Annotated in this window: 42 protein-coding genes, 1 tRNA gene and 1 other RNA gene; 14 read left to right on the forward strand and 30 right to left on the reverse strand. The window is 64.3% G+C overall.

What is annotated here, in order from left to right; all coding sequences use genetic code 11:
• The first annotated feature begins 197 nt into the window (after positions 1–197).
• Together RMO95_RS18520 and RMO95_RS18525 are read left to right on the forward strand one after the other, a co-directional pair.
• The gene (locus RMO95_RS18520) at positions 198–3323 is read left to right on the forward strand and encodes an EAL domain-containing protein (RefSeq protein ID WP_310452145.1); all 3126 of its coding nucleotides are present in this window, start codon (positions 198–200) and stop codon (positions 3321–3323) included.
• Between the two features lie 330 nt (positions 3324–3653).
• Positions 3654–4727, forward strand: a complete 1074-nt coding sequence (locus RMO95_RS18525) for a c-type cytochrome (protein WP_310452146.1) — start codon at positions 3654–3656, stop codon at positions 4725–4727.
• A gap of 127 nt (positions 4728–4854) precedes the next feature.
• Here the strand turns inward: RMO95_RS18525 and RMO95_RS18530 are convergent, their stop codons facing one another.
• From RMO95_RS18530 to RMO95_RS18545, 4 genes are all read right to left on the reverse strand, one after another.
• Positions 4855–5673, reverse strand: a complete 819-nt coding sequence (locus RMO95_RS18530) for an SDR family oxidoreductase (protein ID WP_310452147.1) — start codon at positions 5671–5673, stop codon at positions 4855–4857.
• A gap of 118 nt (positions 5674–5791) precedes the next feature.
• Entirely contained in the window at positions 5792–6748 is a 957-nt protein-coding gene (locus RMO95_RS18535; protein ID WP_310452148.1) for an SDR family oxidoreductase, read from the reverse strand.
• A gap of 189 nt (positions 6749–6937) precedes the next feature.
• Positions 6938–7837, reverse strand: a complete 900-nt coding sequence (locus tag RMO95_RS18540) for a bile acid:sodium symporter family protein (protein WP_310452149.1) — start codon at positions 7835–7837, stop codon at positions 6938–6940.
• A 97-nt stretch (positions 7838–7934) separates the two neighbouring features.
• Complete coding sequence (locus tag RMO95_RS18545) at positions 7935–9686, reverse strand: thiamine pyrophosphate-binding protein (RefSeq protein WP_310452150.1); 1752 nt, start codon at positions 9684–9686, stop codon at positions 7935–7937.
• A 122-nt stretch (positions 9687–9808) separates the two neighbouring features.
• Here RMO95_RS18545 and RMO95_RS18550 point away from each other — a divergent pair, with 122 nt between their 5' ends.
• Positions 9809–10855: an AraC family transcriptional regulator gene (locus tag RMO95_RS18550; RefSeq protein ID WP_310452151.1), complete on the forward strand. Its 1047-nt coding sequence runs from the start codon at positions 9809–9811 to the stop codon at positions 10853–10855.
• Between the two features lie 11 nt (positions 10856–10866).
• Here the strand turns inward: RMO95_RS18550 and RMO95_RS18555 are convergent, their stop codons facing one another.
• Complete coding sequence (locus tag RMO95_RS18555; protein ID WP_310452152.1) at positions 10867–12993, reverse strand: putative bifunctional diguanylate cyclase/phosphodiesterase; 2127 nt, start codon at positions 12991–12993, stop codon at positions 10867–10869.
• A gap of 196 nt (positions 12994–13189) precedes the next feature.
• On the opposite strand from RMO95_RS18555, the gene RMO95_RS18560 reads away from it, so the two are divergent.
• From RMO95_RS18560 to RMO95_RS18580, 5 genes are all read left to right on the forward strand, one after another.
• On the forward strand, positions 13190–14305 hold the full coding sequence (locus RMO95_RS18560) for a PQQ-dependent sugar dehydrogenase (RefSeq protein WP_310452153.1): 1116 nt from the start codon (positions 13190–13192) through the stop codon (positions 14303–14305).
• 10 nt (positions 14306–14315) lie between these two features.
• Positions 14316–14657: a hypothetical protein gene (locus tag RMO95_RS18565; RefSeq protein ID WP_310452154.1), complete on the forward strand. Its 342-nt coding sequence runs from the start codon at positions 14316–14318 to the stop codon at positions 14655–14657.
• Between the two features lie 114 nt (positions 14658–14771).
• Positions 14772–15143 (forward strand): hypothetical protein, encoded by a 372-nt coding sequence (locus tag RMO95_RS18570; protein WP_310452155.1) that lies wholly within the window; start codon positions 14772–14774, stop codon positions 15141–15143.
• Positions 15144–15157: 14 nt separating this feature from the next.
• A complete protein-coding gene (locus RMO95_RS18575) occupies positions 15158–15661 on the forward strand; it encodes a sigma-70 family RNA polymerase sigma factor (RefSeq protein WP_310452156.1) in 504 nt (167 codons plus the stop codon).
• The gene (locus RMO95_RS18580; RefSeq protein ID WP_310452157.1) at positions 15658–16431 is read left to right on the forward strand and encodes an anti-sigma factor; all 774 of its coding nucleotides are present in this window, start codon (positions 15658–15660) and stop codon (positions 16429–16431) included. Before RMO95_RS18575 ends, RMO95_RS18580 begins: the two co-directional genes overlap by 4 nt.
• A 214-nt stretch (positions 16432–16645) precedes the next feature.
• Here the strand turns inward: RMO95_RS18580 and RMO95_RS18585 are convergent, their stop codons facing one another.
• The 4 genes from RMO95_RS18585 to egtD all read right to left on the reverse strand — a co-directional run bounded on the left by RMO95_RS18585 (position 16646) and on the right by egtD (position 19750).
• Entirely contained in the window at positions 16646–17428 is a 783-nt protein-coding gene (locus RMO95_RS18585; protein WP_310452158.1) for a DNA-binding domain-containing protein, read from the reverse strand.
• Positions 17425–18318: a DUF692 domain-containing protein gene (locus RMO95_RS18590; RefSeq protein WP_310452159.1), complete on the reverse strand. Its 894-nt coding sequence runs from the start codon at positions 18316–18318 to the stop codon at positions 17425–17427. Before RMO95_RS18590 ends, RMO95_RS18585 begins: the two co-directional genes overlap by 4 nt.
• Before the next feature lie 25 nt (positions 18319–18343).
• On the reverse strand, positions 18344–18649 hold the full coding sequence (locus RMO95_RS18595; RefSeq protein WP_310452160.1) for a DUF2282 domain-containing protein: 306 nt from the start codon (positions 18647–18649) through the stop codon (positions 18344–18346).
• A gap of 174 nt (positions 18650–18823) precedes the next feature.
• Positions 18824–19750 (reverse strand): L-histidine N(alpha)-methyltransferase, encoded by a 927-nt coding sequence (gene egtD / locus RMO95_RS18600; RefSeq protein ID WP_310452161.1) that lies wholly within the window; start codon positions 19748–19750, stop codon positions 18824–18826.
• Positions 19751–20097: 347 nt separating this feature from the next.
• Here egtD and RMO95_RS18605 point away from each other — a divergent pair, with 347 nt between their 5' ends.
• The 3 genes from RMO95_RS18605 to RMO95_RS18615 all read left to right on the forward strand — a co-directional run bounded on the left by RMO95_RS18605 (position 20098) and on the right by RMO95_RS18615 (position 25953).
• On the forward strand, positions 20098–21516 hold the full coding sequence (locus RMO95_RS18605; protein ID WP_310452162.1) for a bifunctional enoyl-CoA hydratase/phosphate acetyltransferase: 1419 nt from the start codon (positions 20098–20100) through the stop codon (positions 21514–21516).
• A 5-nt stretch (positions 21517–21521) separates the two neighbouring features.
• Positions 21522–22736 (forward strand): acetate/propionate family kinase, encoded by a 1215-nt coding sequence (locus tag RMO95_RS18610; RefSeq protein ID WP_310452163.1) that lies wholly within the window; start codon positions 21522–21524, stop codon positions 22734–22736.
• 379 nt (positions 22737–23115) lie between these two features.
• Positions 23116–25953, forward strand: coding sequence for an adenosylcobalamin-dependent ribonucleoside-diphosphate reductase (locus RMO95_RS18615; protein ID WP_310452164.1), 2838 nt, complete (start codon positions 23116–23118; stop codon positions 25951–25953).
• Positions 25954–26051: 98 nt separating this feature from the next.
• Here RMO95_RS18615 and RMO95_RS18620 read toward each other — a convergent pair whose 3' ends face one another.
• The 7 genes from RMO95_RS18620 to RMO95_RS18650 all read right to left on the reverse strand — a co-directional run bounded on the left by RMO95_RS18620 (position 26052) and on the right by RMO95_RS18650 (position 31809).
• Positions 26052–27005, reverse strand: coding sequence for a hypothetical protein (locus RMO95_RS18620; RefSeq protein WP_310452165.1), 954 nt, complete (start codon positions 27003–27005; stop codon positions 26052–26054).
• A gap of 197 nt (positions 27006–27202) precedes the next feature.
• On the reverse strand, positions 27203–28024 hold the full coding sequence (locus RMO95_RS18625; protein WP_310452166.1) for an alpha/beta hydrolase: 822 nt from the start codon (positions 28022–28024) through the stop codon (positions 27203–27205).
• A gap of 169 nt (positions 28025–28193) precedes the next feature.
• Complete coding sequence (locus tag RMO95_RS18630) at positions 28194–28487, reverse strand: GIY-YIG nuclease family protein (protein ID WP_310452167.1); 294 nt, start codon at positions 28485–28487, stop codon at positions 28194–28196.
• A 4-nt stretch (positions 28488–28491) separates the two neighbouring features.
• Positions 28492–28926: a hypothetical protein gene (locus RMO95_RS18635; protein WP_310452168.1), complete on the reverse strand. Its 435-nt coding sequence runs from the start codon at positions 28924–28926 to the stop codon at positions 28492–28494.
• A gap of 70 nt (positions 28927–28996) precedes the next feature.
• Positions 28997–29494, reverse strand: coding sequence for a ribonuclease HI family protein (locus tag RMO95_RS18640; protein ID WP_310452169.1), 498 nt, complete (start codon positions 29492–29494; stop codon positions 28997–28999).
• Positions 29454–29729, reverse strand: a complete 276-nt coding sequence (locus RMO95_RS18645; RefSeq protein ID WP_310452170.1) for a hypothetical protein — start codon at positions 29727–29729, stop codon at positions 29454–29456. The genes RMO95_RS18640 and RMO95_RS18645 overlap by 41 nt, the downstream gene beginning before the upstream one ends.
• Before the next feature lie 91 nt (positions 29730–29820).
• Positions 29821–31809 carry an ATP-binding cassette domain-containing protein gene (locus RMO95_RS18650; protein ID WP_310452171.1) on the reverse strand — a complete coding sequence of 663 codons (1989 nt, stop codon included), beginning with the start codon at positions 31807–31809 and terminating at the stop codon, positions 29821–29823.
• A 62-nt stretch (positions 31810–31871) separates the two neighbouring features.
• Here RMO95_RS18650 and RMO95_RS18655 point away from each other — a divergent pair.
• The 3 genes from RMO95_RS18655 (at position 31872) to RMO95_RS18665 (ending at position 34944) form a co-directional block, all read left to right on the forward strand.
• Positions 31872–31947, forward strand: a tRNA-Arg gene (locus tag RMO95_RS18655).
• 28 nt (positions 31948–31975) lie between these two features.
• Positions 31976–32635, forward strand: coding sequence for a hypothetical protein (locus RMO95_RS18660; RefSeq protein WP_310452172.1), 660 nt, complete (start codon positions 31976–31978; stop codon positions 32633–32635).
• A gap of 2 nt (positions 32636–32637) precedes the next feature.
• Positions 32638–34944, forward strand: coding sequence for a GAF domain-containing protein (locus tag RMO95_RS18665; protein ID WP_310452173.1), 2307 nt, complete (start codon positions 32638–32640; stop codon positions 34942–34944).
• Positions 34945–34977: 33 nt separating this feature from the next.
• Here RMO95_RS18665 and RMO95_RS18670 read toward each other — a convergent pair whose 3' ends face one another.
• The 14 genes from RMO95_RS18670 to RMO95_RS18735 all read right to left on the reverse strand — a co-directional run bounded on the left by RMO95_RS18670 (position 34978) and on the right by RMO95_RS18735 (position 45745).
• The gene (locus RMO95_RS18670) at positions 34978–35415 is read right to left on the reverse strand and encodes a ClpXP protease specificity-enhancing factor (RefSeq protein ID WP_310452174.1); all 438 of its coding nucleotides are present in this window, start codon (positions 35413–35415) and stop codon (positions 34978–34980) included.
• Between the two features lie 47 nt (positions 35416–35462).
• Entirely contained in the window at positions 35463–36059 is a 597-nt protein-coding gene (locus RMO95_RS18675) for a glutathione S-transferase N-terminal domain-containing protein (protein ID WP_310452185.1), read from the reverse strand.
• Positions 36060–36159: 100 nt separating this feature from the next.
• Positions 36160–36870, reverse strand: coding sequence for a cytochrome c1 (locus RMO95_RS18680; protein ID WP_310452175.1), 711 nt, complete (start codon positions 36868–36870; stop codon positions 36160–36162).
• Positions 36867–38144 carry a cytochrome bc complex cytochrome b subunit gene (locus tag RMO95_RS18685; RefSeq protein ID WP_310452176.1) on the reverse strand — a complete coding sequence of 426 codons (1278 nt, stop codon included), beginning with the start codon at positions 38142–38144 and terminating at the stop codon, positions 36867–36869. Before RMO95_RS18685 ends, RMO95_RS18680 begins: the two co-directional genes overlap by 4 nt.
• 4 nt (positions 38145–38148) lie before the next feature.
• On the reverse strand, positions 38149–38742 hold the full coding sequence (gene petA, locus RMO95_RS18690; RefSeq protein ID WP_310452177.1) for a ubiquinol-cytochrome c reductase iron-sulfur subunit: 594 nt from the start codon (positions 38740–38742) through the stop codon (positions 38149–38151).
• A 138-nt stretch (positions 38743–38880) separates the two neighbouring features.
• Positions 38881–40092: a CaiB/BaiF CoA-transferase family protein gene (locus tag RMO95_RS18695; protein ID WP_310452178.1), complete on the reverse strand. Its 1212-nt coding sequence runs from the start codon at positions 40090–40092 to the stop codon at positions 38881–38883.
• Between the two features lie 193 nt (positions 40093–40285).
• The gene (gene recR / locus RMO95_RS18700) at positions 40286–40885 is read right to left on the reverse strand and encodes a recombination mediator RecR (protein ID WP_310452179.1); all 600 of its coding nucleotides are present in this window, start codon (positions 40883–40885) and stop codon (positions 40286–40288) included.
• 146 nt (positions 40886–41031) lie between these two features.
• Positions 41032–41355 (reverse strand): YbaB/EbfC family nucleoid-associated protein, encoded by a 324-nt coding sequence (locus RMO95_RS18705; protein ID WP_310452180.1) that lies wholly within the window; start codon positions 41353–41355, stop codon positions 41032–41034.
• A 13-nt stretch (positions 41356–41368) separates the two neighbouring features.
• On the reverse strand, positions 41369–43024 hold the full coding sequence (gene dnaX / locus RMO95_RS18710; RefSeq protein WP_310452181.1) for a DNA polymerase III subunit gamma/tau: 1656 nt from the start codon (positions 43022–43024) through the stop codon (positions 41369–41371).
• Between the two features lie 78 nt (positions 43025–43102).
• Positions 43103–43612 carry a Spy/CpxP family protein refolding chaperone gene (locus RMO95_RS18715; RefSeq protein ID WP_310452182.1) on the reverse strand — a complete coding sequence of 170 codons (510 nt, stop codon included), beginning with the start codon at positions 43610–43612 and terminating at the stop codon, positions 43103–43105.
• Positions 43613–43735: 123 nt separating this feature from the next.
• Positions 43736–43834, reverse strand: an RNA gene (gene ffs, locus RMO95_RS18720) — signal recognition particle sRNA small type.
• Between the two features lie 190 nt (positions 43835–44024).
• Positions 44025–44279, reverse strand: a complete 255-nt coding sequence (locus RMO95_RS18725; protein ID WP_310452183.1) for a MoaD/ThiS family protein — start codon at positions 44277–44279, stop codon at positions 44025–44027.
• Positions 44276–45529 carry an NAD(P)/FAD-dependent oxidoreductase gene (locus RMO95_RS18730; RefSeq protein WP_310452184.1) on the reverse strand — a complete coding sequence of 418 codons (1254 nt, stop codon included), beginning with the start codon at positions 45527–45529 and terminating at the stop codon, positions 44276–44278. Before RMO95_RS18730 ends, RMO95_RS18725 begins: the two co-directional genes overlap by 4 nt.
• Positions 45530–45589: 60 nt before the next feature.
• Positions 45590–45745 carry an aldehyde ferredoxin oxidoreductase C-terminal domain-containing protein gene (locus RMO95_RS18735; RefSeq protein ID WP_310452186.1) on the reverse strand — a complete coding sequence of 52 codons (156 nt, stop codon included), beginning with the start codon at positions 45743–45745 and terminating at the stop codon, positions 45590–45592.
• Positions 45746–45750: the final 5 nt, after the last annotated feature.

Genomic DNA, 45750 nt, shown 5'->3' on the forward strand with positions numbered 1-45750 from the left:
CGATAAGCCGTTGTCGCGAGCAAGCTCGCTCCTACATCCATCGGCTTCAACATGTCCGCTTACTCGCCCCAGGCAACGCGCTTCGATCCGGGCAAGATGCGATACTTCGCCCAAGACGGCGCAACCGCCTGACCGTTTGAACTGGGGTATCGGCCTTGAATTTCGCTGGCTTGCACTGGAGATCGCTGAAGACGAGGGTGACGTTGTTCACCCTGGCCATTTTCCTGGTCAGCATCTGGTCGCTTGCGTTCTACTCCAGCCGGGTGTTGCGCAAGGATCTGGAGCTTCAGTTGAGCGAACAGCAGTTCGCGGCGGTTTCCCTGATCGCAGCCGATATCGATCAGGAACTGGAGCTGCGGCTGCAGGTGCTGGCGAGCGTTGCCGCCGGCATCAACCCGGCCATGATGAACGACCCCGCCGCCCTGCAGTCGCGCCTGGCACAGCAGCCGGTTTTTGAAATCCTGTTCAACGGCGGCGTATTCGCGATCAATTCCGCCGGCATGGCGATTGCCGAAGTACCGGTCTCGGCGCAGCGGATCGGCATCGATTTTCGCGACCCCGCCTACCTGAACGAAACCCTGACAGAGGGCAAATCCGTCGTCGGCCAACCCGTCATCGGCCAGCCCGTCATCGGCCAGCAGGCGCAACAGCCGATGTTCGACATGGCCGTGCCCATACGCGACACCCAAGGCGAAATAATCGGGGCTCTGGCGGGAGAGATCAATCTCGGCCTGCCCAATTTCCTGAGCCAGATTACCGACAGCAGCTACGGCAAGTCCGGCGGGGCATTCCTGATCACGCCGAAGACACGCACCATCGTTGCCGCCTTCGACAAATCCCGCATCATGGAAGTGCTCCCGGCCCACGGCGTCAATCCGTGGATCGACCGTTTCATGGAGGGCTATGAAGGTTCGGCGGTGGCCGTCAATCCGCATGGACTGGAAGTGCTGGTCTCGGTCAAGCAAGTGCCCATCGCCGGCTGGTACACCTCCGTGATTCTGTCGACGGCGGAAGCCTTTGCCTCGATCAACGAGCTGCAGCGGCGCATGCTGGTCGCCACGCTGTTCCTGTCCCTGCTGGCGGGCGGCTTGACCTGGTGGATGTTGCTCCGGGAACTTTCGCCGCTGCTCGATGCGGCGCAAGCGCTGACCACCCAATCGCGATCAGGCCAGCCGCCGCAAGCCCTGCCGATTGTCCGCCAGGATGAAATCGGCGAATTGATCGGCGGCTTCAATCAACTGCTGGTCACCCTGGGGCACCGCGAGACGGCATTGAAGGAAAGCGAATTGCGCCTGCGGGCGATAATCGAAACCGAGCCGGAATGCATCAAGATCGTCGATGCGGCCGGGCTACTGAAACAGATGAATCCGGCCGGGCTGGCGATGATCGAGGCCGACTCGCTGCAGCAGGTGCTCGGACGTTCGATATTTTCGGTCATCACCCCCGAATACCGCGCGGCCTTCGAAGACCTGCACCGGCGGGTGCTCGCCGGCGAATCGGTGCAGATGATATTCGAAGTGCAGGGCCTCAAGGGGGGCCGCCGCTGGCTGGAAACCCATGCCGTGCCGATGCTGGACAACGGCGAGCTGGTGCAGCTGGCCGTCACCCGCGACGTCACGGCCCGCAAGCAGGCCGAGGCCGACCTGCGCATCGCCGCTGCCGCCTTCGAATCGCAGGAAGGCATGGTGGTCACCGACGCCGAAGGCGTGATCCTGAGGGTCAATCGGGCGTTTTCCGAAAGCACGGGCTACGCGCCCGACGAGCTGGTGGGCCAGACGCCGCGGCTGCTCAAGTCGGGCCGCCACGACCGGGAGTTCTATCGCGACATGTGGGAAACCATCAACCGCAGCGGCGGCTGGCAGGGAGAAATCTGGGACCGGCGCAAGAATGGCGAGATCTACCCGAAATGGCTGACCATATCGGCGGTGAAGGGCGACAACGGCGCGGTGACTCATTACATCGGCATGCACCACGACATCACGGAACGCAAGAAGGCGGAAGAGAAAATCGAGGAACTGGCCTTCTTCGACCAGCTGACGGGCCTGCCCAACCGCACGCTGCTGCTGGATCGGCTGAAACAGGCCTTGTCCGCCAGCGCCCGCAACAACAACCATGGTGCGCTGCTGTTCATCGACCTCGACAATTTCAAGAAGCTCAACGACACGCTGGGCCATGACATGGGCGACTTGCTGCTGAAGCAGGTGTCACAGCGCCTGAGCATGTGCGTGCGCGCCGGCGACACCGTGGCCCGGCTCGGCGGCGATGAATTCGTGGTGATGCTGGCCAACCTGAGCGCCAGCGAGAGCGAAGCCGCCACCGGCATCGAATCGGTCGCGGACAAGATCCTCACCTCGTTCAACCACAAGTATCAACTCAACAATGTGGCTTTCCAGAGCACGGCCAGCATAGGCATCACCCTGTTCGGAGCCCGGCACCCCAGCATCGACGACTTGATGAAACAGGCCGACCTGGCCATGTACAAGGCCAAGGAAAGCGGGCGCAACACCTTCCGCTTCTTCGATCCGGCCATGGAGTCCGTCGTCAAGGAGCGCGCGGCGCTGGAGGAAGGCCTGCGCCGGGCCGTCGACGGCAAGCAGTTCGTGCTCCATTACCAGGCCCAGGTCGGCGGCCAGGGCCGCGTCACGGGTGCCGAAGTCCTGGTGCGCTGGCAGCATCCGGAACGCGGCCTGGTCTCGCCTGCCGAGTTCATTCCGCTGGCCGAGGAAACCGGGCTGATCCTGCCCCTGGGGCAATGGGTGCTGGAAACGGCCTGCAGCCAATTGGCAAATTGGGCCGTCCGGCCGGAGATGGCCCAGCTCACGATCGCGGTCAATGTCAGCGTGCATCAAATCAACCGGCCCGATTTCGTCAGCCAGGTGCTGGCGGTGCTCAAGGACACCGGCGCCGATCCGCTGCGACTGAAGCTGGAACTGACCGAAAGCCTGCTGGTGCACAACGTCGAGGAGATCATCGAAAAGATGGCCGCGCTGAAGGCCGCGGGCGTGGGCTTCTCACTCGACGACTTCGGCACCGGCTACTCGTCGCTGTCCTACCTGAAGCGCCTGCCGCTGGATCAGTTGAAGATCGACCAGTCGTTTGTGCGCGACGTACTCACCGACCCGAACGATGCCGCGATTGCACGAACCGTCGTGGCGCTGGCCCAGAGCCTCGGCCTGTCGGTGATGGCGGAAGGCGTCGAGACGGCGGCGCAACGCGACTTCCTCGCCCGTTCCGGCTGCAATGCCTATCAAGGCTATTTCTTCAGCCGGCCGCTGCCGATCGATGGCTTCGAGCGCTTCGTCCGGGAGCCCGCAGGCGCGTGAGCGCCACGCACGGCCACCCGAAGCGGCGCCAGTCATCACACGGAGCCGCACCGCGGCGAACCATTGTCACCCCCTCGCTTGGCGAGGGGGCCGGGGGGAGAGTAGTCCGGTGAGCAAAGACCCGCATCAGCGGATTTGATCCTGCCTGCAGCGCCCGTGGATCGGCATTTCGGCTTGCCCGGGCATGTACTATGATCAAAAACATATGGGGATATCCCCGTATGGTTTTGCAGGCGGGACCAGGTGCCCGTAGTGAATTTTTTCTGGCGACGCGCGATGCGTCGCGACGTGTCTCCTGAAGCTCCCGCTTGTTGAGGAAGGAGACCTGCGATGAACAATCCAGTCAAAATCAAAAAATCCACGCATTTGCATTTCTCGAAGAAGTTGTCGGCAAAAATCGTCGTTGCCCTCGTCCTGCTGATTCCCGCCGTGGCGATGGGTGAGGACAAGGGCTTGAGCGGCAAGCAGGTGGTGGATGCGGTTTGCGCCAATTGTCACGCCACGGGCCTGCACGGCGCGCCGAAAATCGGCGATGCGCAGGCTTGGAAACCGAGGGCCGCGCAAGGGTTGACGAGCCTCAGTCAACACGCGCTGCAGGGCCTGCGAAAAATGCCGCCGCACGGCGGCAATCCGGGCCTGGGCGACATGGACATCAAGCGCGCCATCACCTACATGGTCAATCAGTCCGGCGGCCACTGGACCGAACCGGCGGCGGTCGCGACGGCGTTTCGCGAGCGCTCCGGTGAACAGATCGTCAACAGCCAGTGCATCAAGTGCCACGAGAGCGGCGTCGACGGCGCGCCGAAAATCGGCGACCTGGCTGCCTGGGCGCCCCGCTTCTCGCACGGCACGGAGTTCCTGGTCCGTTCCGCGATCAAGGGGCATGGGGCGATGCCTCCGCGCGGCGGCATGGCCGATCTGACCGATTCCGAAATCCGCGTGGCGGCGCTCTACATGTTCAACAAGGGCATTGTGCCGAACGGCGCACCTGCCGTGGCCAAGGCTCCGGGCGAAGACCGCAACCACAAGATTGTCGAAGGCATGGACGTGTATCTGGGTGTCGTATCGGCGGAGTCGATCCGGGTCAAGCATCTGGCCGAAGACAGGCAGGGATCGATGGGCGGCGGGATACCCAGCGGCAAGGGCTATTACCACGTCAATATTTCTCTGCTCGACCGCGAGACGGGCAGCGAGATCAAGGATGCGCGGATCGAGCTGAGCGTCGATGATCCGGTGATGGGCGAGCAGACCAAGAAGCTCAATCCGATCTCGTTCAACCGCGCCACCAGCTATGGCAACTATTTCAGGATGCCCGAGAAGTACGCGTACAGGATCACGGCGCTGATCCACAGGGTCGGCCAGAATCAGCCGACGAAGGCAAAGTTCGACTTCCGGCCCGACTGACCCCGACTGACCGAGGCGCGCCGCTTCAGTCCGGCGCAAGGCGTGGCCGGGGTTGGAGCCGGGATTGGGATCGGTGCCGCCGCCGTGCCGCCGGCGTCGACTCCTGAACCATCCGACGCGAGCCGGATTACAGCAGGCCCGAAAACTCCCCGCCCACTCGCCGCTTCATGATTCGGGCATAGAGTCCCGGCGCCAGCCGGCTGAGCCACCAGGCCTTGCGCGCAGTGGCATCGGGCAGCAGCAGCTTGTGTCCTGCCGCTACTGCATCGAAAATGCGCTGCGCGATTTCCTTGGGCGAGGACTCGATGCCGACGGTGATGCGCGGGCTGCTCACCGGCGCGCCGCTGCCGTCGGTTGCGGCGGCGCCTATGCCGGTACGGATGAAGGAGGGACAGACGAGGGTGACGCCGACGCCGCTGCTTTCGACTTCGCTGCGCAGGCTATCGAAGAAGCCGTGCAGCGCGTGCTTGCTGGCGGCATAGCCGGTGCGACCGGTCAGCGGCGAAAAGCCGGCGACGCTGGAGATGGCGACGATGAAGCCCTGCCGCGCCACGATTTGCGCCAGCGCGGCCCGGGTGAGATTGGCGGCACCGAAGAAATTGACCTCCATGACGCGGCGGATCACGCCGGGATCGGTGTCGGCGAGCAGGCTGCGATGGCTGATGCCGGCATTGTTGATGAGGCCGTCTAGCGCGCCAAAATTCGCCAGCGTTGCGGCTACCGCTGCCTTGCAGGCAATCGGGTCGGTGATGTCGCCGGGCAGGGCCAGCGCTGCGGCGCCGGTGGCGCGCAGCGACGTTGTCAGGGTGTCGAGTTTGGCGGCGTCGAGATCCAGCGCGGCGATGCGTGCGCCGGCGGCGGCATAGCGCTGGCACAGCGCGGTGCCGAGGCCGCCGGCGGCGCCGGTGATCAGGACTACTTTGTTGGCGAGGTTGCGGGGGGTCATTTGCGGGTTGGGAGGGAGGCCCTGGATTCCGGCTTCGCCCGCCGCGAAGCGGAATCCCGGGTGTGTCGAGACCGCGGGAATGACGGAGGACGGCGTACGCCGGAATGACGATGCCCCCTCACGTGACTTTGCGCAGGCGCGACGTGCGCCACAGTTCGAAGACTTCGGCCGAGGTGAGCTTGGGCACGTAGCAAAATTCTTCCTTCAGCCGCCGGTTGTCGAGCACCGGGCGGTAGCGCAGGAAGTCGATCTGCTCGGGCCCATACTGGGTCAGGCCCAGCTTCTTCAGCAGCCACAGCGCCGCCTGCAGCATGCTGGGCGGGAATACCACGCATTTCTTGCCTAGTCGCGCGGCGATTTCGTGGATGCTCAGCTTGCCGTCGCCAGCGACGTTGAATATTCCGGTCACCTTCGAGTCGACGCCTTGCACGATGGCGCCGACCACGTCCTGGTCGTGGATGAAGACGAAGGGGCTGTCGGCGCCGCGGATCGCGATCAGGCGCGGCTTCTCGAACAGGTCGGTGATCTGGTTGTGCACCGTGGCACCGAGGATGGTGCCGATGCGGAAGACGACCTGTTGCAGTTGCGGCTGGCTGACGCGGTACTCGGCCAGCATTTCCTCGACTAGGCGCTTGTGCCAGGAATAGGCGAAGCTCTGGTTGCCGCGCAGCGGGTCAGACTCGCCCAGCCATTGCGGATTGTCGGCGTGGTAGCCGTAGGCGGCGCCAGAGGACGAGACGATGACACGCTGCACATGGTGACTCAGGCAGGCTTCGAGCAGGTTGCGGGTGCCGCCGACATCGACGCTGTATTCGAACTCGCGATTGCTGTCTTTGCCCGGCGTGACGATGGAGGCCAGATGCACCACGACCTGCGGCCGATGGCGGGCGACGATGGCGTCGACTTCGGGAAAGCGGATGTCGGCGACTTCGTAACTGACGCCTTCGAGCCGCTGCGCCGGCACGCGTACATCGAGCGCGACGGTGGCGATGTCGCTGCGCGCCGCCAGCGCGGCCACTACCTGGCTGCCGAGGTAGCCGGCGCTGCCGGTGACGAGGACGCAGGCTGCGCTCATGTGGCGCCTTGCGCGTCAGGCGCAGGGCCGCCCCAAGCTTGACGCAGCGTAAGACATGGAGCCGCGCAGCGGCGAACCATCGTCACCCCTTTCCCTGGGGCGGAGGCGGGAATTCGCGGAGCACTGCTCCGCGCCGCCGAAGCCGGCCGGCTGTGCAAAGCCGGCCGTTGGAGCGGGCTGGGAACGTACTCATTGCGGTTCTCTCCTGCTCCAGATGGTCGACACGGTGAGTCCGGAAATGATGTGCCAGATGCCCCACCAGGCCGTGACGATGGCCATGCCGCCGAGGCCGTCGAAGAAGTTGAATATCAGGATCAGGCCCAGCGCCGAGTTCTGGATGCCGACTTCGATCGAGACCGCACGCCGGTCGCGCTCGGGCAGGCCGGCGAACTTTGCGGCGAAGTAGCCCGTAGTCAGCGCCAGGCCGTTATGCAGGAACACGGCGAAGACGACGAAGCCGACGTAATCGAGGAAGTAGCGCCAGTTGGCCGCCAGCGCGCCGAGCACGAAAATGCCGAATACGGCCAGGGAGAAGATTTTCACCGGCTTGTGCGCGCGCTCGACGAAATTCGGGAAGCGTGAGCCGGTCCACATACCCGCCGCCATGGGCAGGCCGAGCAGCAGGAACACGGCAAGCAGCATTTCCAGCGGATCGAGCGCCACCTCCTTGAGGATCTTCGCGGTTTCCGGATACAGCCCGCCCCAGAGCGACAGGTTGAGCGGCGTCATGACGATGGCCACGGCGGTCGAGAGCGCCGTCATGGTGATCGACAGCGCGGTGTTGCCCTTGGCGTAGTGCGTGAGGAAGTTGGAAATGTTGCCGCCCGGACAGGCCGCGACCAGCATCATGCCCAGCGCGATGCTGGGCGCGGGTTTGATCACCAGCACCAGCAGGAAGGTGAAGGCCGGCAGCAGGATGAACTGCCCGATCATGCCGATGATCACCGGCTTGGGCATGGTCAGCACCGCCTTGAAATCTTCCACCTTGAGGTCGAGCGCGACGCCGAACATCACCAGGCCGATGATGAAGTTGAGCGCCCACAGGGATTGCGGATTGAAGTTGAGGCGGACGAGGTCGATTTCGTTCATGGGCTCTCCGTAGCAAGCATATGCTGCCGCCCGTCATTCCCGCGCACGCGGGAATCCAGGCCGTACTGGATTCCGGCCTTCGCCGGAATGACGAAAATCACGCCTTCGGTTCCTCGTGCATCTTCTTGAAGTGGATCAGTCCCGGCGCCCACATGTGCTTGACCGGATCGACGTCGACGTGGATCACCGCGCAGCCGCCGGTAGCCAGCGCACGTTCGAGTGCCGGCTTCAATTGCGCCGGATCGGAGACGCGCTCGCCGTAGGCGCCCATGCTCTCACCCAGCTTGTCGAACTTGATTTCGCCGAGGTCGGCCTTGATGGTCTCGTCGGGATCGAGGTGCTTGAAGATCATGGTCTTGATCGGCCGCAGCATGAACTGCTGGTTCATCTTGACCATGCCCCACTGCTTGTCGGCCAGCACGATGTAGATCACCTGCGCGTGGTTTCTCACCGCGGTCTCGACTTCCTGCGAGTGGAAGCCCATGGCGCCGTCGCCGATGATGCAGCAGACCGGCTTGCCCGGCCGCGCAATCGCCGCCGCCACCGCCTGCGACATGCCGGCGCCGAGCATGCCGAACTTGAAGGTGGAGATCACCGTGTTGGGCACCGTGACCTTGTGATAGAACATGGCCCAGATCGTGGCGTTGCCGCCGTCGGCGACCAGCACGGAATCTTCCGGGAAGAGTTCCCTGCAGACGGCACCGATGTGCGCCGGATGCATCGGGATCGCCATGTCGGAGAGCGCCTTGTCCCAGCCGGCGCGTTCTTCCTTCATGGTTTTGGCGTAACCGGCGACGCGGCTGCGGCGGGCGTCGAGCTTGAGTTCATCCTGGCGTTTTTGCAGTTCGTCCCCCAGCAGTTCGAGGAAGCGTTTGGCGTCGGCGACGATGCCGAGGTCGACCGGCTTGTTCACGCCGATCATGTCGCCGTCGAGGTCGACCTGGATGGTTTTCTGCTCCGACGGATGGCGCCAGTAGGGCGGCTTGCCCCACCAGTCGGTCTCGCCGATGCGCGAGCCGAGGATCAGCACGACATCGGCATCGTTGCGCACCTGGTGGTTGAGCTTGACGTGCGGCATGGTGATGGCCAACGGCGAATCCTCGGTCAACATGCCACGCGCGGCCCAGCTGGTGGTGACCGGCGCGTGCAGCAGTTCGGCGACGCGGCGCAACGCATCGTAGGCGTTGGCATGGATGATGCCGCTGCCGGCGTGGATCATCGGCGCGCCCGCCGCGATCAGCAGATCGGCGGCCTGCTTGACTTGCTCGAAAGTTGGCGCTGGCGGCACGGCGTTGCGGTACTGGTGCGGCGCCCAGTAACTGACGTCGGCCTTGAATTTGCCGTTCATGATGGTCTCGGGCACGTCGACATGCACCACGCCGGGCCGGCCCTCGTAACTCTTGCGCAGCGCCTTGCGCACCAGCTCGGGCACGCGGTCGAAGCTCGATACCGCCGAGCTCCACTTGCCGATCTTGCCAATGACGCCGCTCTGGTCGAAGCACTGGTAGCTGCCGCCGCGGTCCGGATACATGATGGTCGGGCGGCGCGCGCTGGTGATCGCCAGCACGCGGTTGCCGTCGGCCTGCTCGACCACCAGCCCAGGCAGCAGGTTGGCGACGCCGGGGCCGTTGCTGGCCATGCAGACGCCGAGCTTGCCGGTCAGCCGCGCATAGGTGCCGGCCATGTGCGCCGCGCAGGTTTCGTGGCGCGGCGTGACGATCTCGATGCCGAGCCGGTGCAGCGCCGAATAGAAACCGAAATAGGTGCCGTCGATGATGCCGAAGACTTTCTCGACGCCTTCCTTCTGCAACATGCGGGCGATGACTTCGCCGCCGGTGATTTCTGCCATGACCTCGTTCTCCTCGTTCTTGCGTCGATTTTTCGGCGCTTGTCGCGTCCGGCAAGAATAGGCGATTGAATAGTGCCGCTGCTTGTCGCAAAATACCCGGCCATTTGTCATTTCGCGACAACATGCCCGGTACCGAAATCGCCCCGAAGGTGGAAATCAGTGTCGCCATGGCCTATGGCCGGCGCCTGCTGGACGTCGTCGATCGCCTCGGGCTGCCGCGCGCGGCCCTGCTGCGGCATGCGCGCATCGACGCGGCGGAATGGAGTGCGCCGCAAGGCCGCCTGCCCTTCAGCGCGCTGGTGGCGCTGTTCCGCACGGCGCTGGCGCTGACCGGCCGGCGCGACCTCGGGCTGGAATTCGGCCGCGATGCGCGGCCCGACACCTTCGACGTGCTCGGCTATGCGCTGATGAGCTGTCGCGACCTGGAGGAGGCGATCGGCCTGGTGCCGCTGTATCGGCGCATCGTGTTCGACTCGGGCTACAGCGAAACACATTTCGGCCGCGAGGGTGGGCACGTCAAGCTGGCCTGGGTGGTGCTGCCCGAGGCGACCCGGGCGGGACTGCCGTACTGCGATCTCCTGGCCGAATCCCTGCTCGCCAGCTGGGCCGGTTTCGGGCGCTGGATAACGCGCAGCGAGCTGCCGTTGCGCGAGGTGCGATTTCTGCATGGCGCGCCCGAAGACACGCTGCCCTTCGACACCTTCTTCGACTGCCCGGTGCGTTTCGCCGCCGGCGAGAATGCAATGCTGTTCGACGGCGACCTGCTGTCGCGTCCGCTGGTCCAGGCAGACGCCGCGCTTAACCTGGCGATGCGCGACGAGGCGCGCTTGGTCATCGCCCGCCTGCAGGGCGGCCATGACATCGTCAGCCAGGTGCGGCAGGCGCTGGTGCCGCTGATGCCGAAGTGCGAGACCACGCTGAAGCACGTCGCGGCCTCCCTCGGCATGACGCCGCGCACGATGCAGCGCCGCCTCGTTCAGGCCGGGGCTTCGTTTCACGGCCTGCTCGACGCCTCGCGCCGCGAACTGGCGCAGGTCTATCTGCGCGATTCGTCGCTTTCGGCGCTGGATGTTGCCTTGCTGCTGGGCTACGCCGAGCAAAGCTCCTTCACCCGCGCCTTCCGCAACTGGTTCGCCACCTCGCCCTCGGCGTGGCGCAAGGGCTGGTAGTTCGGCTGCGGCTACAACTGCCCGCCGGTGCGTGCCAGCAACTGCTCGAAATCGCCCGCCGGCATGGGGCGCGCGATCAGGTAGCCCTGGAATTCGTTGCAACCCTGGAAGCGCAGGAAATCGAACTGGGCCTGGTTTTCCACGCCCTCGGCGACCACGGTCTTCCTCAAGCTCTGGCCCAGCGAGATGACGGCGCGGGCGATCATCGCCACTTCTTCCTCGTGCTCGATGCCGGTCACCAGCGAGCGATCGATCTTGATGATGTCGAGCGGAAAGCGGCGCAGGTAGGACAGCGACGAATAGCCGGTGCCGAAGTCGTCCATCGCCAGGCTGACGCCGAGATCCTTGAATTCGCCGAGGATGCGCACCGCACGCTCGCTGTCGCCGAGGAACACGCTTTCGGTGACCTCCAGTTCCACCCGCTCCGGCGGCAAACCGGCCTCGCGCAGCAGGGCGGCGACACGGTTGACGATCTCCTCGCCGAGAAACAGCTTGGGCGAGAGATTCACCGCCACCTGGATGGCATGGCCGTGGATCGGCAACCATCTTGCGGCGGCGGCGAAGGCCTGTTTCAGGATCACCTCGGTCAGCGGCACGATCAGCCCGGTTTCCTCGGCAATGGGGATGAAGCGGTCCGGCGCCACGCTGCCGAACTCGGGATTGTTCCAGCGCGCGAGCGCCTCGACGCCGACGATGCGGCGGCGGTGATCCACCTTGGGCTGGAAGTGCACGACGAACTCGTCCTGTTCGATGCCGGCGCGCATCGCGCTTTCCAGGTTGAGCCGCTCGTCGGCCAGATGGTTGAGTTCGTGCGTGAAAAACTGGAAGTTGTTGCGGCCGCGATCCTTGGCCGCATACATCGCGACGTCGGCATGCTTGAGCAAGGTGCTGGCATCGTCGCCGTCCTGCGGATAGAGCGCGACGCCGATGCTGGCGCCGACCTGGAACTCGCGCCCGGAAAGGCTGACCGGACGGCCGATCTCGACCAGCACCCGCTCCAGCAGGGAGATGATGGAATTGACCCGGTAATGGTCGTTGAGCACCAGCACGAACTCGTCGCCGCCCTGCCGCGCCACGGTGTCCGAGCTGCGCAGGCAGTGACGCAGGCGGCTGGAGATTTCCACCAGCAGTTCGTCGCCGGCGGCATGGCCGAGACTGTCGTTGATGAACTTGAAATTGTCGAGATCGATGAACACCAGGGCCAGGAAATAGCCCAGGCGCTCGGCCCGCGCGATCGCCTGGCCGAGGCGGTCGGCCAACAGGTTGCGGTTGGGCAGGCCGGTCAGCAGGTCGTGGTTGGCCTGGCGTTCGAGCTGTTCCTGGTAGCTCTTGCGCTCGGTGATGTCCTGCACCGTGCCTTCGTAGCAGATGAATTCGCCATGGGCCCCGCGCACGCTGTGGGCGTTCTCGGATATCCAGATTTTCGAGCCGTCGCGACAGAAGACCTCGGATTCGAAGTTGACGACTTCACCGTGGGCTTCCATCAAGTGGCGGAACTTCTCGCGACGCGACTCCTCGACATACAGCCGGCGCTCGATGTCGGCCAGGTCGTCGATCAGTTCCTGCGGCGTGGCATAGCCATAGAGCTTCGCCAGCGCCGGATTGGCGGCCAGGTAGCGACCGTCGCGGGTGGTCTGGAAGATGCCTTCCGAGGCGTGTTCGAAGATATGCCGATAGCGCAGTTCGGCATGTTCCAGGGCCTTCAGCGTCCTGTGGCGCACGCTGACATCTTCGATGAAGCCCTCGATCACCGGCCGCCCCGTCTCGTCGGCCACGGCGACGCCGCGCTCGATCACCCATTTGACATCGCCACCGCCGGTGACGATGCGGTACTGGACGGAAAAGCGTTTGCCGGCCGCGACGGCAATGGCGATTTCGCCACGCACCCGGGCTCTATCCTCGGCAAAGGTCAGTTCCTCCCACGACACGCAACCGCCCTCGACCAACTCCTGCGACGCGTAGCCGGTCAGTTCCAGGCAGCCGTGGCTGACGAAGAGCATGGTCCAGTCCGCGTCATTCAGGCAGCGATAGGCCATGCCTTCCAGATTATTCACCAGCGTGTCGAGCACCCGCGCCCGGTCCACCGGCAGGGATGTGTCGAGGCTGGAACGGCGCAGGCGGGCAAGTGACGAATGCATGAGGGGACACATAAGCAATCCCCATGCCGCGCTTGAATGCGCCATTTCAAGGATTTCCTGCGCCAAAACGGTGCCAATGGTCACCGGGGGTCACCGGGCGTGCCCCAAGCCGGCTCGTTGCCCGACAGGAGCATCGGCGTTGCGCCGCAGGGCGAACTGATCGAGAATCGCCGTGTCGTCAGCGCCAACTCTTGCCATGAACCTTGTCCGACATCTGCTGAGCATCGGCCTCCTGGCCTGGACCACCTTAGCCGCCGCGCTGCCGCTGGAAAGCATCAAGCTACCGCCGGGCTTCGCCATCGAACTCTGGGCGCGCGTCGACAATGCACGGCAGATGGCGCTGGGCGGCGTCGATGCCAAGGGCGGCGTGCTCTACGTCGGCTCGCGCGGCGCCGGCAAGGTGCACGCGGTGCGTTTCGACGCCGGCTATCGGGCCGGCGCCGTGACGCGCATCGCCGACGGCCTCAACATGCCCAGCGGCCTGGCCTGGCGAAACGGTGCGCTGTATGTCGCGGCAGTGAACCGCATCCTGCGCTACGACGATATCGACAAACGCATCGACCATGGCAATGAGCGCGCGCCGGCGCCGGTCGTCGTCACCGACACGCTGCCGCAGGAAACCCACCACGGCTGGAAGTTCATCGCCTTCGGCCCCGACGGCAAGCTCTATGTGCCGGTCGGCGCGCCCTGCAACATCTGCGCTCCGGGCGACCCCTATGCCGCGCTGCTGCGCATGAACGCCGACGGCTCGGGGCGCGAGATCTACGCGCGCGGCATACGCAACAGCGTCGGCTTCGACTGGAGCCCGGCCGACGGCGCGCTGTGGTTCACCGACAATGGCCGCGATATGCTGGGCGACAACAGCCCGCCCGACGAGTTGAACCGCGCCCCGCGCGCCGGGATGCATTTCGGCTACCCGTTCTGCCACGGCGGCGAGATCGCCGATCCCGAGTACGGCGCGCGGCGCAAGTGCGGCGAATTCGAGCCGCCGGCACAAAAGCTCGGGCCGCACGTCGCCAGCCTCGGGATACGCTTCTACGACGGCACGATGTTTCCCGCCGAATACCGCGGGCAGATTTTCATCGCCGAACACGGTTCGTGGAACCGCTCGCAAAAGATCGGCTACCGCATCAGTCTGGTGCGCGTGAAGGACGGCCGCGCCGTGAGCTACGAGACTTTCGCCAGCGGCTGGCTGCAGGGCGGATCGGCCTGGGGCCGCCCGGCCGATCTGCAAACCCTGCCCGACGGCTCGCTGCTGGTCGCCGACGACCAGGCCGGCGCGATCTATCGCATCACCTGGCGCAAGCCCTGAGCCGCCGCGCATGCGCCCATCCGCCTTTCTGCTGCTGACCGCGCTGACACTCGCGGCGCCGGCATTCGCGGCACAGCCCGCATGCCGCATTCCGGGCATGAAAATTCACTGGATCGCCGATTACTGCATGGCGCAACTCGAGACCGACGACGAGATCGCGGCCGGCGCCTGCATCGGCGACGAACTCGGCCGGGCCTTCGCCGACGATTGCACGGCGAAACTGCATTACAAGCGGGCGATGTGCGAGCGCGCCATCGCGCTGCGTTACCGCCAGGGCGATGTCGATGGCTGCCTGGTCGACCGCGAATTCGTCGGCTCCACGGTACGCAACGGCGGTGTCGGTGGCAGTTGAGGCGACCGATGCGTCACCGTGCCGCCAACGCCAACTCTTCATGAGCCGCCGGAATAATCGCGGGTCGCCATCCGTATATGAGGTGCAAGACCCCCAACCCCAACGGAGAACCTCATGAAAATCAATAAGCTGATTGTTGCATTGTGTGCCGCCGCCCTCGCTGCCGGCGGCGCGCTGGCCGCCGGCGCCCCGGTCAAGCCCATGGACGGCGTGCTGGTCGGCGCCAAGGGCATGACGCTCTACACCTTCGACAAGGATGCCGGCGGCAAAAGCGCCTGCAACGGCCCCTGTGCCGGCAACTGGCCGCCGCTGATGGCCGCCGCGGGCGACGCCGCCAGCGGCGATTTCAGCATCATCACGCGCGACGACGGCTCCAAGCAGTGGGCGCAGAAGGGCAAGCCGCTCTACTACTGGGTCAAGGACGCCAAGCCCGGCGACAAGACCGGCGACGGCTTCAACAATGTCTGGCACGTCGCCAAGCCCTAGCCGACCGGAATGACGTGAACAGCCGCGATGCCATCGTTGCCGAAATCCCCCGTCTGCGCCGCTACGCGCGGGCGCTGACGGGGCGCGTCGATGCGGCGGACGACCTGGTGCAGGAGACGCTGCAGCGCGCGCTGGAAAAGTGGCGCCTGTGGCAGCGCAGCCGCGACCTGCGTCCCTGGCTGTTTTCCATCATGCATAACCTGCACGTCGATGGCCGACGCCGCGACAGCCGCATCGACTTCTGCGCCGACGAGGATCTGCCGGTGCCGGTACAGCGCGCCAGCCAGCACGATGCGCTGGAACTGCGCGACCTCGAACGCGCGCTGGCGCTGCTGCCGCCGGACCAGCGCGAAGTGCTGCTGCTGGTCGGGCTCGAAGAACTCAGCTACGCCGAAGTGGCGCGCGCTCTGAATATTCCGCAGGGCACCGTGATGTCGCGCCTGTCGCGCGCACGCCTGCGCCTCAAGGCGATCTTGGCCGGCGAGACGGCACCGATATTGAAAGTGGTCAGCACATGAATACGCCGATTTCCGAAGACGATCTGCATGCCTGGGCCGATGGCCAGCTCGACCCGGCGCGCCTGATGCAGGTCGAGACCTGGCTCGCCGCGCATCCCGAACGGCGCGCCCAGGCCGAGGAATGGCGCGCACAGTCGGCGCGGCTGCACCGGACCTACGACCGCGTGCTCGACGAAGCCGTTCCGGCGCGCCTGATTCCGGCCGCCAACGCCGCGCCGTATTGGCTCAATGCGCTCGATGCGCGCAAGCTGGCCGCGGTCGCCTGGCTGGGCTTGGGCGCGATCACCGGCTTTTTCCTGCGCGGCGAAACCGCGCCCGCGCCGGGCCCGGGCATGGCAGCGGCTTCGCTGCCGCGCCAGGCGGCGATCGCCCACGCCGTGTTCGTGCCCGAAGTCCGCCATCCGGTCGAGGTCGGCGCCGACCAGGAAGCCCATCTGGTCGCCTGGCTGTCGAAGCGCCTCGGCGCCCCGCTGCAGCCGCCGCAGCTGGAAGAAGTCGGCTACCGGCTGGTCGGTGGGCGTTTGCTGCCCGGCGACAGCGGCGAGGTGGCGCAGTTCATGTACGAGGACGCCGAGCACAAACGCCTGACGCTCTACGTTCGCCCCGCGGCGCCCAAGGCCGCCGACACCAGCTTCCGCTACGCGCGCGAAAACGGCATCGATGTCTTCTACTGGACCGACAGCCGCTTCGGCTACGCGCTGTCGGGCAACACCGGACGCGAAGACATGCTGCGCCTGGCGACGCTGGTGTACCGGCAGCACGGCAAGTAAGGGCAAGGGCTGCAGGGCGGACCGGGCGGACTGTAGGGCGGACTTCAGTCCGCCATCCACCCTGGCCGACTGAAGTCGGCCCTACAACGTCATCCACCGCCGGCCGGCTGAAGCCGGCCCTACAGGGAATGGGGATGGGCAAGGTCGGGACGACGGTAGCGTTCAGCACTCACCCCAGCAGTGCCGCGCGATCCGGATCCGGGGAGGGACTCGCTCATGAGTTCATGTCGCCTGGAATACTTGCGCTGCATAGGCCGCCGCCGCGGATCAGCATGCCCAGGGTGGCGGCCAGATCGAATTCGGGCTCGACCGCCAGTGCCTGCCCGGCCGCCGCGCCAAAGGCCAGGCCTTGCTGCAGGCCGCCGACGAATGCGGCGGCGCCCTCGCCGATGCGGGTGATGTCGACCTCCAGCCCGACGCGCAACACCAGCGCGGCTTCGGCTTGATCCACCGCGATTTGCGCCAGCGCCGCCGCGACATCGTCGGCCTGATGCGCGGCCCACAGCGAAACCACCGCGTGGCGCGAACGCAACACCCCGAGCGAGGGCTGCAGGCCGAAGCGCGCCAGCGGCAGCGATGCGTCGGCCAGCAGGCGCGCCAGTTCCTGCTCCGTCAGCGGCTCGGCATCGGCCGCGTGCCAAGCCTGCACGCGCCGCATTTCGAGGCGCGCGACGTCGGCCAGGTAAGGCAGGCCGACGGCCGGTGGAAAGGCTTCGATGAAGTCGGCGAAGCCCTCGCCGTAAAGCGCCAGCACCGGCGAGCGCGGCGGCTGCGCCTGCACGAAGAGGCGCGCCATGGCGGCAAAGAATTCCTCGCCGACCAGTTCCTGCGTGACCGGGTAGCTGTCGGCCAGCGCATCGATCAGCGAGACCATGACGTTGTTGCGATAGACGGCGAAGCGCCGGCCCGGATCGGACCCGTTCCAGGCGAGCAGGCCCGTCGGGCAGACGGCTTCGGGCGCCAGCAGCGCGTCGGCGAAGGCGCTCTGGATGTTCATGCGCAGACCTCGTCAGTCGCGGCGACACGCTTGCGCATGATGCGCTGCGCCTGGTAGGCCTCGGCCAGCAGCACGGGCAAGGCGGGGATGTCGTTGTCGCGCTCGATCAATGTCGGCGTCGGGCCCAGGCCTTCCAGCGCGAATTCGTAAAGGTCCCAGACGGCCTGCGCCACCGGTGCGCCGTGACTGTCGATCAACAGCGGAGCGCCGGCCGCATCGACATCGCTGGCGAAGCCCGCCAGATGAATCTGGCCGACCGCCGGCAAGGGCAGCGCACCTATGTAGGCGCGCGGATCACGGTGATGATTGACGCAGGCGACGTAAACATTGTTGACGTCGAGCAGCAGGCCGCAACCGGTGCGCCGCACGACTTCGGCAATGAATTCGGTTTCGGCCATGGTCGAAGCGGCGAATTCGACATAGCTCGCCGGGTTCTCCAGCAGCATCCGGCGCTGCAGGCGTTCCTGCACCCGGTCGATGTGCGCACAGACGCGGTCCAGGGTGGCGGCGTGATAGGGCAGCGGCAACAGGTCGTTGAGGAAAGCGCCGCCGTGACTGGACCAGGCCAGATGTTCCGAGAAGGATTCGGGCTGGTAGCGATCGAGCAGCGCCGCAAGCCGGTCCAGGTGCTCCTCGTCCAGCGGCGACGCGCCGCCGATCGAGAGGCCGACGCCGTGGATCGACAGCGCATAGCGTTCGCGTATGCGCGTCAGGTAATGGTGAAACGGGCCGCCCGCGACCATGTAGTTCTCCGCGTGGACTTCGAAAAAGCCCAGTTCGGGCTGCGTATCGAGAATCTCGCGGAAGTGTTCCGGCTTGAGGCCGATGCCGCCCGCGGCAGGCAGGCTGCGGGCGATGCCGGTCAGCACGGGAGCATGCGCTGTGTTCATGGTCGGCGGCTGGCGTTGGCGACGATCAGGCCATCTTTTCCTTGAACTCCATGAGTTGGCCCTTGCCGGTCGGCGAAGTCTTCGAGGCGGCCTTCTCGCAACTGCCCTTGGGCACCATCGACCAGGCATTGCCCTGATGATCCATCTTCGAGGTGCCGGCACAGCTGGTGCCGGCGCCGGCCTTGCAGTCGTTCTTGCCCTTGAGCGCGACGCCGTAGCACTTTTCCTTGTCCATCATCTTGTCCTGGGCGGCGACCGGAGCGGCGGCAATGCTCAGCGCGGCGCCGAAGGCGAGGGCTAGCGAAGCCGCGGTCATGGTGGTGGTCTTCATGGTGGATCTCCTGGGTGGGTTAGGGTTTTGCGCCCCGTACGCAAGCTCGCGTGCGGGGTGCTGCTCGATAGTCGGCAGCGACGCGGATTCCTTACACCTGAATAATTGAAATGTAACCGCCACCGCCCGGAAATCCATCCGGCCGGAGCCGGGCAGGAGCCCCCCGCGCCGGACTCAGGGTCGGGCGAGGACCACGGCGAACCAGTCCCGCGGATCGGTCCAGGCGTCGCAGCGCGAGAAGCCGGCGCGCGCGAGCAGCGCGCAAAAGTCGGCGAGCGTGTATTTATAGCTGTTCTCGGTATGGATGCGCTCACCGGCGGCGAACTGCCGCTGGCCGCCGGGCCAGCTCACCCGCGTCGCGGCCAGCGCTTCCAGGTGCATTTCGATGCGCGATGCGGCGGCGTTGTAAAACGCCACATGACGCCAGCCGGCCGGCTCGAAATCGCTGCCGATCAGCCGGTTGAGGTGGTCGAGCACATTCAGGTTGAAGGCGGCCGTGACGCCGGCCGCGTCGTCGTAGGCGGCTTCGAGCACCGCGAGATCCTTGACCAGGTCGATGCCGATCAGCAGCGCGCCGTCCGCAGCCATCAGCCCGCGAAAATGCGTCAGCAGTTCGAGCGCCTGCGGCGGGTCGAAGTTGCCGATCGACGAGCCCGGATAGAACAGCAGGCGTTTTTCGCGCGGCAATCCGGCAGGAAGTTCGACGATCCCGCTGAGGTCGGCCACCAGCGGCAGCACCTCGAGTCCGGGGAATTCCCCGCGCATGCGCTCCACTGCGCCGTGCAGGAATTCGGCGGAAATATCCACGGCAACGAAGCGTTGCGGGCGCAACAGCCGGCACAAGCCGCGCGCCTTCTCGCAACTGCCGGCGCCGAACTCGATCACCGTACCGCCAGCGCCAACTTTCTGCAGGATGTCCGCGCCGCGGGCCTGCATCACGGCGGCCTCGGTGCGCGTCGGATAGTATTCCGGCAGGCGGGTGATTTCCTCGAACAGCGCCGATCCGCGCACATCGTAGAAATACTTGGGTGCGATCCGGGCCGGCAGTTGCAGCAGCCCCTCGCATATTTCCTGCCTTTCCATGTTCGATCGATCCATCATGCCTCCTGTGCGCAGGGTAACAAACTCCGCCACGGCTGTGGCGAAACGCCGCACAAGCCGCCTGCGGCACGCGCCACGGGCAAGAAAGTCGACAAGGACGATGGCATAATCGGAGGGAATTTATTGCATTGCAGCAATTTCGCGCTAAGATTCACGTGAAATACATCGCCAAGCGCGCTGTGTAAGGTTCGAGCGCAGCGAGCCGATCGATAGCCTCCCCGTGAGGGGAGGATGGGAGGGGCGGGCCCATTTGCCAGCTTGCGGCCCATCGAAGATGCGAGATTTCATAATGCGGGGTGGCTTATCGAAGCCATGAGCGTTAGATTGCCAGTTCAGGGAGCATCCAAATGATCCAGATTCACGCCGACAATTCCGAATACATCGAAAACCGCACTTTCGACGAGATCACCGTCGGCGACAGCGCGATCCTGGTGCGCACGCTGCGCCAGGAAGACATCCAGATGTACGCAATCATGTCCGGCGACATCAATCCCTCGCACGTCGATCCGGAATATGCCCATTCCTCGATGCTGCGCGAGGTCATCGCGCACGGCATGTGGGGCGGCGCGTTGATTTCGAATGTGCTCGGCACCCGCTTTCCCGGTCCGGGCACCGTGTACGTCGATCAGTCGCTGCACTTCGCCCTGCCGGTGCGGGTCGGCGACACGCTGACGGTCGTCATCACCTGCGAAAAGAAGTTCCCGCGCAACCACCACATCATCTTCGATTGCGTCTGCAGCAACCAGGACGGGCAGAAGGTGATCAGCGGCACCGCCGAAGTCCTGGCGCCGACCGAGAAGATCAAGCGCCTGAAAGCCAGCCTGCCGGATTTCAAGCTGTCCGAGAGCCGCAAGGTGCGTTTCGAACACCTGCTGGAAATTACCAAGGGACTGAGCCCGATTTCGATGGCGGTGGCCCATCCCTGCGACACCGAATCGCTCAAGGGCGCCCTGCTGGCGCGCGACCGCGGCCTGATCGTGCCGACCCTGGTCGGTCCCGAGGACAAGATCCGCCAGATCGCCGAAGCCAACCAGCTCGACCTCTACGGCTGCACGCTGATCAACGTCGCCCACAGCCACGCCGCGGCCGAGGTCGCCGTGTCGCTGGCGCGCGAAGGCCAGGTCGAAGCGTTGATGAAGGGCTCGCTGCATACCGACGAACTGATGGGCGAAGTCATCGACAAGGCCACGGGCCTGCGCACCGCAAGGCGCATCAGCCACGTCTTCCTGATGGACGTGCCGACCTATCCGCGCCTGTTGTTCATCACCGATGCGGCGGTGAACGTCGCGCCCAACCTCGAAGACAAAGTCGACATCGTGCAGAACGCGATCGACCTGGCGCGCATGCTCAAGATCGCCGATCCCAAGGTGGCGATCCTGGCCGCCGTGGAAACCGTCAATCCCAAGATGCAGGCCACGCTCGATGCCGCCGCCCTGTGCAAGATGGCCGATCGCGGCCAGATCACCGGCGGCCTGCTCGACGGCCCGCTGGCCTTCGACAACGCCATTTCGGTGGTTGCCGCGCGCACCAAGGGCATCAAGTCGGCCGTCGCCGGCCAGGCCGACATCCTGCTGGTGCCCGACATCGAATCCGGCAACATGCTGGCCAAGCAATTGGAATATCTGGCCGATGCGCTGACCTCGGGCATCGTGCTCGGCGCCCGCGTGCCCATCGTACTGACCAGCCGCGCCGACTCGGCCGAAACGCGCACCGCCTCGACCGCCGTGGCCATGGTGATGGCCCACGCCAAGCGCAAGAAGCTCTGACGCCCATGGCCGACGCCATTCTTACCCTCAATGCCGGCTCTTCCTCGATCAAGTTCGCCCTGTTCGCGCGCGCCGCGACGATACCGCAGCGGCCTGAACTGGTCGGCCAGATCGACGGCATAGGCGCGCTCGGCGGGCAGGCCGCGCATTTCAAGGTCAGCGATGCGGCCGGACAGACACTGGACGACATCGATCTGAATCTCGATGGTCCGACGGAAACCCCGCACAGGAAGGCCTTGAGTTTCCTCGTCGATTGGCTGCATCGCCATGAAGCCGGCTGGCGCATCGCCGGCGTCGGCCATCGCGTGGTGCATGGCGCGCAGAAGTTCTCGCAGCCCATCGTGCTCGACGCGAGCATCGTTGACACCCTGCGCGGCTTCATTCCCCTGGCGCCCCTGCACCAGCCGCACAACCTGGCCGGCATCGATGCCATGAGCGCGGCGATGCCGGGCGTGCCGCAGGTGGCCTGCTTCGATACCGCCTTCCACCGCAGCCAGCCCGAACTGGCCCAGCTCTTCGCCCTGCCGCGCGCCATCACCGCCGAAGGCGTGCGCCGTTACGGCTTTCACGGCCTGTCCTACGAATACATCGCCGAGGTGCTGCCGCAATACCTCGATGCGAAGAGTGCGCACGGCGGCGCGAATGGTCGAGTGATTGTCGCGCACCTGGGCAACGGCGCCTCGATGTGCGCCATGAAGGGTCGCCGCAGCGTGGCCTCGACCATGGGTTTCACCGCCGTCGACGGCCTGATGATGGGCACCCGCACCGGCAACCTCGATCCCGGCGTGCTGCTCTACCTGATGGACTACCGGCAGATGGACGCCAAGGCGCTGACCCGGCTGCTCTACAAGGAATCCGGCCTGCTCGGGGTTTCCGGCATCAGCCAGGACATGCGCGTGCTGCTGGATTCGCCGGCGCCCGAGGCGCGCGAGGCGGTCGACCTATTCTGCTACCGCATCGTGCGCGAAATCGGCTCGCTGGCGGCGGCGCTCGGCGGACTCGATGCGCTGGTATTCACCGGCGGCATCGGCGAGCATGGCGCGCCGGTCAGGCAACAGGTTTGCGCCGAACTCGGCTGGCTTGGGCTGCGCCTGGATGCCGTCGCCAACGCCGCCAATGCATCGAAAATTTCGACGTCCGACAGCCGGATCGAGGTCTGCGTCATACCCACTAACGAGGAATGGATAATCGCCCGGCACGTTGCCGAACTCACCGCCTGAGCGATCACTTTCCGCATCTTCCAGTCATATCGGGCCTGTCAACCCCCTTGACAAGCAAGGCCCGGATGACCCTAGCAAAAAGCGGCCCAAACCGCGTCTGCGCCAAGTCTGGAAAAGCAGCGCCATCCCCCTGTTTTTTCTCTGCTTTCATCCACGAAAAACATACTATATCTAGTGGGGTGCATCCATCACCCGCACTAGCGCTTGATCTAAGTCATTGTTTTTTTACCTGCAAAAATTTTCTGCTTTTCACGATTCTGAGCCGGGGGTATGCTTCTTCGCTCCACGGAACCTTAAACGGACCCATTCTTCGGAAGAGACCATGACAATGACAAATAATAATCCAGAGGAATCAACAAGCTACGAGCACACCGGGCAAATGGACCTGCCCCTGCCGCAGGAGATATCCGGCGAAGTGCTGCTCGAAAAATATGCAAAAGGAACCGAACGCGACGTGCGCGACGTGCGCAGCCGCGTCGCCCGCGCGCTGGCCTCGATAGAAGTCGAGGAAAAGCGCAGTTTCTGGGAAGCGCGCTTTCTCGAAGCCCAGGAAAACGGCTTCGTTCCGGCCGGCCGCATCAACTCCGCCGCCGGCACCGATCTGTGCGCGACGCTGATCAATTGCTTCGTGCAGCCGGTCGGCGATTCGATTTCGGAAATCGTCGACGGCCGCCCCGGCATCTATACCGCCCTGCTGCAGGCCGCCGAAACCATGCGCCGCGGCGGCGGCGTCGGCTATGACTTCTCGTCGATCCGCCCGATCGGCGCCCACGTCAAGGGCACGCAGTCGCGCGCTTCCGGCCCGGTGTCCTACATGCGCGTGTTCGACCGCTCCTGCGAGACCGTCGAATCGGCGGGTTCGCGCCGCGGCGCGCAGATGGGCGTGCTGCGCTGCGACCATCCGGACATCGAGGAATTCATCCACGCCAAGGATGCCGGCGACCTCTCCAACTTCAACATCTCGGTCGGCGTCACCGATCCCTTCATGCAGGCCGTCGAAGCCGACGGCGACATCGAGTTGACGCATCGCGCCACGCCCTCGGCCGACATCAAGGCCGCCGGCGCCTACCAGCGCGGCGACGGCAGCTGGGTTTATCGCAAGGTGCGCGCGCGCGACCTGTGGGAGCAGATCATGCGCTCCACCTACGATCACGCCGAGCCGGGCATCCTGTTCCTCGACCGCATGAACAAGGACAACAACCTCTACTACTGCGAGACCATCGAGGCCACCAATCCCTGCGCCGAACAGCCGCTGCCGCCCTACGGCTGCTGCTGCCTGGGCTCGATCAACCTGACGCTGTTCGTCAAGGACGCCTTCAGCAAGAGCCCCAGCTTCGATTTCGCCGCCTTCGGCCGCGTCATCGACACCTCCGTGCGCATGCTCGACAACGTGCTCGATGCCACCCACTGGCCGCTCGAACAGCAGCTCAAGGAAGCGCAGAACAAGCGCCGGGTGGGCCTGGGCTTCACCGGCCTCGGCGACGCGCTGATCATGCTCAAGCTGCGCTATGACACCGACGTCGCGCGCGCCATGGCGACCAAGATCTCGGAATACATGCGCGACCGTTCCTACCTGTATTCGGTCGAACTGGCCAAGGAACGCGGCGCCTTCCCGCTGTTCAATGCCGACATGTACCTCTCCGGCGGCAATTTCGCCTCGCGCCTGCCCCAGGAAATCAAGGACGCCATCCGCAAGCACGGCCTGCGCAACTCGCACCTGCTGTCGATCGCGCCCACCGGCACCATCAGCCTGGCCTTCGCCGACAATGCCAGCAACGGCATCGAGCCGCCCTTCTCCTGGGTCTATACGCGCAAAAAGCGTATGGCCGACGGCACCTTCAAGGAATACGCGGTCGAGGACTATGCCTGGCGCCTGTACAAGCACCAGGGCGGCGACATCAGCAAGCTGCCTGACTACTTCGTCACCGCACTGGAAATCTCGGCCCAGGCCCACGAAAAGATGGTCGCTGCCGTCGCGCCTTATGTCGACACCTCGATCTCGAAGACGGTGAATGTGCCGGCCGACTACCCCTATTCGGAGTTCGAGGACCTCTACATGGTGGCCTGGAAATCCGGCCTCAAGGGGCTGGCCACCTACCGGCCCAACTCGGTGCTGGGCAGCGTGCTCTCGGTCAGCGGCACGCCGACGGAAAGCGCCCAGAAGCAGCCGCAGGACGTCACCATCGACAACGCCAACCGCCGCCTGTCGATCGGCGCCCTGCCCGCTCCGGTGCTGGCGTCCTTGCGCTGGCCGGGTCGGCCGCGCATGGCCGACGGCAATGCGGCCTGGACCTACATGGTCGAGGCGCCGCACGGCGAGTTCGCCCTGTTCGTCGGCGAGATCGCCAACGACATGGGGCGCAACGTGCCCTTCGAGGTCTGGGTCAATGGCGCCGAGCAGCCGCGCGGCATCGGCGCCGTGGCCAAGACGCTGTCGATGGACATGCGCGCCAACGACAAGGCCTGGCTCAAGCTCAAGCTCGACGCCCTGGCCAAGACCCAGGACGATGATTCCTTCGAACTGCCGCTGCCGCCCAATGGCGAACGCAAGCTGGTGCCCGGCGTGGTTTCGGCCCTGGCCCAGGTGGTACGCTACCGCTGCGAAAAGCTCGGCGCGCTGGAAGGCGCCGAAGCCACGCCGGTGATCGACTGCATGTTCAGCCGCGACGAACCCAAGACCGGCACCGACGGCACGCTGTCCTGGACCGTCGATGTGGTCAATCCGGCGGCCGGCGAGGAGTTCGTACTGGGCCTCAAGGAAATCACCCTGCCCGACGGCGTCACGCGGCCCTATTCGGTATGGCTCTCCGGCCACTACCCGCGCGCCCTGGACGGCCTGACGCGTCTGCTCTCGCTCGACATGCGCGTGCTCGACCCGGCCTGGATCGGCATGAAGCTGCGCAAGCTCTTGAACTACGCCGAGCCGCTGGGCGATTTCATGGCCCGCGTGCCCGGCTCCAACAAGCAGCAGAACTGGCCCTCGACCGTCGCCTACATCGCGCGCCTGATCATGCATCGCTACGCCATGCTGCGCATCCTCGACGAGAACGGCTACCCGACCCGCGAAATGGGCATCCTCGAAGTCCCCGAACAGAAGAACGGCGGCGTCAAGGTGATGCAGGGCTCGCTGTGCGGCGAATGCGGCAACTACACCGTGATCCGCAAGGATGGCTGTGACTTCTGTTCGGCGTGTGGTGCGGTGGGGAGTTGCGGCTGACCGGGGCAAGACGCTGACCCAAAATAGAAGGCCTCAGGAGTGATCCTGAGGCCTTTTTCGTAGCGCGCTAATCCATTGCTGGGCGTGCTTGATCCGGACTATCTATTGCGCTCCTGACGTCGCTCTTCACGTTGTTCGCGCTCTTTCTCACGCTCTTTCTCGCGCACTTTCTCCTGCTCCTGCCTTGATTCCTGCGACGCTCCCTTGCCACGCTGCGTGCTTTCCTGGCCGGGTCCTGGCATCTGCCGCTCACGCTGGACTGCCTGTGGCTGCTTCTGAACATCGACCGCCGGGTCTCTCTGTCGAGAAGGCGCTTGAGTTGGGGCTGATCGCCTGCCGTCTTCTTCGCCTTTTTGCGGCGACTGCGGGCGCGGGGCGACCGGACTGCCCTGCTGCAGCGGCGCTGGCGGATTGGCGCGCTGCTCGTCCTGCTGCCTGGGGGTTCTCTGCTGAGGCGTTTCCTGCCGGGACGATGTGGGCCGCGCAGCCTGCTCCTGGTAATGTTGCCGCACCACCGCGTCGCGCGGTTGGTAGCGGTAATTGCGGCTGTTGAGCTCGTGCTGCTGCTCCACTCTGGGATATCGATCCCCTGAATACTTTTTCTGGTAGACAGGCAGTGGAGCAGGCGCTGGAACAGATTTGCGCTCCCATCTGTCCCATCCGCTGCGACGCTGCTCCCATTCGTGGCCCCAGTGGTGTCCCCAGCGCGGTGGCGCATCGGACCGCCACTCGCGAAAATACATGGGAGGATTGCGGTAATAGCGGACCGGGATGCGCAGCACGAACAGCGGCACATACTCGGGGCCCACAAACCACCAGGGGCCGTTGTACCAGGAACTCGAGTACCAGTTGTCCCCCTCGTATACCCAGTACATGCCGTCGTAAAAGAAGAAATTCGAATTCAGGCGCGGCGCGTAATAGACCGGGTAGCCCGGCACCTGAACAAGGGTTGGGAACAAGGGCAGATTGATCCCGATGCTGATGCTCACCTGGGCAAGGGCCGAAGTCACCGAGCAAAGCAACATCCAAAGCACAACGATTGCGTAGCGCATTTTCTGTCCTCCAGTTCGATCATTGGGGGCGCACTGCGGTTACGAAAAAATGATACCGTTCCAGAGTCCTTCCGGGTCTGGTGCCGAACCAGCCTATCCGATTCCGCCTGGAACGTTCTGTGGGCTATCGCACATAGGACGAACGGATAAACGCTCGCGACGACCAGGCGGCCGCCGCCTGATTCTTGCCGCGCCTGTTACTCGCGCTCCATGACTAACGCATCGAGCCGCCGCATCCAGGCCAGCACTTCGCGCACGGTTTCCTCGGGGCGCTCGAAAGGGAACAGATGCGAGCCTTCGAGCCAACTGATGCGCCCCTGCGTGATGCGGTGCGTGGCGGCGAGCCCGACCTGGCGCACCTCGCGCGAGCGCGTGCCGGCGACGAAGGCCACCGGCCCGCCCGGCGGATGCAGGCGCAGGTAGGGCGCCAGACGGTGCGGCACGGTCGAGTAGATTTCGGCTTCGATCGCGGGACGAAAGCTCAGGCGGCGCCCCGTCCCGGCGCTGTCCGCCGGGTCCTGCTCGGTGCCGAAACGGACATAGTCGTCGAGGATGGCCGGATGCCAGCGGGCGAACATCGGCTTGGCGGAAAAGTGCCGATGCGCTTCACCCAGATTGGGCCAGCGATCGCGACGCTTGACCGCCACCGCGGCAGGCGACACCCGGTCCATCTGGCCGACCGCCTTGACCACGCTGATCAGGCCGGACTTCCAGCCATAGACGATCGGCGAATCGAGCAGCACGATGCCGCGCACGCGCTCCGGACGCTGGCCGGCCGCCAGCAGGCTCAGGTAGCCACCCATCGAATGCCCGACCAGCCAGACGCGCGGCTGCGGCAAGCTATCGATCAGGGCCGTGAGCTGCTGCGTCATGCCGCGCCAGCGGCGATCGACCGGGAATTGTGCGTCGTGGCCGAAGTGCTCGACCGCGGCCACTTCGTGACCGGCGGCGCGCCAGCCGTCGAACAGCTGGCGATAAGTCGAGGCGTTGTAGCTGTTGGCGTGGGAAAAAACGATCATGATGACAAATAGGATATTGCGGTGGTATCAAATTGGCAGACACATTGTAGGGCGGATGGTAGGGCGGACTTCAGTCCGCCATCCTCCGCTGGCCGACTGAAGTCGGCCCTACAACGCCATCCACGTCCTGGCCGACTGAAGTCGGCCCTACAACGGCCCTACAACGGCCCTACAACGGCCCTACAGCGAGGGCGTTGGCGCCCGCAGTCATTTGCGCCGCGTAGGCGCGTTTTTCAACAGCCGAGAGTTGCTTGATGCGGTATTCGGCCTTCGAGGCTGCAGAACGGTCGGGATGCGCCTCCGTCGCGAGCAGGCGCAAAGGCGGATGCAGGCGCATGTAGCGTGCGCCGCGCCCTTCCAGGTGGGCCCTGAAACGCGCGGCCGGATCGACGGTGATCCCGGTATAGAGACAGCCGTCGGTGCATTCGATCAGGTAGACGTACCAGGTCTTGCTTGCTGCCATCGGATCAGGTCAATAGCGGGTGCATCCAGACAAACAGCACCTGCCCCTGCGATTCGGCCAGGCGCGCCAGATCGCCAAGCTCGAACACCATCGCCTGCACGTCCGCCGCGTCCCACTGCTCCATTTCGTACTCTTCGGTAGCGGCCAGTTCTTCGGCGACCAGTTCCAGCGCTTCCTCGTCCAGCGTGGCCAGGCGCTCCATGACTTCGTCGGCAATGCGCAGCACCACGGCGCCCTCGTCGGCCACATACACCGGCTCGTAGCTGCCGACGGCCTCTTCGAATTCGTCGCCAGTCAGCAGGCAGTGCAGCGTGGCGATCTTGGCCGTGTCGATGCCGCGCCGCTCGATGCCGCTCCATTCGTCCACCGGCCGCAAGGACTCGCCGATGGCGGCGTATTCGTCTTCTTCGGCGGCGACGATGTTGGTCAGTATTCCCAAGCGATTTCTCCTATGTGCAATGCCCGCCGATCATAACGGAAACCCGCGTGATAACCGCTGGCGAATCCGCTCAGCGCGCCCGCCGGCGGGGGCGCGCAAGCGGCGCGGGACTTGGCGGCAAGCCCAGCGCCTGACGCGACAGGCGGTCCGCCGCGCCATTGCGATGGCGCGGAATCCAGACCAGTTGCACTTCGTCGAAGCGCGGCAGCCAGTCGCGCGCCGCGGCCACCTGCTGGCTCAGGCGGGCGATCTGCGTAGCGTCCGGGCCGCGCACGTAGCGAATTGCAACATCGCTGTCGCCGCGCAGCAGCAGCTTGCGCGCACCGGCCGCAAAAGCCATTTCGAGCGCCGCGCAAAGCGCCTGCAGCTCGGCCTCGTTGTTGCAGCCGCAGATGTTCAACAGTTGGGATTTTTCACTGCAACTGCCGTCGGGCGCTATCAGCAATACGCCGATGCCGATCTTGCCCGGATTGGGCAAGGCGGAGCCGTCGAACCAGGCCTGCCAGAAGTCCTCGACGACCGTCGCCTTAAAACAGGCTGGCGACGACGAAGCGATCGCGTGCGGCAAGTTTTTCGAGGCCCTTGACCACTTCGAGCGAGGCGCCCCATTTCATGATGTGCGCCAGGAATGTGGTCAGGGCCTGCGACAGCGCGTAGCCGGTTTCCCGCCATTCGCTGCGGAACTCGTCGAAGTCGACTGTCTTGGCCGAAAGCTTGCCGCTTTTCATCGGCACCAGCGTGACGCTATCGCCGCAATGGCGGATCACGATCGCGGTGGTGCGCTTTGCATTGATGACAACCACATGAGTCTCCCGGTACGGCTGACGGAATCGAGACTAACCGCAGTGAATACTCAATGAGACTTGGAAAAAAAGTCCTTTTTGGCGCCAGATTTCAGCCCTTGGCCTCCAGCGCCTCCCAGCGCAGCAATGCCGCATCGATCTCGGCATCGACCTTGGCCAGCCGGGTCTGCACTTCGCGCTGGGCCTCGGCCGGGCCCTGATAGAAGGCCGGATCGCCCAGCCGGCCTTGCAGCGCCGTCTGCTCGGCTTCCAGCGCAGCGATGCGCGCAGGCAGTTGTTCGAGCTCGCGCTGCTCCTTGAAACTCAGCTTCTTGCGCTGCGAAACCGTAGTTTTAGTTCCGGCCGCTTCGCTTAACGCCGATGAATCCGGCGTTAGCCTGCACTGAAACTTCGTTTTCGCCGTATCGCCAGCGCCAACTCTTGAGGCCGGCTTGGCATCGGGGCCGCCCGTGGCATCGAAGCGCGCCGCGCCGCCGGCCGGCCGCTGGCGCAGCCAGTCGCTGTAGCCGCCGACGTATTCCTTCCACTGCCCGCCGCCTTCGCTGGCGATGGTCTGCGTCACCACGTTGTCGAGGAAGGCCCGGTCGTGGCTGACCAGGAACACCGTGCCGGAATAGTCCTGCAACAGGGCTTCGAGCAGTTCCAGGGTTTCGATGTCGAGGTCGTTGGTCGGCTCGTCCAGCACCAGCACATTGGCCGGCCGCGCGAACAGGCGCGCCAGCAACAGCCGGTTGCGCTCGCCGCCGGACAGCGACTTGACCGGCGAACGCGCGCGCTGCGGCGCGAACAGGAAATCTTCGAGGTAGCCGATCACATGCTTCTTCGAACCGCCTATCTCGACATAGTCCGAGCCGGGACTGATGACTTCGCATAGCGGCGCCTCGGGGTCGAGCTGGGTGCGGAACTGGTCGAAGTAGGCCACTTCGATCTTGCTGCCCAGTTGCACCTTGCCGGCGTCGGGCTGCAGTTGGCCGAGGATCAGGCGCAGCAGCGTGGTCTTGCCGGTGCCGTTGGCGCCGATCAGGCCGACCTTGTCGCCGCGCTGGATGCGGCAGGAAAAGTTCTTCACCACGATCTTGTCGGCCGCAGTTGTCACAAATCGCTTCGATACGTCTTCGAGTTCGGCCACCAGCTTGCCGGAGGCATCGCCGCGCACCACGCGGAAATCCACCTTGCCCAGCTGATCGCGCCGCGCCGCGCGCGCCGCGCGCAATTGTTCGAGGCGCTGCACGCGGCCGACGCTGCGCGTGCGTCGCGCCTCGACGCCCTTGCGGATCCAGATTTCCTCCTGCGCCAGCATCTTGTCGGCACGGGCATTCGCCAGCGCCTCCTCGTTGAGCATGAACTCCTTGCGCTGCTGGTATTCGGCAAAGCGCCCCGGGAAAGACACGAGCTTGCCGCGATCGAGTTCGAGGATGCGCGTCGCCACGCCGTCGAGAAACACCCGGTCGTGGGTGATGACCATGATCGCACCGGCATAGCCGCGCAGCAGGTCTTCCAGCCAGAGAATGCCGTCGACATCGAGGTGGTTGGTCGGCTCGTCGAGCAGCAGCAACTCGGGCTCGACCACCAGCGCACGCGCCAGCGCGACGCGCTTCTTGCCGCCGCCGGAGAGCGCATCGACGCGCGCATCGCCGTCCAGCGCGAGACGCGAGATGGCCTGCTCGACGCGCGAATTCAGGCGCCAGCCGTCATTCGCTTCAAGTTGAGTCTGCAGTTCGTGCATGCGATCCATGGTCGCCGCGTCGCCAGCGCCAACTTTGTGGGTCACCTCGTGGTACTCGGCAAGCACCCGCGCCACCTCGCCGAGGCCTGCCGCGACGGCCTCGAACACCGTATCGTGGGTGGCGAATTCGGGCTCCTGCGGCACATAGGCCACGGAAAGGCCGGGCTCGCGCCAGACCTCGCCGTCGTCCAGCGAACCCAGCCCGGCCAGAGCCTTCAGCAGGCTGGATTTTCCGCTGCCGTTGCGACCGATCAGGCCGATGCGTTCGCCGGCATCGATCTGCATCGCGGCGTGATCCAGCAGGGCCACATGCCCGTAGGCAAGACAGGCGCGATCAAGGGAAATAACGGGCATGGAAACGGAGTCGGGAAATGGGTGCCGGATTATAGGCGCGCAGGGTAAAATTCGCGCCTTGCGCCCTTGTAGCTCAGTGGATAGAGCGACCGCCTCCTAAGCGGTAGGTCTCAGGTTCGATTCCTGACTTGGGCGCCAGTGACTAGTCAGGCGTATTATTCAAACAATGATTGCCGACGAATCGACCCTCGAAGAACAACTGATCCTGGCGCAGGCCGATTCCCGTGACATGAAGCGCACGGTGATCGCGCTGCGCACGGAACTCGAAGCGGCACACGCGGAAATCAAGGCGACGACCGCGCGCGTGACCCAGGCCAACGCCGCAGAAATCGCCCAACTCAAGACCACCGTCGGCGCCCTGCGCGAAGAGTTGGAGCGTGCGCACATCGAGCGCGAAAAGGCGATCCAGCAGGAGCGGGTCGCCGCCAGCCAGGAAGCTCACATGCTCAAGGCCACGGCGGCCGCCTTGCGCGAGGAACTGGAGCAGTCGCGCGCGGAACGCGATCATGCGGTACAGCAGGAACGCGTCGCCGGGCATAACGAAATGCAGCAACTGAAGGCCACCGCGGCGGCCCTGCGCGACGAACTGGAACGGGCGCGGGCGGATACCGACAATGCCGTGCGTTCGGCGCTGGTCAGCGCCCAGGGCGAAATCGCCCAGTTGCGGCAGACGGTCAGCGGTTTGCGCGAAAGCCTGGAACTGGCGCAGATCGACAGGACCAATTCAGTCAATCGCGAACGCAGCCTGTTCGCCGATGAGGGCGCGCAATTGCAGAGCACCATCCAGGCCTTGCGCGACCAGATCGAAGCCTTGCGCCGGAGTTGAGCATGAATGCCGTGGATCAGCCTCTGGAGCCCGCCCCCGCGAAAAAGAAGACGCCCGAACGCGACCAGGAAGGCCGCCGACGCCTGCGCCACCTGGAGCTGCTGCTGGAAGTCACGCGCCGCATGGCCAGCTATGGCACGCTCGACGAAGTGCTGCAGGCCCTGGTGGAAATGACCACCACCGAACTGAATGCCGAGCGCGGTTCGCTGTTCCTCAACGACCCCGACACCAACGAACTGTATTCGCGCGTGGCGCAGGGCAACATCCAGCGCGAAATCCGCATCCTCAACACCAGCGGTATTGCCGGTTATGTCTACACTGCGGGCGAGGCGCTGATCATCGCCGACGCTTACGCCGACGACCGCTTCAACCGCTCGATCGACGAGCAGACAGGCTTCACCACGCGCAACATCCTCTGCGTGCCGATCAAGACGGTCAAGGGCGAGATCATCGGCGTGGCGCAGACCCTGAACAAGCGCAGCGGCAAGTTCACCCGGCACGACCTCAACCTGCTCGAAGCCATGACCAGCCAGGGCACGCTGGCGCTGCAAAGCGCGCAGTTCATCGAACGCATGCAGGCGATCCGCCGGCAAGAAATGGAGTTCATCGACGTCGTCTCGGAAGTCACCGCCGACATCAAGCTCGGTTCGCTGTTGCAGAAGGTCATGGGCGAAGCCACGCGCCTCTTGAATGCCGAGCGCTCGACGCTGTTCCTCAACGACGAGAAGACCAGCGAACTGTGGTCCGAAGTCGGCCAGGGTCTGGAGTCGGTGCAGATTCGCCTGCCCAATCATCTGGGCATCGCCGGCGCGGTGTTCAGCTCGGGCAAGGCGATCAACATCCCCTACGCCTACGCCGATCTGCGCTTCAATCCGGCCTTCGACAAGAAGACCGGCTATTTCACGCGCTCGATACTCTGTGTGCCTATCGTCAACAAGCACGGCAAGGTGATCGGCGTCACGCAGGTGCTGAACAAGCGCGGCGGCCCCTTCACCGGCGAGGACGAATCGCGGCTGCGCGCCTTCACCGCGCAAATCTCGATTGCACTGGAAAACGCCAAGCTGTTCGCTGACGTGCAGAACATGAAGAACTACAACGAGGCGATGCTGGAGTCGATGTCGAATGCCGTGATCACGCTCGACGAGTCGGAGAAGATCGCCACTTGCAACGCCGCCGGCCTGCGCATCCTCAAGGTGACGCCGGCTCAGATCCTGCACCAACCGGCCGTGGACTTCTTCTCCGGCAGCAATGCCTGGATCCAGGAAAAGCTCAAGCGCGTGGGCGAGACCCAGACCACCGAGCTGGCGATGGAAGCCGAATTGATGGTCGGCGAAGACAAGCTGTCGGTGAACCTGACCGCCCTGCCCCTGCTGTCGGCGGAGAAGAAGCGACTCGGCTCGATGCTGATGCTGGAAGACATTTCCAACGAAAAGCGCATGCGTTCGACCATGTCGCGCCTGATGGACCCGGGCATTGCCGACCAGATGCTGGCCGGCGGCGTCGACGCCCTGGGCGGCAAGAACGTCATGGCCACGGTGCTTTTCTCCGACATCCGCGGTTTCACCACGATCACCGAGCAACTTGGCGCCCAGGGCACGGTAGCACTGCTCAATGAATACTTCACGCTGATGGTCGACTGCATCCAGCGCGAGGAAGGCATGCTGGACAAGTTCATCGGCGATGCGATCATGGCCGCCTTCGGCATCCCGGTCGGCCACGACGACGACGCCGACCGCTCGGTGCGGACCGCGATCGCCATGATCCGCGAGCTATGGAACTGGAACAAGGGACGCGTGAGCGAGGGCAAGCTGCCCGTCGACATCGGCGTCGGCCTCAATAGCGACAACGTGGTATCGGGCACTATCGGTTCCAAGAAACGCATGGACTACACCATCATCGGCGATGGCGTGAACCTGGCTGCGCGGCTGGAATCCGCCTGCAAGCAGTATGGCGCCCACATCCTGATCAGCGAGTTCACCTACAAGCAGCTGCGCGGCACTTATTACAGCCGCGAACTCGACCTGGTGGTGGTCAAGGGCAAGACCAAGCCGGTCGCCATCTACGAAATCCTCGATTACCACACCGAGGAAAGCTATCCGCAGATGATCGATGCGCTACGCCATTTCAAGTCGGGACTGGTCAAGTACCGGCAGCAGAAATGGCATGACGCCAAGGGAGAATTCGGCGAGGTGCTGGCGCTGAACGACCACGACAAATCCGCGAAGTTGTATATCGAGCGCTGCGATCACTTCATCGCCAATCCGCCTGGTGACGATTGGGACGGCATCTGGGTGATGGAGTCGAAATAGCCCGCAGGCCTCGTCGCCCGGCGGGCGAACGGCTTACTTGACGCGAGTGAGGAAAGGCTTTCCGGAAGAACGCCGCTCGGCGGGAGAACGCCGCTCGGCAGGCACGTCCTGCGGCAGCTTGTCTTGCACCGCGGCATCTTCGGCAACGGCATCGGCCACAACCTTGTCCGTGACCTCGAAGGCCATGCCTTCCCCATTCTCGCTGGCGTAGATCGCCGCGACCCGCTCTATCGGCACCACCACCGGAAAGGCGCGCCCGCCAAAACGCGCCTGAAAAGTAATTTCCTCGTTGCCCATCTGCAACTGGTGCGTCGCTTCGATGCCGACATTGAGCACGATCTCGCCATCCTTGACGAATTCGCGCGGCACGCGCGTCGTCGCATCCACCTTGACCGCCAGATAGGGCGTGAAACCCTGATCCGCACACCATTCGTGAATGGCGCGGATCAGGTAGGGTTTGGTGGACTTCATTGGCGTTGCGCCAAGATGAATCAAACTGAAAACAGGGATGATGCGCCTCAGCGGCGCATCATCTTTTCTGTCGGCGTCAGCGCGTCGATAAAACCCTGGCGCGAGAAGATGCGCTCGGCAAACTTCATCAGCGGCGACGCGGTCTTCGGCAGTTCGATACCGTAATGGTCAAGACGCCACAGCAGCGGTGCGATCGCCACGTCGAGCATGGAGAAATCGTCGCCGAGCAGGAACTTCTGCTTGTTGAACATCGGCGCCAGTTCGATCAGCCGGTCACGCATATGCAGCCGTGCCTTGTCCGCCGACTTGAGGTTCTTCTCCAGCGCGTCGATGTGGCTGAACAACTCCTGCTCCATCGTGAACAACAGCTGGCGCGCCTTGGCCCGCGTTTGCGGATCGGGCGGCATCAACTGCGGATGCGGAAAGCGCTCGTCGATGTACTCGTTGATGATGTTCGACTCGTAGAGAACCAGATCGCGATCCACCAGAACCGGAACCCGGTTGTAGGGATTGATGATCGCGATGTCTTCAGGTTTGTTGAACAGATCGACGTCGATCACCTGAAAATCCATCTGCTTTTCGTACAAGACGATCCGGCAGCGATGACTGAAGGGGCAGGTCGTACCCGAATACAGGTTCATCATGGCACTGGTGCCCCAGGAGTAATCGGCATCACGCACCACTTTGCGGACAGGCGGTGCGTTCATTTCTCGATGCCCCATAGTTTGCATTCACGTATCAAAGTTAATGGATGTCTTTCCAGTACTCGCGTTTCAGCGCGTACGCAAAGACGAAGATGACTGCCAGGAAAATCAGCACGATCACACCCAACTGCTTGCGGAACTCGGCCATCGGCTCCCCCATGTACTTCAGGAAGCCCACCAGGTCGCCCACCGCCGCATCGAACTCCTGCGGCTTGAGTTTGCCCGGTTTGACCAGGTTCAGCTTGTGGTCGGCGCCCATCACCTGCTCGCCCTGCAGTTCCCAGAGCACGTGCGGCATGCCGACGTTTTCGAACACCACATTGTTCCAGCCGGTCGGACGCTTGTCGTCGCGATAAAAGCCGCGCAGATAAGTGTAGAGCCAGTCGGCGCCGCTGCCGAACTCGGAGGCCCGCGCCCGCGCGATCACAGTCAGATCGGGCGGCGCCGCGCCAAACCAGACCTTGGCATCGGCGCGCTGCATCGCGATCTTCATCGGCTCGCCGACTTTTTCGGCGGTGAACAGCAGGTTGTCCTTGATCTGCGCATCGTTGAGGCCGATGTCCTTCAGGCGGTTGTAGCGCATGTAGGACGCCGAATGGCAGTTCAGGCAGTAATTGACAAATATCTTGGCGCCGTTTTGCAGGGCGGCCATGTCGTTCGCCTTGTCCGGCGCACGATCGAGATGCAGTTCGGCGCCAGCGCCAAAGGCCAGCAAGGGCGCGAACAGGATTGCGCTAAGGAATTTCTTCATTTCGAGGTCACCCTGTCCGGCTCCGGTTGGCACTTGTCCAGACTGCTGTAGATCGGCATCAGGAGGAAGAAGGCAAAGTAGATCACCGAGCAGATCTGCGCCACGAGCGTACGCATCGGTGTCGGACCCAGCATGCCCAGATAGCCGAGGATAAAGAAGGAAACGATGAAGGCGGCGAGGAAGCCCTTGTACAGGGGGCCGCGATAGCGGATCGACTTGACCGGACTGCGATCCAGCCAGGGCAGCAGGGCGATGATCAAGGTCGATGCGCCCATCGCGACGACGCCCCAGAACTTCGCATCGATGCCGAACAGCGGATAGGTCACCGCACGCAGAATCGAGTAATACGGCGTGAAGTACCACACCGGCGCGATGTGCGGCGGTGTCACCAGCGGGTCGGCCGGGAAGAAGTTGTTGAATTCGAGGAAGTAGCCGCCGAACTCGGGCATGAAGAAGACGATGACCGAGAACACCATCAGGAAGACCACCACGCCGACGATATCCTTGACCGAGTAGTAGGGATGGAAGGGAATGCCGTCGAGCGGAATCCCGTTCGCATCCTTCTTCTTCTTGATCTCGACGCCGTCCGGATTGTTGGAGCCGACTTCGTGCAGCGCGAGGATGTGCGCCGCAACCAGGCCCAGCAGCACCAGCGGCACCGCAATGACGTGGAAGGCGAAGAAGCGGTTCAGCGTTGCATCGCCGACGACATAGTCGCCGCGCAACCAGAGCGAGAGATCCGGCCCGATCAGGGGAATCGCCGAGAACAGGTTCACGATCACCTGCGCACCCCAGAAGGACATCTGGCCCCATGGCAGCAAATAGCCGAAGAAGGCCTCGGCCATCAGGCACAGGAAGATGATCATGCCGAAGATCCAGATCAGTTCGCGTGGCTTGCGGTAGGAACCGTAGAGCATGCCGCGAAACATGTGCATGTACACGACGATGAAGAAGGCCGAAGCCCCGGTCGAGTGCATGTAGCGGATCAGCCAGCCCCAGGGCACATCGCGCATGATGTACTCGACGCTGGCGAAGGCGACCGGCACGCCGGACGCATTGAGCGAGGCGTCGGGCTTGAAGTGCATGGTCAGGAAAATACCGGTGACGATCTGGATCACCAGCACCAGCATCGCCAGCGAACCGAAGAAGTACCAGAAGTTGAAGTTCTTCGGTGCGTAGTATTCGGAAAGGTGGGCTTTCCAGTTCGAGGTGAGCGGAAAGCGCTCATCGACCCAGTTCAGCGTCCCCTGCAATATGGCATTCACTTTGCTCATCGCATCAGGCCTTCTTGTCTTCGCCAATCACAAGCTTGGCGTCGCCAAGATACATGTGCGGAGGGATTTCGAGGTTGTCCGGCGCCGGCTTGCTCTTGTAGACGCGGCCGGCCAGGTCGAAGGTGGAACCATGGCAGGGGCAGAAGAAACCGCCCGGCCAGTCGGCCTCGATGCCCGATTCCGCACCGGTCTTGAACTTCTCGGTGGGCGAACAGCCGAGGTGGGTGCAGATGCCCACCGCCACCAGGATCTCCGGCTTGATCGAGCGTGTCTCGTTCTTCGCGTAGGCCGGCTGCATGTTCTTTTCCGACTTCGGATCGGCCAGCTTCTCGCCAATCTTGGCCAGGGACTCGAGCTGCTCCTTGGTGCGATTGATGATCCAGACCGGCTTGCCGCGCCATTCGACGGTCATCATCTCGCCCGGGGCGAGCTTGCTGATGTCAACTTCCACAGGCGCGCCGGCAGCCTTCGCCCGCTCGGAAGGCAGCATGCTGGCCACGAAAGGCACAGCCACCGCCACCCCCGCTACCCCGCCTGCGGCTGCCGTGGCAACCAACAGACGCCGTCGACCGCAATCGACTGTATCGTCACAACTCATGGTGATAGTCCCTGAATGCAGAAATGCGAATTCGGAAAGACCGCAATTGTAGCGAATCTCTCGCGGCGATTAAAGCCCTGAACTGAGCCATCTTATCGGCGCTGACTGTTGTAATGCCAATACCATCATATTAATCAGCTAGATAACTCCTGCTCCGCGCAAGCCAACAATCTCTTCAGGGGTATAACCGAGCCGCCCAAGAATCGATTCCGTATGCTCTCCGAGGGCTGGACCGAGCCAACGGGTCTCTCCTGGCGTCCGGGACAGCTTGGGCACGATGCCTGGAATATGAAAGTCTTTTCCATCAGGGAGTTGCGCGGATTCGAGCATCTGCCGCGCGAGAAATTGCGGATCGCGAAACATGTCCTCGACGGAAAAAATGCGGCTGGCGGGCACCTGAGCCTCAGAGGCGATGCGCAGGACGGTTTCGGCGTCATGCGCCGCAACCCAGGCATCGATCACAGCGTAGATTTCCGCGGCCCGCGCATCGCGGCCGGCGTTGCTGGTCAGTTGCGGATCGTCGGCCAGGTCGCCACGACCGATGGCGAGCATCAGGCGGCGGAATATCGCGTCGCCGTTGGCGCCGACGATCAGGTGTTTGCCGTCCTTCGTGGTGTGCGTGTTGGAGGGCGTGATACCCGGCATCACGTTGCCGGTGCGCTCGCGGACAAAGCCGAAGACGTCGAACTCGGGCACCAGGCTTTCCATCATGGCAAATACCGCTTCGTACAAGGCGACATCGACCACCTGTCCGGCGCCACCCTGGACCTCGCGATGGCGCAGTGCCATCAGGGCACCCAGCGCACCCCACAACGCAGCAATCGAGTCGCCGATTGAAATTCCGGTCTTCACCGGCGGCCGGTCGGCAAAGCCGGTGACGTAGCGCAGGCCGCCCATCGATTCGCCGATGGCGCCGAAACCGGGCTGGGCGGCCATCGGCCCGGTCTGGCCGAAGCCGGACAGACGCACCATGACCAGGCCCGGATTGATCGCCGAGAGCGCCTCCCAGCCCAGTCCGAGCTTTTCCATGACCCCGGGGCGGAAGTTCTCGACCACGATATCGGCCTCGGCCACCAGCTTGTGCGCAATCGCGATGCCTTGCGGATGTTTGAGGTTCAGCGTCACCGATTGCTTGTTGCGTGCCTGCACGAACCACCACAGGGAGGTTTCGCCGTCCCCGGTCGGATACAGCTTGCGCCATTTGCGCAGGGGATCGCCCTCGCCCGGCGCCTCGATCTTGACCACCTCGGCGCCGAACTCGGCGAGGATGCGCGAGCAGAACGGACCCGCTATAAGGGTGCCGAACTCGACGACTTTTACGCCGGCCAGTGGCTGCGTGGAAGCGTTCAATCCGGGCTCAGAGCTTATGAAGAAATCGTCCCCCAAGGGGACTTCCTTCGGGGCGTAGCCGCTGGGCCGCAGCGGGGTGCGGCCGGAGCGCAGCTACCGGAATGTACGCGTTTGTACATGAGGATAGCCGGGGTTGCCAAATGAGCCGCCCAAGCCCCGATCCGGCTCGCGCAGTAGATTTATTCATAAGCACTCACACGAAGTCGCGCCGCTCGCGCAGAGCCTGCGCCACGGTGGCCGCGTCGGAAAATTCCAGTTCGCCGCCGACCGGCAGGCCGCGCGCGATGCGGCTGACCTTGAGCCCGCGCGCGTGCAGCAGCTCGGAGAGGTAATGCGCGGTAGCCTCGCCCTCATTGGTGAAATTGGTGGCGAGAATCACTTCCTTGACGATGCCATCGGCGGCCCGTGAAAACAGACGTTCGAAGGCCAGCTCCTTGGGTCCGATGCCGTCGAGCGGTGAGAGCCGGCCCATCAGCACGTAGTAGAGACCGTTGTAGGCATGCGTCTGCTCCATGCTGTTTGCATCGACGGGCATTTCGACGATGCATAGCTGCGAAGCATCGCGGCGCGGCGAGAGGCAGCGCTCGCAGATTTCGGCTTCGGTGAAGCTGTTGCAGCGCGCGCAGTGATGCAGCGACTGCAGGGCGGCGTCGAGTCCACGTGCCAGCCGGTCGGCGCCATTCCGGTCGCGCTGCAAGAGGTGGTAGGCCATGCGCTGCGCCGACTTGGGGCCGACGCCAGGCAGGCAGCGCAAAGCCTCGATAAGCTCGTCGAGGCTAGACGACGGAGTCATACCAGCTTGTGAAGAAATCGTAGCGAGCGGGCCGCAGCGGGGTGCGTCCGGAGCGCAGCTACCGGAATGTACGTTTCTGTACATGAGGATAGCGAGCACCGCCCAAGCCCCGATCCGGCACGCGCAGTAGATTTATTCATAAGCTGTCAGAACGGCAGCTTCATTCCGGGCGGAAGGTTCAAGCCGGCCGTGAAGCCGCCCATCTTTTCGGCAGTGGTCGCTTCGGCGCGCCGATTGGCATCGTTCAGCGCCGCCGCGATCAGGTCTTCCAGCATTTCCTTGTCGTCCATCACCGAGGGATCGATGGTGACGCGCTTGACGTCGTGCTTGCAGGTCATCACCACCTTCACCGCGCCGGCGCCCGACTGGCCTTCGACTTCGAGCTGCGCCAGTTGCTCCTGCGCCTTTTCCATGTTGGCCTGCATCTGCTGGGCCTGCTTCATCAATCCGGCTATGCCACCCTTCATCATTTTCCTGCACTCCTTAAACGGGTTTGATCGTCGATTCGTCGATGCTCGCATCGAACAGGTCCACCACATCGCGCACGAAGGGATCCTGTTCGATCGAGGCGATGGCGCGTTCCTGGCGCTCGCGCTGCTGATTGCGGCTGCGCTGGGCCGGAGTTTCGCTGGCAACGTCCGCGACGTCGATTTCGAGCCGCAGCGGACGGCTGTACCAGGCTTGCAGCTCGGTCTGCAGCTTGTCCTGCTGGGGCTTGCCGAGCAGATGCTTGTGCAGCGGTGCCAGGCGCAGGCGGATCACCGACTCGGTGAGTTCCGACAATTCGCAGTGCTGCGCCAGTTGCTTGGCCATGCCCGTCAGCGGCAGGCGCGCCACCAGGACATGCCAGTCGTCATCGGAAAGCGCAGCGACGGCCGCCGCCGCGGGCGGCCCAGCAGGCGGCTCAGGAGTTGGCGCTGGCGGCACGGCGGCTAGCGACGCGGCGGCCGGCGGCCGGACCGGAGTCGCCGGGGCGACCGATGCCGCGGCCGGTGCGGACTTGCGCACCGGCGCCGGTGCGGCGGCGAGCTTCACCGCCACCTTGGCCACCCCGGCACGCTCCGGCCGGAACGCATGCAGCCGCAGCAGGCTCATGACGAAGCCGGCATAGTCGTCAGGCGCCAGCGGCAGCTCGTCGCGGCCGTGAATGGCGATCTGGTAGGCCAGTTGCAGATACTCCGCATCCAGCACTTGCGCGTAGAGTGCCAAGCGACTGCGCTCGGTCTCGTCGAGCAGCGCTTCAGGGGCGAACTGCGCCAGCGCGATACGGTGGAACAAGGTCGCCAGTTCCTGCAGGCCGCCGTCGAAGGACAGGCTGCGCGCATCCATCAGCTTGGCCACTTCGAGCATGGCCTGGACGTCCTGGGCGACGAGCCCATCGAGCAAGGCGAACAGGTGTTCGTCGCCCACCGTGCCGAGCATGGCGCGCACCGCCTCGTCTTCGACCTTGCCCGCGCCATGCGCGATGGCCTGGTCCAGCAAGGAGAGCGCATCGCGCATGCTGCCCGCCGCGCCCTTGGCCAGATGGCGCAGGGCGGCCGGCTCGAAGGCGACGCCCTCGGCCTCCAGCACGCGCGACAGGTGATCGACGATATGCGTCAGCGGCATCTGCTTGAGGTTGAACTGCAGACAGCGCGACAGCACCGTGACGGGAATCTTTTGCGGATCGGTCGTGGCGAGGATGAACTTGACGTGCTCCGGCGGTTCTTCCAGAGTCTTCAGCATCGCATTGAAGGCGTGCCCGGAGAGTTGGTGAACTTCGTCGATCACGTAGACCTTGTAGCGGCCCATGGTCGGTGCGTAGGTAGCGCGCTCCAGCAACTGGGTCATGTCGTCGACCCCGCGATTCGAGGCGGCATCGAGTTCGATGTAATCGACGAAACGGCCGCTATCGATCGCGGTGCAGGCCGAACACACACCGCAGGGCGTGGAACTGATGCCCGCTTCGCAATTCAGGGCCTTGGCCATGATGCGGGCCAGCGTGGTCTTGCCGACGCCGCGCGTGCCGGTGAACAAGTAGGCGTGATGCAGGCGGTTCTGCTCCAGCGCATGGGTCAACGCCCGCACCACATGCTCCTGCCCGACCAGGGTAGCGAAAGACTTGGGGCGCCACTTGCGCGCAAGGACCTGATAACTCATGCGGCGATTTTATCAGGCCCGTCAACGCAAACGGGGCAACCCGCAAAGCCGGCCGCCCCGCCGTGCCGCGAACTGAAATCAGCCCTTGCGCGGCTCCACGGCGCCCGGTGCCCCGCGACCGTGCCGATGCCTGCCGGCGGCGCTGAAATGCTTGTCGGCGGCCGCCTTCTGTTCCGGCGTCAGCGCAGCGTAGAGCCGGGTGAAGGATTCGTTGACCGATTCCATCGCCGTGACACGCTGTTTCATGAGGCCCTGCATCTGCGCCAACTGCTCCGGCGCGCTAACCGGCTTATCGCTTTGCCGGCGCTCGCGCATGGCCTGTATGCCCTTTCCGCTTTCATTCTTCGATTTCTCGGCAAAGGCCTGCCAGAGCGGTTCCTGCTGGCCGGTGATCTTCAGATCGGCTTTCAGCCGACTCAGGCGCTGCTCGACGCGTACACCCGGATCCATCATGCCGCGCTGCATCGCACTGCGCTTGATGCCCGGCCTGCCGTCGGGATCGCAACCCGGACCCTGCGCATAGGCAACGCCGAAAAATACCGCGCTGGCGGCGAGAAAGCCTGCAATAAGTGTGTTTCTGCGATTCATCGTCTGCTCCTGTCTTGAATGCCTGATGGCAGGAAGCATTTCAACCGACGGCTGTAAGCCCGGTGTGACAGCGGCGCGCAGTTTGTAAGGGAAGATTACAAGACCGTGTCTATCGAAAGGAGGTGCGGCGAGCCTGACCCCCGGCACTTGCGGAAAACGGCTGTGGCTGCTTCCTTCCGGACCTGACCAGATTCACCACCCCGCAATGCGGGGAGACCCGCCGCAAGAGAATTTTAACAGCTTTCATCGCATGGCCGCCGCATCGCCAGCGCCAACTCTTCGACCGGACGCGTTCAGCCTCCGCCACGCGGGTAATAACGGTAGGCCGCCGGTCGCCTGCGGCGGCAGGCGGACAAAATCTGCACGAGTGATGGTCGCGTCAAATACGGACGGGAAAATACGCGCGGAAATATCATCCGCCGGCGACGGGCGGCCAGATGGCAAGCGTTTCTCCGTCGCGCAGAACCCGGCCGGCACGCTCCGCCGGCGGCACGAAGTTGCCGTCGATCAACACCAGATGCACCAACTTCTGCGGCAAACTGAAACGCGTGACGAGATGCTCGACGGTGGTGCCCTCCGCCAGATCGAGCGTCAGCGCGTTGGTCTTTTTGCCCTCGGGCGGCAGATAGTCCTGCAGGGTGGCAAACAGCTTGAACGTTATCTTCATGCCGCTTTCTGCGCGGTCGCCAGATACGCGGCCATGAAGCAGGTCGGATCGGCCAGCAAGCGGGCCTTCCAGTCGCCCAGCGGGGCCTGGGTCTGCACCAGGCCGCGCAGCGCGCCGACGTGGTCGGTCCAGCCTATGCTCGTGGCGCCGATCATAACGTCGTCCTTGAACTGCAGCGACAGGTAACGGTAGTTCGCATCGTCGATCAATTCCACGCCGTCGCCGCCCTGCTCCCTGGCAACGCCCTGCCACTGGCCGAAGGAGGTCGATATCAGACCCAGGGTATCCAGCACGTTGATCGCCAGACTGCCACCGCTCGCCGCCTCCCCGCCCGCCATGTTGTGCGCGGCAATGCGCGCCTGGTCCACCGCGTTGGGCTGGATCGCATTGAGTTCGGGTTTGCCGGTATGAAAATCCGCTGCCTCGGTCACGTCGCCCGCGGCGTAGATGTCGGCGACGCTGGTGCGCATGCCGGCATCGACGCGGATGCCGCGTTCGACGGCGACCCCGCTGCCGGCCAGGAAGGCGGTGTTCGGCGTGATTCCGGCGGCGCATATCACCAGATCGGCAGCAATCTCCGCACCAGTGGTGAGCTTGGCCATCAGAGCGCCATCCTTTTGCATGATCGCGGTCACCCCGGACTTGACATGCACGGCGACGCCCTTGCTCTCTACCCATTGGCGAATCATGTTGCCGGCCTTGGCGGTCATCATGCGCGGCACCATGCGGTCGCCCATCTCGACCACGGTCAGTTCGACGCCGCGCGCGGCCAGCGCTTCCATGATGATGCAGCCGATGAAGCCGGCGCCGATCTGCAACACCCGCGCGCCCGACTTTGCCTTGGCCGCGATCGCCCGCGCGTCCTCGATGGTCCAGCAGGTATGCACGTTCGCCAGGTCCATGCCGGCAACCTTGGGCCGTATCGGTTGCGAGCCGGTCGCGATCAGCAGACGGTCATAAGGCAGGCGCTCGCCGCTGGCGAATTCCACCTGCTTTGCCTGCGCATCGACCTTGACCACCTTGCCTTCTATCAGGTGGATGCGCTCCTTGGCGTAGTGGTCGTGGCTCTTGCGCAGGTGCGTGCCGCTGTCCGCGATTTTTCCGATCAGGAAATAGGGAATCGCCATGCGCGAATACGGCGGTTCCGCCTCGTCGCCGATCAGCGCGATTTCGGCGTCCGGCTGCAGGCGGCGCAAGGCTTCGGCGGCGACCAGTCCGGTCGGTCCGTTGCCGATGATGACGTGTTTCATGGCTTTTCCTCAAAACGATCAGGGGACCGGCATTGCCGGTCCCCCGAGGGCATTACACGATTACAGGCCGAGCCGCGCCAGGGTTTCCTTGGTCGGCACGCCGTCCGCAGTCCAGCCGCGGACCTTGTAGTACTCGGGCCGCATCTTGTCGATGCCATTCACCAGGCCCTTGGCCGGCCCGGTCTTGGCCGGCTCGGTCTTCAGCCGCGGCGGCAGGTCGT

The sequence above is a fragment of the Sulfuritalea sp. genome (assembly GCF_031426875.1).
Classification (GTDB): domain Bacteria; phylum Pseudomonadota; class Gammaproteobacteria; order Burkholderiales; family Rhodocyclaceae; genus Sulfuritalea.

What these genes read in the sequence shown, in the direction of transcription:
- RMO95_RS18525 (WP_310452146.1), top strand. Translation starts at nt 3,654, where the DNA reads ATGAACAATCCAGTCAAAATCAAAAAATCCACGCATTTGCATTTCTCG.
- RMO95_RS18530 (WP_310452147.1), bottom strand. Translation starts at nt 5,673, where the DNA reads ATGACCCCCCGCAACCTCGCCAACAAAGTAGTCCTGATCACCGGCGCC.
- RMO95_RS18535 (WP_310452148.1), bottom strand. Translation starts at nt 6,748, where the DNA reads ATGAGCGCAGCCTGCGTCCTCGTCACCGGCAGCGCCGGCTACCTCGGC.
- RMO95_RS18540 (WP_310452149.1), bottom strand. Translation starts at nt 7,837, where the DNA reads ATGAACGAAATCGACCTCGTCCGCCTCAACTTCAATCCGCAATCCCTG.
- RMO95_RS18545 (WP_310452150.1), bottom strand. Translation starts at nt 9,686, where the DNA reads ATGGCAGAAATCACCGGCGGCGAAGTCATCGCCCGCATGTTGCAGAAG.
- RMO95_RS18550 (WP_310452151.1), top strand. Translation starts at nt 9,809, where the DNA reads ATGCCCGGTACCGAAATCGCCCCGAAGGTGGAAATCAGTGTCGCCATG.
- RMO95_RS18555 (WP_310452152.1), bottom strand. Translation starts at nt 12,993, where the DNA reads ATGCATTCGTCACTTGCCCGCCTGCGCCGTTCCAGCCTCGACACATCC.
- RMO95_RS18560 (WP_310452153.1), top strand. Translation starts at nt 13,190, where the DNA reads ATGAACCTTGTCCGACATCTGCTGAGCATCGGCCTCCTGGCCTGGACC.
- RMO95_RS18565 (WP_310452154.1), top strand. Translation starts at nt 14,316, where the DNA reads ATGCGCCCATCCGCCTTTCTGCTGCTGACCGCGCTGACACTCGCGGCG.
- RMO95_RS18570 (WP_310452155.1), top strand. Translation starts at nt 14,772, where the DNA reads ATGAAAATCAATAAGCTGATTGTTGCATTGTGTGCCGCCGCCCTCGCT.
- RMO95_RS18580 (WP_310452157.1), top strand. Translation starts at nt 15,658, where the DNA reads ATGAATACGCCGATTTCCGAAGACGATCTGCATGCCTGGGCCGATGGC.
- RMO95_RS18585 (WP_310452158.1), bottom strand. Translation starts at nt 17,428, where the DNA reads ATGAACATCCAGAGCGCCTTCGCCGACGCGCTGCTGGCGCCCGAAGCC.
- RMO95_RS18590 (WP_310452159.1), bottom strand. Translation starts at nt 18,318, where the DNA reads ATGAACACAGCGCATGCTCCCGTGCTGACCGGCATCGCCCGCAGCCTG.
- RMO95_RS18595 (WP_310452160.1), bottom strand. Translation starts at nt 18,649, where the DNA reads ATGAAGACCACCACCATGACCGCGGCTTCGCTAGCCCTCGCCTTCGGC.
- egtD (WP_310452161.1), bottom strand. Translation starts at nt 19,750, where the DNA reads ATGATGGATCGATCGAACATGGAAAGGCAGGAAATATGCGAGGGGCTG.
- RMO95_RS18605 (WP_310452162.1), top strand. Translation starts at nt 20,098, where the DNA reads ATGATCCAGATTCACGCCGACAATTCCGAATACATCGAAAACCGCACT.
- RMO95_RS18610 (WP_310452163.1), top strand. Translation starts at nt 21,522, where the DNA reads ATGGCCGACGCCATTCTTACCCTCAATGCCGGCTCTTCCTCGATCAAG.
- RMO95_RS18615 (WP_310452164.1), top strand. Translation starts at nt 23,116, where the DNA reads ATGGACCTGCCCCTGCCGCAGGAGATATCCGGCGAAGTGCTGCTCGAA.
- RMO95_RS18620 (WP_310452165.1), bottom strand. Translation starts at nt 27,005, where the DNA reads ATGCGCTACGCAATCGTTGTGCTTTGGATGTTGCTTTGCTCGGTGACT.
- RMO95_RS18625 (WP_310452166.1), bottom strand. Translation starts at nt 28,024, where the DNA reads ATGATCGTTTTTTCCCACGCCAACAGCTACAACGCCTCGACTTATCGC.
- RMO95_RS18630 (WP_310452167.1), bottom strand. Translation starts at nt 28,487, where the DNA reads ATGGCAGCAAGCAAGACCTGGTACGTCTACCTGATCGAATGCACCGAC.
- RMO95_RS18650 (WP_310452171.1), bottom strand. Translation starts at nt 31,809, where the DNA reads ATGCCCGTTATTTCCCTTGATCGCGCCTGTCTTGCCTACGGGCATGTG.
- RMO95_RS18660 (WP_310452172.1), top strand. Translation starts at nt 31,976, where the DNA reads ATGATTGCCGACGAATCGACCCTCGAAGAACAACTGATCCTGGCGCAG.
- RMO95_RS18665 (WP_310452173.1), top strand. Translation starts at nt 32,638, where the DNA reads ATGAATGCCGTGGATCAGCCTCTGGAGCCCGCCCCCGCGAAAAAGAAG.
- RMO95_RS18670 (WP_310452174.1), bottom strand. Translation starts at nt 35,415, where the DNA reads ATGAAGTCCACCAAACCCTACCTGATCCGCGCCATTCACGAATGGTGT.
- RMO95_RS18675 (WP_310452185.1), bottom strand. Translation starts at nt 36,059, where the DNA reads ATGATGAACCTGTATTCGGGTACGACCTGCCCCTTCAGTCATCGCTGC.
- RMO95_RS18680 (WP_310452175.1), bottom strand. Translation starts at nt 36,870, where the DNA reads ATGAAGAAATTCCTTAGCGCAATCCTGTTCGCGCCCTTGCTGGCCTTT.
- RMO95_RS18685 (WP_310452176.1), bottom strand. Translation starts at nt 38,144, where the DNA reads ATGAGCAAAGTGAATGCCATATTGCAGGGGACGCTGAACTGGGTCGAT.
- petA (WP_310452177.1), bottom strand. Translation starts at nt 38,742, where the DNA reads ATGAGTTGTGACGATACAGTCGATTGCGGTCGACGGCGTCTGTTGGTT.
- recR (WP_310452179.1), bottom strand. Translation starts at nt 40,885, where the DNA reads ATGACTCCGTCGTCTAGCCTCGACGAGCTTATCGAGGCTTTGCGCTGC.
- RMO95_RS18705 (WP_310452180.1), bottom strand. Translation starts at nt 41,355, where the DNA reads ATGATGAAGGGTGGCATAGCCGGATTGATGAAGCAGGCCCAGCAGATG.
- dnaX (WP_310452181.1), bottom strand. Translation starts at nt 43,024, where the DNA reads ATGAGTTATCAGGTCCTTGCGCGCAAGTGGCGCCCCAAGTCTTTCGCT.
- RMO95_RS18715 (WP_310452182.1), bottom strand. Translation starts at nt 43,612, where the DNA reads ATGAATCGCAGAAACACACTTATTGCAGGCTTTCTCGCCGCCAGCGCG.
- RMO95_RS18725 (WP_310452183.1), bottom strand. Translation starts at nt 44,279, where the DNA reads ATGAAGATAACGTTCAAGCTGTTTGCCACCCTGCAGGACTATCTGCCG.
- RMO95_RS18730 (WP_310452184.1), bottom strand. Translation starts at nt 45,529, where the DNA reads ATGAAACACGTCATCATCGGCAACGGACCGACCGGACTGGTCGCCGCC.